Here is a 56,343-nt window from a genome sequence, read left to right as displayed (position 1 = left end):
CATGATCGGGCCGTGTGCGGGTAGGTGCCAGACAGGGACGACAGGCTGAGGAGAGGGCCATGTCACGCGCAGTCGGTATCGACCTCGGAACGACGAACTCGGTGGTCTCCGTCCTCGAAGGAGGCGAGCCGACGGTCGTCACGAACACCGAGGGTGGCCGGACGACGCCGTCCGTGGTCGCCTTCGCGAAGACGGGCGAGGTGCTGGTCGGCGACGTCGCGAAGAGGCAGGCGGTGACCAACGTCGAGCGGACCGCCCGTTCGGTGAAACGACACGTCGGCGACGCGCGGTGGCGTTTCCCCGAGAGGGGCGAGATCGACGGCCGCAGGTACACGGCGCAGGAGATCTCGGCCCGTGTCCTGCAGAAGCTGAAGCGCGACGCGGAGGCGTATCTGGGCGAGGACGTCACGGACGCGGTCGTCACCGTGCCCGCGTACTTCAACGACGCCCAGCGCACGGCCACGAAGGAGGCGGGCGAGATCGCCGGCCTGAACGTGCTGCGGATCATCAACGAGCCGACGTCCGCGGCGCTCGCCTACGGCCTCGACAAGGAGGACGACCAGACGATCCTCGTCTTCGACCTCGGTGGCGGCACGTTCGACGTCTCCCTCCTGGAGATCGGCGAAGGGCTCGTGGAGGTGAAGGCCACCAACGGCGACACCCACCTCGGCGGTGACGACTGGGACCAGCGGATCGTGGACCACCTGGCCAAGGAGTTCGAGAACGGGTACGGGGTGGACCTGACCAAGGACAAGATGGCGGTCCAGCGTCTGCGCGAGGCAGCCGAGAAGGCGAAGATCGAACTGTCCGCGGCGACGGAGACGGCGATCAACCTGCCGTACGTGACGGCGTCCGCCGAAGGTCCGCTGCACCTGGAGCAGCGACTGACGCGTGCTCAGTTCGAGCGGCTGACCGCCGATCTTCTGGAGCGCTGCAAGGCGCCGTTCCACCAGGCGGTACGGGATGCGGGGATCGACGTGCCCGCCGTCGACCACGTGATCCTCGTGGGTGGCTCGACGCGCATGCCCGCGGTGTCCGAGCTGGTGCGGGAGTTGACGGGAAAGGACCCGCACCGGGGTGTGAACCCGGACGAGGTCGTGGCCATCGGTGCGGCTCTGCAGGCCGGTGTGCTGAAGGGTGAGGTCAAGGACGTCCTGCTTCTGGACGTGACGCCGCTGTCGCTTGGTATCGAGACCAAGGGCGGCATCATGACCAAGCTGATCGAGCGAAACACCACGATCCCGACGAAGCGGTCGGAGATCTTCACGACGGCGGAGGACAACCAGCCGTCGGTGCAGATCCAGGTGTACCAGGGCGAGCGTGAGATCGCGGCGTACAACAAGAAGCTCGGCATGTTCGAGCTGACGGGTCTGCCGCCGGCGCCGCGTGGTGTCCCGCAGATCGAGGTCGCGTTCGACATCGACGCCAACGGCATCATGCACGTGACCGCGAAGGACCTGGGCACGGGCAAGGAGCAGAAGATGACCGTCACCGGTGGCTCCTCGCTGCCGAAGGACGAGGTCAACCGGATGCGTGAAGAGGCCGAGAAGTACGCGGACGAGGACCACGCGCGTCGTGAGGCCGCCGAGTCCCGCAACCAGGGCGAGCAGCTCGTCTACCAGACGGAGAAGTTCCTCGCGGACAACGCGGACAAGGTCCCCGGTGAGGTGAGGACCGAGGTCGAGACCGCCGTGGCCGAGCTGAAGGAGAAGCTCAAGGGCGAGGACACCGCGGAGATCCGTACGGCCACCGAGAAGGTCGCGGCCGTCTCGCAGAAGCTCGGCCAGGCGATGTACGCCGACGCGCAGGCCGCTCAGGCCGCGGGCGGCGACGCCCCGCAGGGCGAGGCCAAGGCCGACGACGACGTCGTCGACGCCGAGATCGTCGACGACGAAGGAGAGCGGAGGAGCGGCGGCTCCTGACCCCCGAGGTCAGCCGAGAGAGAGGCCGCGCTCCTCCAGGCTCTCCTGCAGCACGCGCAGCGCCTTCGGGCCGACGCCGTGGAGCGCCGCGAGTTCGGTCGCGGGCACACCGGCGAGCGCGTCGAGCGTGGTGTAGCCGGCGGCGGTCAGCGCCCGGGTGGCGGGCGCCCCGATGCCGCGCGGGAGGTCGGTGGGGGGCTTCTCAGGTGTGGTCACACGCGTGATGGTGCCACGCGGGCTGCTCACACCGGCAGCAGCCTGCCGACGAGGTCACTCAGCTGGCGCGCGTTGCGGCACGGACGCATGTCGACCAGTTCGGCGTAGGCGAGTGCGGCCGAGTCGCCCGTCGACCACAGCGAGGGCTGCTCGGGGTTGAGCCAGTGCACCCGGCGCGCCCGGTCGGCGATCCGTTTCAGCGCCGCGAGGTTCGGGTCGCTCATGTTCGTACGGGCGTCGCCGAGGACGAAGACCACCGTGCGCGGACCGACCGCTTCGGCGTACCGCTCGTCGAACTCGCCCAGCGCGGTCCCGTAGTCGCTCTGGCCGTGCCAGCCGGTCAGCACCGCCTCGTCGAGGATGCGGGCGCCGAGGCCCGCCGGGTCCGCCGAGCCCCGCGCGACGAGGTCGGTCACCTCGTCGACCCGGTTGACGAAGGCGAACACCCGCACCCTGCTGAACTGGTCGTGCAACGCCTGCACCAGCAGCATGGTGAAGCTCGCGAACCCCGCGACGGACCCCGACACGTCGCAGAGCAGGACGAGTTCGGGGCGCGCGGGCCGTCTGCGCCGCAGTACCGGCCGCATCGGTACGCCGCCGGTCGACAGCGAACCTCGGAGCGTGCGCCGCAGATCGACGCGTCCGCGCGCGGCGCGCCGCCGACGTGCCGCGAGGCGGGTCGCGAGCTTCCGCGCCAGCGGCCGTACCGTCGTCCGCAACTCGTCGAGCTGGGCCCGCCCCGCGAGCAGGAGGTCGACGCTGTCCGGAGTGCCCCCGACCGCGCGCCGCGCGATCCGGTCCCGGCCCCGCCGCTCGGCGACCCGGCGCCGCGCCTCGGTCCGCACCCGTTCCCGGAACGCCTCGATGCGCCGCCGGATCTCGTCGTCCGTGAGCCGGTCGGTGAACTCGGGTCCGTCCACGGCCGCGTCGCGGAGCATCGCCCGCACACGGGCGAGCAGGGTCTCGGGCCGCAGCCGGGCGAGCGTCTGGTACGAGGACCAGCCGTCCGAGTCCGGAGCGGAGCCGTACCCGCCGAGACCGCCCACCGCCTCGCCCGCGAGCCGCGTCAGCGCCGAACGGTCGTCGGCGGCCAGGGCGGCGGCCAGCCGGTCCCGCAGCGCCGCCGTGTCGGACGCGCCGGCCGAGGAGACGGAAGCAGCCTCGGCGGGATCCGTGGTGGTGAGGGGGAAGTAGAGGTCGAAGACGCGGTCGAAGAGCGGGCGCTGTACCTCCTTGTGGAGCAGTGTCGCGGCGAGTGCCTCCCGCATCCGCTCCCGGTCGGTGAAGCCAACCGCCTCCAGGGCGTTCCCCGCGTCCACGCTCTCGCCCGTGCCGATCGACAGGCCGTGGGCGCGCAGGGCGTGCACCAGACCGGTGAGCCGGGGCGTCACGCCGGCCGGAGCCGTGGTCACAGCGTGTCCAGATCGAGCTTGGCGGCCGCCTTCTGGATGTCGTCCTGGTGCTTGAGGATCACGCCGAGACTGTCGCGGACCACCGTCTCGTCGAGGACGTCGGCGCCGAGGGCGAGGAGCGTCCGGGCCCAGTCGATGGTCTCGGCGACCGAAGGCGCCTTGCGCAGGTCCATCGCGCGGAGCGCCCCGACCACGCGGACCAGCGACGCCACCAGGGCCGCGTCGAGCCCGGGCACCTTCGACGTCACGATCCGGCGTTCGAGTTCCTCCTCGGGGAAGCCGATGTGGAGGAAGAGACAGCGGCGGCGCAGCGCCTCCGACAGCTCGCGCCCGGCGTTGGAGGTGAGGACGACGAAGGGGCGCCGGGTCGCCGTGATGGTGCCCAGTTCGGGCACGGTGATCTGGAAGTCGCTGAGAACTTCGAGGAGGAGTCCCTCCACCTCGATGTCGGCCTTGTCCGTCTCGTCGATGAGCAGCACGGTCGGCTCCGCGGACCGGATGGCGGTGAGGAGCGGGCGGGGGAGCAGGAACTCCTCGCTGAAGATGTCCGTGCGCGTCTCGTCCCAGGTCTCGTCGCGGCCCGCGGTGATACGCAACAGCTGCTTGGCGTGGTTCCACTCGTACAGGGCGCGTGACTCGTCGACGCCCTCGTAGCACTGGAGCCGTACGAGCCGGGCGTCGGCGACCTCGGCCACGGCCTTGGCCAGCTCGGTCTTGCCGACTCCCGCGGGACCCTCCACGAGAAGGGGCTTGCCGAGCCGGTCGGCGAGGAAGACGGCGGTCGCGACGGCGGGCGAGGCCAGGTACCCGGTCGCGGCGAGCCGCTCGGCGACGTCGTCCACGGAGCTGAAGCAGCCGGTCGTCGTCATGGTTCCCCCAGGAGCAGCGCGATTCCGTACTGGCCGGTAGCCATAGGCGTACTCGATCAGTTCCGGCCCCGTTGCACAACCGTCCTGACCGCGCGTGCGGTCAAGGTCACCGACGAGACGAGGGGGCGCCGGCGTCCCCGATGAGCCGGGGGGAAGCGGTGAAGATCGGGCACGATCACCCGCGCTGCGCGGCGTCGGGCGGAAAGATGATCTGGCTATGGGGTCACGGAATGTGATGGACTCCTGGTCCGGCCGGTGTGGCGCGCGGGCAGGTCGCGCCGCTGGTCCAATGGGATGTGTGCGCTGTGCGCTCTGGGCCGTCGCGGCGGTGGAGGTGTCTTGTCGGAGCGAGCGGGGGAACAGGGCTCCCTGGTCGAGGAGCATGCGGCGGTCCTGGCCCGGCTGCGAGCCGCGACGGACGCGATCGAGGAGATCGGCTCGCACCCCGACGAGCAGAGTGTCTGTGAAGGCCTGGCCGCGTTCCTCTGCCGGCACGGATTCGACGCGGCGGCCGTGGACGTACGGCCCGAGGACGAGCCCGGATGGGTACGGGTCGCCGTGGCCGGCGACCCCGAGCTCGTCGACCGGGTGGAACCGCGGCAGGAGAAGGGGGCGTCCTCTACCCGTGCGGACGCGGCCCCCGGCGGCGACCCCGTCCAGGTCGTGTCCGTGTCCCTGGAGTGGCAGGGGCGCGTCGTAGGATCCGTCAGCGCCGTCGTCGCACGGGCCGACGACCTGGGCGAGCACGAGACGGCCACGGTCCACGACGCGGCGCGGCTCGCCGCCGTCCAGCTCGGCCACGCCCGCCGGCTCGCCGCCACCGAACGGACCGCCTTCCACCTGCAGCAGGCGCTGGTCGCCGAGCCGGGCCGGCCGCACCCCAATCTGGAGGTCGCGGGCCGCTACCTCCCGGTCGGCGCCAGGACCCTGGTGGGCGGCGACTGGTTCGAGAGCGTACGGCTCCACTTCGGCCGGAGCCTCCTCGTCGTCGGGGACGTGATGGGGCACGGGCTCGACGCCGCCGTCGACATGAACGCGTACCGCACCGCCCTGCGCGACGTGGCCTCCACCGACCTGCCGCCGCACCGCGTCCTTCGCCAACTCGACTCCGTCATCGCCGACGACGGCGGGCTGCGCCCCGCGACCTGCCTGCTCGTCCAGGTGGACCCGGCGCGGGGCTCGGCCACCTTCGCGAGCGCCGGCCACCTGCCGCCCGCCGTCTTCGCGGCGGACCGCTCCGCCGACCTGGTCGACCTCCCCGTAGGCCCGCCGCTGGGCACCGGGGTCGGCGGCTACGAACCCGTGACCCGCACCCTCGCCCCGGCCGACACGCTCGTGCTCTTCACGGACGGACTGGTCGAGCGGCGCGGCGAGGACATCGACGTCTCGCTCGCCCGGCTCTCCTCGCTCCGCCTGCGGCCCGGCTCCAGCCCCGAGGAACTCGTCGACGAGGTGCTTCAGCGGCTCGACGCGCACCACGCCGAGGACGACGTCGCCGTCCTCGCGGCCCGCATCCGGGAGCGCTCCCAGCCCTAGGAGGCGTGAGGCCGGGCGGGTCCGGCGCGGCCCGGTGCGGTCACCCGGACGCCCCGGCCCCCTTGCCGACCGCCCGTCGAGGCCATCGCATGGAACGGGAGCGGGTCCACCCGGGTCCGCCCACCGTCGGCGAGCCCCCGCGGGCAGGACGCCGGGCAGACGAAGGGACCGCCGTGTACGTACGCACGCTGTATGCGACAGGAGATCCGGCCGAGCTCGGCGCCGCGGTCGACACGACCGCCTCGGAAGGCCGCGCGCTGGCATCGGAGCAGCCGGGGTTCCGGGGCATGGGGCTGTTCGTCGACAGGGAACTCGGCAAGCTCCTGGCAGCGACGTGGTGGGACGACGAGAGGTCCCGGGACGCCAGCGACGACGTGCTGCGCGAAACACGCGCCGCGCAGCTCGCACCGTTCGCCCGGACCGCGGCCGTCGACAACTGGGAGGCGGCCGTGGCCCGGCCGCCGCGGTCCGTCGGACCCGGCGCGTGGTTCCGGCTCGTACGCCTGGAGTTCGAACCCGCCGCGACGGACGCCCTGACCGGGGTCTTCCGGGACATGGCGCTGCCGGGGCTGGAGGCGCTCCCCGGTTTCGCCGGCGGATCCCTGCTCGTGGACCGCACCGCCGGCCGGGCGATGGTGGGCGTCGTCTGGAGCGACCGTGACGCCCTGGCGGCCTCACGCGCCGGCGTGGCGGCGATCAGGGGCGCGGCCACCGCCCAGGCGCACGTGATCACGAGGAGCGTCGAGGAGTTCGAGGTCGTCTACGCCGGCGTCACTCCGCCCTCCTGAACGCGAGGCGTCTCCACCGGTGGTTTCCCGTCGTCCACTTCCGACCCGCAGGCGCGCGCTCCACCCGGAATCACCGCCCCGACCGGCACGAACGGCGGGCGCCGCGAAGCAGGTTGTGAGACGGCAGATGCCGTGTGTGACCAGCGGCGGCCGGTTCTCAAGACTCGGTGCGATTCTTTCCGCCGGACGCTTGTGCAAGCCCCTCCGTCCCGGCACGCTCCTGGGTATGAACACCGCCCGGCACGCCAGTGAACGTCTGATGAGCTGGCCCTCGCTGGCCCCCGGCCGCGCCCAGTGCGGCGCCGAGCTCGGGCTGCGTAGCGCGACGCACGACATCGTGCACTTCCACGGCGAGCACGAGGCCGACGTCCACCTCACCCGAGCCATGATCGCGAAACTGCGCCCCGCCCTTCTCGGGTCCAGCGCCGTCCGACTGCGCGCCGGTTCGGGGTGGGTGACGGTCCGTCTGGACATGGGATCCGACATCGATCTGCTGGCGACCCTGGTGAGCGCAGCGCTCCAGGCGTCCTCGGGACGCCCGGACACGGCACCGGACGGCTGCACCCGCACCGGCCTCACGCCCGCCCGAACCTGAACCCACCGACACCGGGCGGGCGCTCCCACGAGCGGCGCGGCCGTCCCTCGTCCCGTCGGACCTCGCTGTCCACGACGGGTCCGGATCCCCCGTTCGGCGGCATGTCGGAGGGGTCCTGCCGCCTGGGCGGGTACTCCCCGTGGCATGCCCCCCACTCCCGGCGCGCCCCACGACGGTGCCCCCGCCGAGCACGGTCACTGGTTCCGTCGGCTCCACCGGTCCGTCCTCACCTCGGTCGTCGGGCTCGCCTGGAACCGCGGCCGCGAGGTGGAGCTGATGCACCGCGCCATGGGCTTCGCGGCGCTCAGCCTCCTCACGCTCGTCCCGCTGCTCATCGTGGTGGCCGCGGCCGACCTCGCCAGCGGCCAGGGCTTCGCCCGCTGGCTGATCCAGGGGCTCGGCGTCGCCGAGGTCTCGCAGGAGGAGGTCGAAGAGCTCTTCGGCAAGCCGGGGCAGGCCCTGCAGCGCACCACGGCCTTCGGCCTCGCCGCCCTCGCCGCGTTCGGGGTGACCTTCGGGTCGGCCGTCCAGACCGGCTACGAACGGATCTGGGACATTCCCACCGCCCGCTGGCACACGATGTGGCGGCACGTCGTCTGGCTCGCCGTGCTCGTCGTCGCGCTCCTCCTCTTCGTCACCGCCCCCGTGCCCGCGCAGTCCTCCACGGCCACCACCGTCCTGGTCGCCGTCGGCGACGTAGCCGGTACCTTCTTCTTCTTCTGGTGGTCGCAGCGGTTCCTCCTCTGCGGCCGCATCCGCTGGCGCGCCCTCGCCCCGGGCGCGGTCTGCACGGCTCTGGGCCTGTTCGGGCTGCGGATCTTCTCCCAGTTCGTCTTCTCCCCGTTGATCGTCTCCAACGCCTTCACGTACGGACCGTTCGGCACGGTCCTCGTGCTGCAGTCCTGGCTCGTCGGCGTGGGTTTCGTGGTCTACGGCGCCGCCCTCGTCGGGCGTCTCGTCCACGAACACCTGGTCCGGCGCCACATCGACCGGCTGCCCTCCGAACTGCCTGACGACCTCGCCTGACGCCACGTCACGACGAGCCCGTCGGGGCGTACGGGGCCGGTCCCCACGGCTCCGCGATCACACGATCCGGTGGTCATGATCGCGAGGCCCCGGCCGGGGGCGGGACGAACGGTTGGATGGAGGCGTTCCACCCGGCCCCGTCGAAAGAGAGCTGACCCATGCCGAACACCTGGCTGCCGCCCGCCGACTACATCGCGACGCTGCCGAGGGCGACGGCGTACGCCTGCCTGTACTTCACCGACACCGGCGGCCGGCCCTTCCAGCTGCGGGCCACCTACGACACCGGGCTGTGGCAGTGGCCCGGCGGGAACATGGACCCGGGGGAGACGCCGTGGCAGACCGCGGTCCGCGAGTGCCGGGAGGAGACCGGGATCGTCTTCGAGGGCGAGCCGAGGCTCATCGGCACCCACTTCGTCTCCGACCGGGGCGAGGAGTGGCCCGCCAATCACATCGGATTCATCTTCGACGGGGGCGTCCTGACGGACGAGCAGCTAGCCGGGGTCGTCCTCGACCCGGACGAGCACTGCGAGTTCCGCCTCCGCAGCCTCGCCGAGTGGGAGCGGGAGATGACGCCGGGGAGCTTCGCCCGGCTCGCCGAGATCGACCGCGCGCGACGGGCCGGCACGACCGTGTACGTGGAGTCGGGCGTCGACCTCTGAGCGGACGGCCCGGCGGGGGCGTCACCGGTACGGCCCCGCCGGGTGTCCTCGCTCAGGCCCGGCAGCCGACCGGGTGATCGATGTCGAGCACGACGCGCTCGGGGGAGTGGAGCGTGCGGACCTTGTAGGCGGGCTTCGTGTCGAAGGCCGCCCCGATGGTCACCACACCCTCGAAGTCGCCGGTGAGGGCGACGCCCTTGAGCGTGGGGAGATAGATCTTCAGGAGCCGGGGGCCCTGGTAGACGGACCGGCCTGACTCGTCGTGTGCGGCGGCGGGGGACAGCCTGATCTCGAGGAAGTACTTCCCCGCGAGCGGAACCCGCTGGCCCGACCCGTCGTAGTGGAGTGCCGGCACCGGCGTCACGGTGAACGGGGGCATCGCGCCCCGCACGTCGACGACGAGCCGGTCGAAGGTGGAGTGCCCGCCCCAGCGGGCGTCGACCACGAGCGCGGTCGAGGGCGGTGCCTTCGCCACCGACCGCTCCGTGGAGGCTCCGGCGGGGATCGTGGCACCGATCCCTGCGGCCAGAACGATGCCGGCGGCCACGGCCGCGAGGCTCTGACGATGAAGCATGACGTCCCCCATCTCTGGTGCTACGGGGACAGTGGTGTCAGTAGGGAAGACATCCACCACAACCATACGGTTGCACTAGTTCTGGGTGGAATTCAGACGATATGAGGTGCGCACTTCGTTCACCTGGGTCGCGGGCCGTAACCACTCGGCCTCTCGACAGTTGACCAGGGCATGAAGAAGCGCAGCATGCTCGCCATCGCCTCCCTCGCCGCCGGTGTCGTCACGGCCCTCGTCACCCCGCCGCCGCACGCCTCCGCGGCCGAACACGGCGCGACCGGCACCACCGGACTCCTGCAGAACGACAATCCGGTCGGCCCCCTGCTGGACGGAGCCGCCCCGCTCGTGGCCGACGGCCTCCCCGGGACTCCGGACGCCGGCGGACTGGTGTGACCCCCCGAAGGGCAGCCCGTGCGCGCGCAGCGTGAGCGGGAATGACAGGATGTCCCCATGAGCAACAACGTTTACTTCGACATCGAGATCAACGGCGAGCCCTCGGGCCGTATCGTCTTCCAGCTGTTCGACGACGTCGTCCCGAAGACGACGAAGAACTTCCGTGAGCTCGCCACCGGCGAGCACGGCTTCGGCTACGCCGGTTCCCCGTTCCACCGCGTCATCCCCGAGTTCATGCTCCAGGGTGGCGACTTCACCAACCAGAACGGCACCGGCGGCAAGAGCATCTACGGCGAGAAGTTCGCCGACGAGAACTTCACCCTCAAGCACGACCGTCCGTACCTGCTGTCGATGGCGAACGCGGGCCGCAACACCAACGGCTCCCAGTTCTTCATCACCACGGTCCTCACCCCGTGGCTCGACGGCAAGCACGTCGTCTTCGGCGAGGTCGTCGAGGGTCAGGACCTGGTCAAGAAGATCGAGGGCCTCGGCTCCGGCTCCGGCGCGACCAAGGCCAAGATCGTCGTCGCCGCGTCCGGCGTCGTCGAGGCCTGAGCCGTACCGCATCCGTACGACCGCCCCCGCAGAGCACCACGCGGGGGCGGTCGTCCGTTCCCGCGAGCCACCGCCCGCAGGGAGGAAGCCGGCCGTGCCGGGTCAGGACTCCTCGCCGCCCTCCCCGTACCGGCGTTCGAACTTCGCGATGCGGCCCTCGGTGTCCACCGTGCGCGCCTTGCCCGTGTAGAACGGATGGCTCTCGGACGAGATCTCGACATCGACCACGGGATAGCTGTTGCCGTCGTCCCACTCGATGGTCTGCTCGCTCGTCGCCGTGGACCGGGTGAGGAAGGCGAACCCGGCGGAGCGGTCACGGAAGACCACGGGGCGGTAATCCGGCTGCTTGTCCTGCTGCACACGTCCTCCTCGGGGTGCCTGTCTGATGCCCCCAGCCTCTCCGGCACCGGCCCGGCCGACCAGCGCCACGGGGCCGACCGGGTGAGGACGCCCCGTGCGGCTCGGCGACCTCTCAGTGGGTCCAGCGGGCGGCGAGCAGGACCGCGATGTCGTCCGGGCGGTCGGTGGCCTGCCGGGCGTCCCGGATCAGCCGGTCCGCCGTCTCCGTGAGCGGGATCGACCCGGTGACGGAGAACGTACGGCGCAGCCACTCGACCCCCTCGTCGATGTCCCGGCCCGGACGCTCCACCAGGCCGTCCGTGTACAGCGCCAGGACCGCTCCGGGCTCCAGGTGCAGTTCCGTCACCGGATACGTCGCCTCGGGGTCGATCCCCAGGACCAGACCGCCGGCCAGCTCCAGTACCTCCGCCGTTCCGTCCGGGCGCCGCAGCAGTGGCTGGGGATGCCCCGCCCGAACCGCCTGGACCGTACCCCTCGCCGGGTCGAGCACCATGTAGCAGCAGCTGGCGAACTGCCCGGGATCGAGGTCGATCAGCAGCCGGTTCGTTCCCATCAGCACGTCCTCGGGGGACTGGCCGGCGAGCGCGAAGGCCCGCACCGCGCTCCTCAGTTGCCCCATCGTCGCCGCGGCGGCGACGCCGTGGCCCTGGACGTCGCCGACCACCAGGGCCAGCAGCCCCTGCCCGGTCTCGACCACGTCGTACCAGTCGCCGCCCACGTCCATGCCCGTGGTGCCGGGCAGGTACCGCGCCACGGTGTCGACGTGGTCACGGACCGGCAGCCGCGCCGGGAGCAGCGCGTCCTGCAGCCCGCGGGCGAGGGCGGCCTCGCTGTCGTACCGCCGGGCCCGCTCCAGGGCCTGGGCGATGAGCCCGGCCAGCGCCGTCAGGACCGTACGCTCCTCCGGACTGAAGCCGCGCGGCCGGTCGAAGCCGAGGATGCACGAGCCGACCGGCCGGCCCGAGGCGATCAGCGGCAGGAAGGCACGGGCCCCCGAGAGCGCGTCCAGCGGGAGTTCCGGATAGGCGCGGCTCATCTGCTCGATCGACTCGAAGAACAGCGGCCGGCCGGTCGCGAGCACCTCGACGCCGGGCAGGTGGGCGTCGAGCCCCACACCGTCGAAGGGCTCCAGGAATCCCGGCGGGAAGCCGGTCTCCCACGCAAGGTACAGATGCCGGTCGCTCAGCAGATAGATCGCGAGCTGCCGTCCGCCGAACGCCGGCAGCAACTCGTCGGTGACCACCGCCGAGACCTGGCGGGCCGTGACCGCCTCGGTGAGCGCGATCGCGAGCGCCACCGGCCGGTACAGCGCCGACGCCCGGTCGGCCGGCGAGCCGAGTCCCGAGTCCGGCTGGGCGACCGAACTGGGTTTGTAGGCCGGGTCGGTCTCGGGGAGCAGCACGATCGTGACGCCGTCGTGGCCGGGGTAGAGCGAGACCGAGAGCCACTCCGCGTCGGGTACGTGGGCCAGGAAGTGCACGGGCTCGTCGGAGAGCAGCGCGGCCCGTAGGTGCTCCTCGTACGCGGGATTGTTGAACCACGGCAGGGCCTCCCACATGGTCAGCCCGGCGAGCGAGGCGCGTGGTCTGCCGAGGAGGGCCTCGGTCAGATGGTTCACGTACGTGATCCGGCCGAGGCGGTCGATGGCGAGGATGGCCCGCGGCAGCCGGTCGGTGGCGTCGGAGCCGACCAGGCCGGTGCCGAGGTCGACCAGGGACCCCTTCAGCCGACCCGGGCGGTCGCCCGCGGCGCGGGCGGAGACCTCCAGGAGGTGGAGTCCGCCGTCGGGACCCTTGAGCCGGATCCGGCGCGCCATCTGGGCACCCGACTCGGCCGCACGGCGGGCCATGGTCCACAGCGCTGCGCTGTCCTCCGGAGCGAGGCGTGCGGTCAGCGCCTCCATGGTCCCCGGGAACGGGTCGTCGGTGCTCTCCCCGATGATCGCCCGCAGCCCGGCGTCGGCGGTGACGGTTCCGGTGGTCAGGTCCCAGTCGAAGTAGCCGATGCGGACCGGCTTCGTACCGCCGGAGGGAAGCTGGACACACACCGGCTCACCGGGCCACTCGACGACGGTGCCGCTCTCGGCGAGGTTCATGAGGGTGTCGCCGAGCCGGCGCGCCTCGCGCGCCATCCGCATCCGGTCCCGGGAGTTGACCGGCACGCCCGGGCTCGGCGTGCGCAGCACCACGAGCACCCCGAAGCGTTCCCGGCCGCTGACGATCGGCGCGTACAGGGAGGCGAAGGGGAAGGGGAGGCTCGCCACCAGCTGGGGGAACTGGCGCATGGCCTCGTCGACGTCGGAGAGGTGCACCGGCTGGCCCGAGCGGTGCACCTCGGCCACCGGGAACGGACGGTTCGCGTGCATGCGCCACCAGGGCCGGAACAGCTGCCCGGGGAGCCCCGCGAGCACCGCCATCCTGAGCAGGTCCGGTGTCCCGGAGCGCAGATAGACGGTGCCCGCGTAGCCTCCGACGGCCTCGATCGAACGCAGCGTGCCCTCGGCCAGAACCAGAGGCAGGGCGTCCAGCAGCCGCCCGTCGGCCTCCACGTTCCCAGGAACGTCCCCGGTCCGCGCCGACGGGGAGGGGCCGGCCTCGCGGTGCGACGTCACACAGACAGGATGCTCCCCGGCCCTGCGGCCCCGCATCTCGGGTGGTCGCATGAAGCGTCGGTCCGGTCACACCGCGTCACACCCCTGTGCGGGCCCGTCGGTCTGCGCGACGATGGGCGGGGAGAGGCAGGTGGCCATGGACGCGTCCGTGATGACCGCGGTGGTCGCCGCGGCCGCGCTGGTGTGCCGCGCCGCGGTGCTCGAGATGCGTACACCCGGCGCCGGCCGCCGTGCCTGGGCCTTCGCCACCGACCGGCGGGCCCTGGGCGCAGGGGCGGGCGCCGCGCTCGCGCTCGGTGCCGTGGGAGGGGCCACGGTCGGTGGCACCGCCGTGCTGGTCTGGGCCGGCCTGGCCGGGCTGCTCGTCGCCTCGCTGACAGCGGAGCGGAAGCGCCCACCCGGCGAGTGAACCGCCGGAGGATCCGGGTACGTTCGGGGAACGCGACGGATCTCGCAGAGGAGCAGCACCCGTGACCACCGACCCGCGCATCGCACCGCCCCTGCTCGGCGGCGAACGTGAGACCCTCCGCGCCTTTCTCGACCACCAGCGCGCGACGCTCGCCATGAAGTGCGAGGGACTCGACGACGCGCAGTTGAGGGAGCGCCCGATGGCGCCCTCCACGCTGTCTCTGCTCGGCCTCGTCCGGCACATGGCCGAGGTGGAACGCGCCTGGTTCCGCCGGGTCTTCGAGGACGGCGAAGCGCCGATGGTCTGGTCGGACAAGATCGACTTCCAGGCCGCGTACGACGCGAGCCGGTCGACCCGAGCCGAGGCGTTCTCCGCCTGGGAGGCCGAGGTCGAGACCTCCCGGAGGATCGAGCGGGAGGCCGTGTCCCTCGACCTCGCGGGACACCAGCCGCGATGGGGCGAGGACGTGTCCCTGCGGATGGTCATGGTCCACGTCCTGCTCGAGTACGGCCGCCACAACGGTCACGCGGACCTCCTCCGCGAGGGAATCGACGGCACCGTCGGCGCCTGAGCCGCCGCCTCTCATGCGTCGACGCTCCGGCCCCCCGGACCGGGCTGGCACCGGCTCCCGGCCGGTGGGAGCCTGGCAGGAGAGCCCGATCGGCCGAGGAGTCACGATGGGCGCACCTCCCGCAGCCGCGCGCGTGGACGAGGCGGCCTTCCAGGAGCTGGAGCGATCCTTCTCCGGCAGGCTCGTCCGACCCGACGATCCCGCCTACGACGAGGCGCGGCGCATCTGGAACGGGTCGATCAGCAAGTTCCCCGCCCTCGTCGCGTACTGCACCGGCGTCGCCGACGTCGCCGCGGCGCTGGAGAGCGCGACGCGCAGTGGGCTGCCGGTCGCGGTACGGAGCGGCGGCCACAGCTTCCCCGGCCAGTCACTGGTCGACGGCGGACTCGTCATCGACATGTCGGCCATGAACGGCATCCGCGTCGACCCCGTGAACCGCACGGTCAGAGCGCAGGCAGGGGTGCTGCTCGGGGCGCTCGACCGCGAGACACAGCACTTCGGGATGGCCGTGCCCGCCGGGATCGTGACACACACCGGCCTCGCCGGCCTGACCCTCGGCGGAGGGATCGGCTGGCTCATGCGCAAGTACGGGCTCACGGTGGACCAGCTGCTCTCCGCGGACCTGGTCACCGCCGACGGCACCTTCGTCACGGCGAGCGCGGACCACGAACCCGAACTCTTCTGGGGCCTGCGCGGCGCGGGCGGCAACTTCGGCGTCGTCACCGAGTTCGAGTTCCGGCTCAACCCCGTGGGACCCACCGTGCTCGCCGGACCCGTCCTCTGGCCGCTGGAAGAGGCACCGCACGTCCTCGCCTTCTACCGCGAGTGGATCACCGACGTGCCCGACGAGCTGACGACCATCGTCGTCCACCGCAAGGCCCCGCCCCTCCCGTCGATCCCGCCGGAGCTGCACGGCAGGCCCGTCATCGCGGTGATCAGCTGCTACGCCGGGGACATCGAGACGGGCCGGCGGGTGCTCCGGCCGCTGCGGGCGTTCGGCACACCGCTCCTCGACCTCTGCGCACCCAAGCCCTTCCTCCAGCACCAGTCGATGTTCGACCCCTCGTTCCGCCCCGGCTGGTGGTACTACGTCCGCTCCTGCGACATCGAGCGCCTCGACGACGAGGTGATCGGCATCAGCGCGGCCCACGCCCAGCAGCTCACCTCCCCGCTCTCGACGTGCAACATCTTCCACCTGGGCGGTGCCGTCGCCCGCGTGGGCGAGGACGAGACGGCGTGCAGCGGGAGGAGCGTGGGCCACACCTTCAACATCAACGGGAACTGCTACGACGCCGAGGGGTTCGACGAGGCGCGGGCCTGGGCACGGGACTGGTGGTCCGCGCTGGAGCCGTACCACGCGGGCGTCTACGTCAACTTCCTCATGGAGGAGGGCGCGGCCCGCGTCGAGCAGGCGTACGGAACCGAGAAGCTCCGCAGGCTGCGGGCCCTCAAACGGGAGTACGACCCCGGCAACGTCTTCCGCTCGAACCAGAACATCGCCCCGGCGGCCTGACCGTCCGTTCGCGACCGGGCGAGTGTCAGTCCCGGGTGCGATGCTGCCGGGTATGGACGAGCTGATGCGAGGCCGTGTCTACGGCGCCGACCACGACGATCCCCATCCCGGCCCCAGACCCGGGCGGGTCTACCGCGAGCTGGTGGCCGGCCCCCTGGACGGCCTCCTGCTCGACGTCACGGGATGGACCGCGGGGCAGCTCGAGGAGGGGGCCGCCCTCGCCACCGAGATCGGCGCCTACGGCCCGGGCGGTCACGCCCGGTACGGCCCACGGGAGGGCGACGGCGTGCACTGGGACTGGGAGGGCGACACCCGCTAGGCCTGGTCACCCGCCGGCCTGTCGCGGCTCCCGCTCACCCCCCGGCCAGGGGAAGCCGAGCGCCTCGGCGTGCTCCCGGCTGCCGCCTCGCACCTGCGCCAGGGTCGTCGGATCGGTCGATTCCAGGCGCGCCAGAGCGGCTGCCGCCCTGGCCTCGGGAGGTGTGCCGTCGTCCGGCAGGTTCCAGAGAAACTGCAGCCAGGGACGGTCCACGTCCAGCCGCCCTCCGGCGAGGCCGGCACGCGGCGCGAGCCCCGGCTGGTACGCGAAGGACAGCACCGTGATGTCCGGATCGTGGTAGTCGGTGCCCACCCATCCGAACCGTGCGTCCCAGCGCGACAGGAGGTCGGGCCGGTCACGCAGGCCCGCGGCGAGGAGCCGTGCCGTGATCCGGGCAGGCCACGCCCAGGAGTGGTCGTTCTCGGCGCGTGCGATCTCAGCGTCGTAGTCGGCCGCGTCGAAGCGGTAGGCAGGGGGTTCCGTCTGCCCGCGCCGCACGGACGACGTGCGGCGCCAGTCACGCCAGACGACCTGGTCCCCGTCCCGCTGCACGGTGACGTAGAGGGCGCCGCAGCAGCCCTCGGTGCAGTACGCCTCGGCGAGTTGGACCTCCCGGGGCTCGGCCGTCGCCCGCAGACGTCCGCTGTCGAGGAGCTCCTCCGGCGCGTTTCCGGGGCCCAGGCCGAAGGCCTCCGGGAGGATCGGCCGCCCGTCGATCAGCGGGCGGGTCTCGGCGACGTCCGGGTCGGCGGGATCGCGCACGGCGACCTCGATGCGGAGCCGGGGCGCGTCCGCCGCGGAGAGGCGGAACGGCTGCCGGGCCGTGCGCCGGATCCACCGGATCCGGCGCCGGTCGGCGGGGTCCTCGGCGTCGAGGCCGGCCAGGGCCTCCCATGCGGGTGCGCGCAGGACGGACTCCAGGGTGTCGAGCAGCTCCGCGCGTCTGCCCGGCCGCCAGGGGAGCACGTTGCTGGGGCCGCTGTGCAGGTCGAGGGCGAGGGAGAGGAGGGTCGCGCAGTGGTCGAGTGTCGGAGGGAGCAGGGCCGCCCGCTCGACGACGGACTCGTAGGCGGCGACGGCCTCCTCGTAGAGGAGGATCTCGGGACGGTAGCCACGCTGGCTGGTCATCCGCGACAGCAGCCGGGCCGCTTGTGCGAGGACGCCGGGATCGACCGGATCCTCGCGCAGGACGTCGGCGAGCCGGACCGCCTCCGCGATCCTTCGGGCGGTCTCGGGCCCGAGGGCGCGCGGGCTCACGGGCAGCCCCCTCAGCCGGGCCCGGGCGGCTCTGTCGTCGCCGGTCGCCAGGGCGTCGACCAGCGGACGCACCTCGCGGTCCCCGGCGCGTACGGCGAGCCAGACGAGGGCGGCCGCAGCGCGGTCGAGGCGGGCGAGCGCCTCCACGGCGTCACCCGTGAAGTCCCGGATCAGGCCGAGGATCCGGAGGCAGGGCACGTCCTCCGGTTCGCCGAGCCTGGCCAGGAGGCCGAGGCCGAGAGCGACGGCCGTGCTGCCGGAGCCTGTACGGGTCAGCCGGCGGGCGAGCGCCCGCGCGGCCCCCTCGTCCGCCAGCGGAAGGCCTGCCACGACGTGGCGGACGTGGTGGTTCCGCAGACCCAGCTCCTCGAGGCGCCGCTGCACGCCGTCGGCGGCGCGCACCGCGTCCGGGTCGGTCAGGAAGGGAGTGACGGCGTCGATGGCGGTCTGGCGCGCCGTGCGCCGGTCGAGCGGGGAGAGCGGCCTGGGCGGCGGATCAGGGACGGGGTAACCCCTTGCGGGGAGGCGGCCGTCGGGCTCCGCGCCGTACCGGCGCAGGGCGTAGTCGTACAGGGAGGGCCGAGGGGTGAGCGCGCCGCGCTCGTCCGGGGCGCTCACAGGGCGGAGGGGGACTCGATTCCGTAGGTCATGCGGGGGATCCTGCCAGGCCCGGCCGGTCGCGCGCGAGCGAATTGGCCGGGCCGCGGGATCACTTGCCGCTGTCCTCCGCGAGCGTGTGCGCGACGAGGGCGTTGGCGTGGCCGTGCCCGAGGCCGTGCTCGGCCTTCAGCCAGGAGACGAGCTCCATGTGCTTGGTCAGCGGCGAGGAGCGGATGAGCCCCTGCCACTCGGAGATCGGGCGGCCGTACTTCTTCTCGATCGAGGGGAAGTAGCTCGCGGGGCCCTTCACTGCGTCGGCCATGGCGTCGTGTTCCTGTTCTGTCGCTGTGGTGTGTCGTCGTATGTATGACCGCACGGGCAGCGTGAAGTGATCGGTTGAGCCATGTGGTCCACGTCATAGCGTCGGGACGGCGTCGGCCGGAGCCCGGACTTCGGAGCCCGGCCGACGCCGGGTGGCGGGCTGCTGCCCGCCAGGGCTCGGTCAGTGGAGCCTGCCCGCGCCCGCGCGGTGGGCGACGAGACCGGGCACGGCCCGCGGGTTGTCCACGCGAGCGCGCAGCGTGGGCGTCCAGCCGGCGCCGCCCCGCAGGATCTCACCGGGGAACTCGGCGTTGTGCAGGGCGAGGAGGTCGACGGGCCGGCCGTTGACGAGATTGCCCACGGTCGTGACCGGCGCGTCCTTCCACTTCTTGAGGATGCTGCCCGCACCGACACCCGCCGGCACGGTGAACGTGTTCTTCTCGGCGACGAGCTGGGACTCCTGGCCGATGCCGAGGCTGTACGCGTAGCCGGTGGCAGGCACCACGAAGTGGTTGTTGTACGCGTCGACCTGGCCGAAGCGGACCCTGGGCGCGCGCTCGATCACGTTCCTGAACAGGTTGTGGTGCAGCGTGACCCGCAGCCTGCCGCGGTCGGTGGCTCCCGCGCTGTCGCTGTTGCCGATCATCAGCGTCTTGTCGTGGTCCGCGAAGACGTTCCAGGACGCGGTGACCAGGTCGGCCCCGCGTACGACGTCCAGCTCGCCGTCGTGCCGCTGGTAGACCTCGCCGTAGTACCTCGGCAGCGAACTGTCGGGGTGGGCACCGTCGGTGAAGGTGTTGTGGTCGATCCAGACGTGTGTGGAGCCGTACACGACCATGCTGTCGTACTCGGAGTTCCAGGCGCCGGTGGCTCCGTCGGTGGGGTCCCACTGCGGAAAGCAGTCGAGGGGGCTCTCGACGGTCAGATTGCGGACCACGACGTTGTCGACGCCCTGGATCTGCACGCTCCCGCCGACGATCCCCGCGTTCCCGCCGACGCCGACGACGGTCGTGTTGGCAGGGACGTACGCCTTGATCGCCCGGCCCTGCGCCTGCGCGGACGCCGCGCGCAACTCCTCCTGCGGTCCGCTGACGACGGTGTCACGGCCCCAGACGGCCGGGTCGTAGTCGGCGAGGTACCGCGGGAAGTCGTAGCCCGGCGCCTCGAACGCGGAGCAGCCCGCGGCCGTGGCGTTCAGTGTCCCCTTCACTTTGACGATCCTCGGCTCCGTGCCAGGGACGGCGAGGGCCGCCCGGAACTCCTCCCAGGTGGTGACGGTGAAGACGCGGGAGGCGACGGCCGCCGCGCCCCCGCTCGTCCCCGTGCCCGCCGAGCCCCAGCCGTCTCCGGCGGCCAGCGTCGCGCGGGCGGAGTCCGCAGCGGGCGCCTGGGCCGAGGTCGCCTCAGGCTGGGGCGCCTGCGCCGCGGCCGGCGTCGCCGAGGCTCCGGTGAGGGCCAGGACGAGGGCGGTCGCTCCCGTCAGGCACCTGTGTCTGTGTCCACTCATCTGTTCTCCTTGGAGTCGGGTCCGGGCCGCGTGAACCACTCGGGGGGATCCGCGGGGATCACTTGTTCTGCGACTTCCACTCGGCCTGCGCCGTGTTGAGCTGCTCGGCCAGGTCGTCCAGGAAGTCCTTGGCCGTGGACTTCCCGAGCAGCACCTTCTGGAAGGCGGGCTCGTTGTCGGCCTTGGAGATGGTGTTCCAGTCGGGCAGGTAGTACGGCAGCTGCACGATGGCCGCCTCGCCGCTGAAGAGCACCTCGGCGGCGAGCTTCGTCGGCTCCGCCTTCTGGATCCAGGGGTCCTGGGCCGCCTCGGTGTTCGCCGGGATGGCGCCGGCCGACTCGTTCCACTTGCTGTTGGACGCGTGCGAGGCGGCGAACTCGATGAACTTCCAGGCCGCCGCCTTGTTCCTGCTGGAGGAGAAGAGTCCGAGCCCGTCGACCGGGTTGGAGACCTGCACCCGGGTGCCGTCGTCCGTCGTCGGATTGGGGATGCCTCGGAACTTCCCGGTGCCCAGCGCCTTCACATGGTCCTTGTAGGAGCCCAGGTTGTGGTTGAGCATGCCGATCTCGCCGCTGTCCCACTGGGCGACCATCTTGGTGAAGTCGTTGTTGACGTCGGCCGCAGGGGTGTTCCTCTTGAAGAGGGCCGCGTACTTCTCCAGGGCCGCCACGTTCTCGGGAGCGTTGACGGTCGTCCTGTCGCCGTCCCAGAAGGACGTGATGCCGCTCTGGCCGTACATCGCGTCGAGCGCCTGGGCGATCGAGCCCGCGCCGCCGCGGATCGTGTAGCCGAACCTGTTCTTCTCCTTGGCGGTCAGCTTGTCGGCCGCCGCGTAGAACTTCGACCAGGTGGTGGGCTCCTCGAGGCCGGCCGCCCGGAAGAGGTCGGTGCGGTAGTAGAGGACGCCGTTGCTCGCGGACGTGGGGACGGTGAAGAGTCTGTCCCGGCCGCCCGCGGACCTGACGCTGTCGACCATACCCGCGTTGAGCTTGCCCTTCAGTGCGCCGGACTCGACCCGCGCGTCGAGCGGCTCCAGGGCGTTCTGGGCGGCGATACCGGCGAGCATGGCGGCACCGACGCCGCCCACGTCCGGCAGGCCGCCGCCCTGGATGGCGGTGTCGTACTTGGACTGCACCTCGGTCGACGCGATGCCGACGTACGTCACCTCGATGTCGGGGTTGGCCTTCTCGAAGTCCGTGATGATCTCCTTCCAGACGTCGGTGCGCACACCGCCGTTGTTGTCCCAGAAGGTGATCTCTCCTTTGCCCGAGCCCTCGTCGCCCTTGTCGCCGGCGGCGCCGCTGCCGTCGTCGCCGCAGGCGGTGAGGGTCAGGGCGAGGACGGTGGCGAGGGCGAGGGCGTCGGCGGCTCTGCGCCGCCCGCTGCGGAAGATGGTCATCGTCGGCTCTCTTCTCTCGGGGGAGTGTCGTTCGGTGTGATGCGGAACGCGTTGAAGACGGCCGTCCCTGCGGGGCCGGTGCCCGGCGGAGCGGCGGCGAACAGTCCGATCAGAGCGCCCACCCACCGCCAGGGGGTGGCCGCGAAGACCTGACCGGAGTCGGTGGGACCGTCACCCGTGTCGTACGAGAACCGGCAGCGGGCACCGTCGTCGATCTCGACCCGCAGCCGGACCCGGCCGTCGGGGGCGGGCCGCGCGAAGGCCGCCTCCCGTTCCCGCTCGGCGGAGACCGGAGCGAACCGGTGGACCAGCAGGACGGCCCCGTCCGCCTCGCGACGGAGCCCGATCCAGCTGTACGCGTCGCCCAGGACCGTGAGTCCGGCACGGGCGCCCGGCTCCTCGCTGTCCAGGCGGAGTTCGACCTCGACCGCGCAGGGCCGGGCGGGCAGCCGCTGGGTGAGGAGGTGCGGCAGCCGGCGCAGGTCCTCGGTCTCCTCCGTACGGCCGCAGTTCAGCCACAGGCCGTCGGCGGAGTGCCGGGTCGTCCAGCCCTCCCTCGGGTTGGCCGTCCACTGCCACTGCCGTCCGAAGCGGCCGCCGGGGAACCCGTCGTCCGTGGCCGGTGCCGAGAGGGGCTGTCGGGGCAGCGCGGGCTTGCGGTGCACCAGGACGGGAGAGCCCTCGTCGCCGAGGACAGGCCAGCCGTCGTCACCCCAGCGCATCGGCTGGAGATGGACCACCCGTCCGTACGCGCCGCGCTCCTGGAAGTGCAGGAACCAGTCCTCGCCCCGCTGCGTACGCACCCAGCCGCCCTGGTGCGGGCCGTTGACCTCCGTACCGCCCTGCTCAAGGACCACCCGCTCCTCGTACGGGCCGAAGAAGCCGCGGGAGCGGAAGGCGCCCTGCCAGCCCGTGGCCACGCCCCCGGCCGGGGCGAGGATCCAGAACCAGCCGTCGTGCCGGTACACCTTGGGGCCTTCGAGCGTGAACCAGCCCGGGAGGCGGTCGCCGTCGACGATCGTCCTCCCGCCGTCGAGGAGTTCGGTGCCGTCGGAGCTCATCCGGTGGCCGGTGAGCCGGTTGCTGACGCCGGAGCGGGACTTCGCCCAGGCGTGGACGAGATACGCCTCGCCCGTCTCCTCGTCCCACAGCGGACAGGGGTCGATCAGGCCGCGGCCCGGCTTCACCAGGTGGGGGATGCTCCATCCCGCCCGTACGGAAGGGGAGTTGATCTGCCAGATCCCGTGGTCGGGGTCGCCCCAGAAGATCCAGAACCGGCCGTCGTGGTGGCGCAGCGCCGGCGCCCACACGCCCCGGTCGTGCTGAGGCGAGGCGAAGGAGGTCTCCGGGGGCAGCCGCTCCAGGGCATGGCCGACGAGCGTCCAGTTGACCAGGTCGCGCGAGTGCAGGATCGGCAGTCCGGGCGCCCGGCCGAAGCTGGAGGCGGTGAGGTAGTAGTCCTCGCCGACGCGCACGACGTCCGGATCGGACCAGTCGGCGGCCAGGACGGGATTGCGGTACGTCCCGTCCCCGAGGTCCCCGGTGGGTGCTGTCCCCCTCATGCCGTCACCGCCTCGCGCACCAGCGCTGCCGCGCCGCCGCGGTCGAGGCGCCCGTCGGCGACGACGGTGACCACGCGGCGCTCCGCCGTCGCGCCGGCCGCGAGGTGGAGGCGCTCCTCGGAGGCGAGGGAGGAGCCGACCCCCGGGTACTCGGCGGCCCGTACGAACCACGGGTCGCGCCTGGTCTCCTCGGTGGCACCCGCGAAGACCAGGGACCAGTCGCGGCCCACGAGAGCGACCCAGTCCGCACGGGCGCCGTGCACGGCCCGCTCGCCCTCCGCGTCCGCGCCGAAGACGTCCGGCGCGGCGCCCTCCCGAGGTGCCCGCCAGAAGAATCCGCCGTAGGCGGCGCCGGGCCGGCCGTTCGTGGCCGGGCTGCCGAAGGACAGCTCCTCGCCCGAGGCGTTGGTCAGCGAGAAGGAGAGATTCAGAGCCCACGCCGTGTCGTCGAGCGGCACGGCGGAGACGGTGCGGCGCTCATGGAGCAGGACGCGACCTCCGGCGACCCAGCTCAGCTCCGCCACGAAGCCGCCGCGGTCCCGCCGTGCGAATCGCTCGTGCCGCTGTACGCCGTGATTGTCGAGGACGGTCGGTCCCCGGTCGCGGACGAAGGTCCGCCCGCCCCAGAAGTTGAACCCCGCGACGTCGGGGACGGCGACACCGGCGCCCAGATGGTGCGGATGATCGGCGGGGAGCCGTTCGGTGACCGTGACGCCCCCGAGCGTCGCGACGGGGTGCAGGTACGGGCGCGGCGAGCGGTCGGCGCCGGTGCCGGACCGCAGGACGTAGCGGGCGACAGGGCGGCCGGCGCAGCGCAGCACCGTCGGGGCGCTCATCCGCACACCGCCTTCCGCGGCAGCGGGGCCCAGGGCGCGCCGAGTTCGGAGTAGAGAGCGAGGGTGTCGGCGCTCGCCGCGACCAGGCCGTCGATGCCGGGCACCACGCGGCGCGGCGCGCCCGCGCCGGGCTCGGAGCGCCAGGCGTCCGCCGGGAGTTCCAGCGGGTCGGGAGCGAGCCGTACCGCGTCGACGACCCGCATGAACGCGCCGGTGTCCCCGGGCGGTACGAGCAGTCCGGCCCCGCCGCCCACATGGGCGACCAGGTTCTCCAGCAGATCGGTCCGCCCGTACACGGCCTCCTCGGGACCGTGCCCGGCCCGCTGGAGGAGTACCCGGTCCTGCTTGTACCAGAAGGTGATCCGCCCACGGGTCCCGTGCACCACGACGTACGGCTCCGAGGGCGTCTCGGCGCAGAGCGTCGCCGCCACACTGACCCTCGTTCCCCGGGTGGTGAGGACCCGGACGCACGAGGTGTCGTCGGACTCGATGGCGTAGGCCCGCAGCAGCTCCGTCTCGACGCACTCGACGTCCTCCGCGCGTGTGGCGCCGTCCAGGGCGAGCGCGGTCGCCACCGCGTGGGCGAGCGGATTGGTCAGCGCGCCGTCGACCACGTCGACGCCGTCGATCCTCCGCCGCCCCGCCCAGGGAGCGCGCCGGAAGTACGCCTCGTCGCGGACCCAGGCCCCGGCACCGCCGACCCCGAGGAGTTCGCCGATCGCGCCCTCCCCGATCAGCCGCCGGATCGCGGGAACGGCATGGGAGCCGAGCGACTGGAAACCGATCTGGCAGGCCACCCCGGCCGCGGCGACCCCGTCGGCCATCCGCCGGAACGCGGCGTACGACGGAGCCGGGGGCTTCTCCAGGAGCAGATGCGCCCCGTGGCGGGCGGCGATCAGGGCCAGGTCGGTGTGGGTCTGGATCGGGGTGCAGACGACCGCGATCCCGGCGCCCGTCGAGGCGAGCAGCGCGTCGAGGTCGTCGGACTGCTCGGGCGTGCCGAAGCCGTCCAGCTCCCGCGCCCCGAGCGGCCGCAGCTCGCAGACGCCGGCGAGCGTGACGAGCCCGAGGCGTTCGAGCCGGCGGATGTTGACCAGATGGGACCGTCCGTGGCCGCGGGCGCCGGCCAGGACGACGGGGAGGGGTTCGCGAAGGGCGGTCATCGCGGTCATCCCTTCACCGCCCCCGCGCTGAAGCCGGTGACCAGCCACTTCTGGATGAAGGCGAACACGATCACCACGGGCAGTGCCGCGATCACCCCGCCCGCCGCGAGCGCGCCGAGATCCACACTGTCCGCGCCCATCAGCGTGTTGAGGCCGACCGGGATCGTCTGCTTCTCCTGGCTGCTGAGGAACATCAGCGCGAACAGGAAGTGGTTCCAGGAGTGGACGAAGGCGAAGGATCCCACGGCCACGAGCCCCGGCCGGAGCAGCGGCAGCACCACGATCCGGAAGGCGCCGAACCGGCTGCAGCCGTCGACCCAGGCCGCCTCCTCCAGGGAGTACGGCACGTTCCTGATGAAGCCGCTGATGAGAATCATCGACAGCGGGAGCTGGAACACGGTCTCCGCGATGATCACACTGCCCAGCGAGTTGATCATGCTCAGATTGGCGAAGATCTGGAACAGCGGGACGAGCAGCAGGGCGCCGGGCACGAACTGGGAGCAGAGCAGGGCCAGCATGAAGCCCTTCTTGATCCGGAAGTCGAACCGGGCCAGCGCGTAGCCGCCGGCCAGTGCCACGACCGTGGTCAGCACCAGCGTCGCCACCCCGATGAGCAGGCTGTTCTGGAAGAACGTGGCGAAGCTGCGCTCGTTCCACACCTTCTCGAAGTGGGCGGTCGTCATCGGCCACGGCAGGAGCGAGGTGGAGCCCGCCGGGCGAACCGCGAAGAGCACGATCCAGTAGAACGGGACGAGGGTGAAGACCAGATAGATGCCGAGCGGCAGATAGATATGCCAGCGCGGGGCCTCGTCCCAGGCGCGCCGCCGTGTGCGGCGCGGGATCGGAGGCGTACGGGTCGGGGGTGCGGCGGCCGCCGTGGCGGCCGCGACGGCCGGCGCCGCCGGCGCCGTGGGGGTGGCGTTCCGGGCCATCACGAGCGCTCGCCTCCGAACTTGCTCAGGCGCAGATAGACCATCGAGCAGAAGAGAAGGATCACGAACGCCACCGTCGTCAGGGCGGAGGCGTAACCGAAGTTGTGGGCGTCGACGCTGGTGTTGGCGATGTAGAGGGGGAGCGTCGTCGTCTCGCCCGCGGGCCCGCCGCCCGTCAGCGTGTAGAGCAGGTCGACGTTGTTGAACTCCCACACCGCGCGCAGCAGGGTGGAGAGGACGATCGCGTCCTTCAGATGCGGCAGCGTGATGTGGACGAACTGCCGTATCCGGCCCGCCCCGTCGACCTCGGCCGCCTCGTACAGGTCCTTCGGCACGGACTGCAGGTCGGCGAGGATGAGGATCGCGAAGAACGGCACCCCGCGCCAGAGATCGGCGACGACCACCGCCGAGAAGACCGTGGAGGTGTCGGAGAGCCACGACGTCCCGTACTCGCCGACGCCCATGTCGGCGAGGTAACGGGTGATGCCCGTCTGCGAGTTGTAGATCAGGACCCAGATCGCCGAGGTGAGCACGCCGGAGACGGCCCAGGGGGAGAAGACCAGCGCGCGGCCGAGTGCCCGGCCCACGAAGGTCTGGTTGACGATCAGGGCAAGCGCCAGTCCGAAGAGCAGTTGCAGTGTCACCTCGACGGCGACCCACTTGAGGCTGAAGGTGAGCGTGCCCCAGAAGTGCGGGTCCTCGGTGAGGATCCGGGTGAAGTTCTCCAAGCCGGCGAAGCCGTTCCGCCAGGGCTTCGTCGGATTGTGGTGCCGCAGGCTGTAGTAGAAGACGCTGAGCACCGGATAGGCGATGAAACCCAGCATCAGCAGCGCCGCGGGCGCGATCAGCAGGTACGGCAGACGGCGTGGCGCCGCTCCCGTACCGCGGCGGGGACGCGCGGGTCCCGCAGGTCTGTTCGCTGGTGCCTGGGGCGGTGGGGTCACGGCTGTGGCCATGACGGCGGCTCCGTTCTCGGGCGCGAGGCGCTTCGCAGACGGTGTTCGGCATACCGGACAAGGAGGGATCGGGTGGACCGGGCCGGGGGTCAGCCGGCGTACGGATCCGGAGTCGTTCCCGGCCTGGCCAGGAACTCGAAGTCGCAGCCGGTGTCGGCCTGGGAGATCTGCTCGGTGTACAGCGCGCCGTAGCCGCGCTCGTAGCGCTTCGGCGGGGGAGTCCACGCGGCCCGACGGCGTTCCCACTCCTCCTCGTCCACCTCGGCGTGGAGGGTGCGCGCCTCGACGTCCAGGGTGATGAGGTCGCCGGTACGGACGAGGGCGAGCGGTCCGCCGACGTACGACTCCGGTGCCACGTGCAGCACGCAGGCGCCGTAACTCGTCCCGCTCATCCGGGCGTCGGAGATCCGGACCATGTCCCGCACCCCCTGCTCCAGCAGATGACGGGGGATCGGCAGCATTCCGTACTCCGGCATGCCCGGACCCCCCTTGGGGCCGGAGTTGCGCAGGACCAGGACGTGGTCGCGCGTGATCCCGAGCTCCGGATCGTCGATGGTCCGCTGCATCGTGCGGTAGTCGTCGAAGACCACGGCCGGACCGGTGTGCTTGAGCAGCTGCGGCTCGGCGGCGATGTGCTTGATCACCGCACCGTCCGGGCACAGGTTGCCGCGCAGCACCGCCACCCCGCCCTCGTCCGCGAGCGGTCGCGAACGCACCCTGATGACCTCGTCGTTGTGCACGAGGGCGCCGTCGAGCTGCTCCCGCAGCGACGGGTGGGCGACGGTCGGCCGGTCCAGATGGAGCACGTCGGCGAGCCGTGAGAGGAAGCCCGGCATGCCGCCGGCGAAGTGGAAGTCCTCCATCAGGTACCGCCCGCCGGGGCGGAGGTCGGCGAGCACCGGCACCGTCCGCGCGATCCGGTCGAAGTCGTCCAGCGCCAGCCTCACCCCTGACCTGCCGGCCATGGCGATCAGATGGATGACGGCGTTCGTCGACCCGCCGAGCGCCAGGACGGCGGCGACCGCGTCCTCGTACGCCGCGCGGGTGAGGATCCGCGAGAGCCGCAGGTCCTGCCGGACGAGCTCGACGATCCGCATCCCCGAGGCCGCCGCCATCCGGTCGTGACCGGAGTCCACGGCGGGGATGGAGGAGGCGCCCGGCAGCGTCACGCCCAGCGTCTCGGCCGCGGCGGTGAGGGTGGAGGCCGTGCCCATCGTCATGCAGTGGCCCGGGGAGCGGGCCAGCCCGTTCTCCAGCTCGGCCAGCTCGCCGTCGCCGATCAGACCGGCCCGCCGGTCGTCCCAGTACTTCCACATGTCCGTACCGGAGCCGAGGGTCTCGCCCCGCCAGTGCCCCGGGAGCATCGGACCCGCGGGGACGAACACCGTCGGAAGGTCCACGGTGGCCGCGCCCATCAGCAGCGCCGGGGTCGACTTGTCGCAGCCGCCCATCAGGACGGCCCCGTCCACGGGGTAGGAGCGCAGCAGCTCCTCCGTCTCCATCGCCAGGAGGTTGCGGTAGAGCATCGGCGTCGGCTTCTGGAACGTCTCCGAGAGCGTGGAGACCGGGAACTCCAGCGGGAACCCGCCGGCCTGCCACACCCCGCGCTTCACCGCCTGCGCGCGGTCGCGCAGATGGACGTGGCAGGGGTTGATGTCGGACCAGGTGTTGAGGATGGCGACGACCGGCTTGCCCAGGTGCTCCTCGGGCAGATAGCCGAGCTGCCGGGTGCGGGCCCGATGGCTGAACGAGCGCAGTCCTCCGCTTCCGTACCAGCGATGACTGCGCAGCTCCCCGGCGCCGCGCGGGGCCCGCGGGCTCTGGTCCCGGAGGTCGGCGCCGGCGCTCATGCCTGCCACCCCGCGGCTATCGCCGCGACCTCGGCCCTGCTCCGCTCGGGAAGCTCGCGGCTCGGGGGCCGGATGTCCCGGCGGCAGAGGCCCAGAGCGGCCAGCGCCTCCTTGACGACGGTGACGTTGTCCGCGCTTGCGTTGACCGCGCGCAGTTCCTCGAAGCGGCGGATCTGCTCCCACACCTTCATCGCCGCGGGATAGTCGCCGACCCGCAGGGCGGTGAGCATCTCCAGCGACACCGAGGGTGCCACGTTGACCAGACCCGAGGTGAAGCCGGTCGCCCCGCTCGCGAAGTACGACGGTGCGTACGGCTCGGCGAGCCCGGCCACCCAGACGAAGCGGTCGAGACCTGCGTCACGGGCGAAGCCGGCGAAGCGCGACGCGTCCGGGACCGCGTACTTCACACCGATGACGTTCGGGCAGGCCGCGCCGAGCTCCGCGAGCCGTTCGCCGCCGAGCAGCGCGTTCCGGATGTACGGCACGATGCCGAGCTCCGGAACGGCCTCGGCGATCGCCCGGTGGTAGTCGACCCAGCCGCCGTCGGAGACGTACGGATGGACCGGCTGATGGATCATCAGCATGCCGGCTCCGGCGTCGCGGGCGTGCCGCGCGGCCGCGACCGCGGTCGGCACGTCGTGGCCGACGCCGACCAGCATGGCGGCCCGGTCGGCCGCCTCCTCGATCGTCACCTCGGTGACCAGGCGGCGCTCCTCGGGCGTGAGGGCGTAGAACTCGCCGGTGTTGCCGTTCGGCGTGAGGGTGCGGATGCCCGCGTCGAGCATCCTGCGCACCAGCGCGCGGTGGGCGTCGATGTCGACCGAGCCGTCCTCGGCGAACGGAGTCACCGGGATCGCCACCACATCGGCGAGCGCGGCCCTCTCGGCCTGGAAGTTCCTGGTCACCCGGTCACTCACCGTCCTCGGGAAAGGCGCGCTCGACGAACGAGGCGATGTGGTCGTGCAGGGCGAGACCGGCGCCGGCCGAGTCGCCGGCCAGCGCGAGCCGCAGGATCTCCTCGTGCTCGGCCGCCTCGCGCTCCCAGGAGGGCGTCGCGGCCCAGGCCACGGTGGAGACCAGGGCGGCCTGGTCGCGGACCTCGTCCAGCATCCGGCCGAGCAGCGGGTTGCCGCAGGGCAGATAGAGGGCGCGGTGGAAGTCCCGGTTGGCCAGGGAGCGTTCGGCCGGGTCGTCGGCGGCCTCGGCCCGGCCGAGCGCGGCCCGCGCCTCGTCGAGGGGCGCGCCGGCGTCGACGGTACGGCGCACGGCCTCGGGTTCGAGCAGCAGCCGTACGTCGTAGACCTCACGGGCCATGTCGGCGTCCACCATCCGTACCGTCACACCCTTGTACTGGCTCATCACCACGAGACCGCTGCCGGCGAGGGTCTTGAGGGCCTCGCGCACCGGGGTCTTCGACACCCCGAAACGGGCGGCCAGTTCGGTCTCCACGAGTGCCTGGCCGGGGCTGAGGCCGCCGGTCAGGATGTCGTGTTTGATCGCCTCCAGGACGTACTGGGTGCGGGAGGGGATGGGACTGGGGGCGAAGGTCATGACGCACTCTCAGATCTCGTGTATCGCGTCTCATATATGACGTACGAAGTGCAACGCCGATGAAGCTAAGGGGATGCTGATGCTTCGTCAATGCTTCGCGCAGGATTGATGGAAAGCGCTTGCCGTCCCGTCCGGGGTGCACGGCGACGGGCGCCCGGTCCGTGGTCCGGGCGCCCGTCGTGGTGAAGGGTGGGAGGCGGGGCGGTCAGCGGACCGCCAGCAGGTGTTCGAGCGCCAGCTGGTCCAGGCGCTCGAACGCCATGGAGCGCTCGGCCGCCGCCGTCACGTCGAACGCCTCGAACGCGCCGGCGTCCGCGAGGAGGCCGGCGAGGCCGTCGGGGGCCGTGGGCTCGGCGAGCTCGGGCAGTCGGGAGGCGGCCAGGGCCTCCTGGACCTCGGGGTCGGCGCGGAAGGCGGCCGCGCGCTCCTTCAGGATCAGATAGTTGCGCATGCAGTTCCTCGCGGACTCCCAGACCCCGTCGAAGCCGTCCGTGCGCACGGGCTTGAAGTCGAAGTGCCGCGGCCCCTCGTACCCTCCGGTCTCCAGCAGGTCCACCAGCCAGAACGCCTGGCGCAGATCCCCCGCGCCGAAGCGGAAGTCCTGGTCGTACTTGATGCCCGACTGGCCGTTGAGGTCGATGTGGAAGAGCTTCCCGGCCCACAGTGCCTGGGCGATGCCGTGCGGGAAGTTGAGCCCCGCCATCTGCTCGTGGCCCGTCTCGGGGTTCACTCCCACCAGTTCGGGCCGTTCCAGGCGCTCGATGAAGGCCAGGGCGTGGCCGATCGTCGGCAGGAGGATGTCGCCGCGCGGCTCGTTCGGCTTGGGTTCGATCGCGAACCGCAGCTCGTAGCCCTGCTCGGTGACGTACTGGCCGAGCAGGTCGAAGGCCTCCTTCATCCGGTCGAGCGCCACCCGGACGTCCTTCGCCGCGCCCGATTCCGCGCCCTCGCGGCCGCCCCAGGCGACGTACGTCGTGGCGCCGAGCTCGACGGCCAGATCGATGTTGCGGATCGACTTGCGCAGGGCGTACCGCCGCACGTCCCGGTCGTTGGCGGTGAAGCCGCCGTCCTTGAAGACGGGGTGGGTGAAGAGGTTGGTCGTGGCCATCGGCACCTTCAGGCCGGTGCGTTCGAGCGCTGCCCGGAAGCGTTTGATCACGGCCTCGCGCTCCGCGTCCGCGGCCCCGAAGGGGATCAGGTCGTCGTCGTGGAACGTGACGCCGTACGCCCCCAGTGCGGCGAGCCGTTCCACCGACTCCACGGGGTCGAGCGCGGGGCGGGTGGCCTCGCCGAAGGGGTCGCGGCCCTGCCAGCCGACCGTCCACAGGCCGAAGGTGAACCGGTCCACGGGTGTGGGGGAGAAGCGTGCGGGGGAGGTGGGTGCGGGGGAGATGAGTTCCGTCATGGTCTGTCCCTTTTGTTGCCGTTCTCGGGTGACAGGAAGGGCGCGGCGCGACCTGGCCCATCTATTTGTTTTCTGAGATAACTAATACGGTACGGCGCGACCCGGCGCCAGAGTGGACGACGAAGGTGAGACCTATGACGGCGACGCGCCCGACGCCCCCGGTCGTGATCGGCGTGGACAGCTCCACACAGTCGGCCAAGGCGCTCGTCGTCGACGCGCAGACCGGCGCCGTACGCGGAACCGGCCGGGCCGCGCACACGGTCACGGGGGAGGACGGAGCCCGCGAGAGCGACCCCGAGCAGTGGTGGTCGGCACTGCGCGACGCCGTCGCCGAGGCCCTCACCGACGCGGGGACGCCCTCCTCCGCCGTGACCGGCATCGCCGTCGCGGGCCAGCAGCACGGCCTCGTGGTTCTCGACGCGGCGGGCCGCCCACTGCGCCCCGCCCTGCTCTGGAACGACACCCGCTCCGCACCCCAGGCCGTCGAACTCACCGCCGCGCTCGGCGGTCCGGACGGCTGGCTCGCCCGGACCGGCTCGGTGCCGGTCGCCTCGATGACCGCCACCACGTGGCAGTGGCTACGCGCCCACGAACCCGCCGTCGCCGCCTCCACGGCCGCCGTCAGGCTCCCTCACGACTTCCTGACGGAGCGCCTCTCCGGAGTCGCCGCCACGGACCCCGGGGACGCCTCGGGCACCTGCTGGTACGACACAGCGGCCGGCGCCTACGACCCCGCGATCCTGGCCCTCCTCGGTCTCGACGAAGCCCTGCTGCCCGTCGTCGCCCCGAGCGGTGCCGCCCGTGTCGGCACGCTCACGCCGGCCGCGGCCCGCGCGCTCGGACTGCCGCCCGGCGTCGCCGTCGCCGCCGGTACGGGAGACAACATGGCGGCGGCCGTCGGTCTGGGCCTCGGCGGCGCGGGGCTCCTGGACCATCCCGTCGTGAGCCTCGGCACCTCGGGCACCGTCTTCGCCGCCACCCGGAACCGCCCGGCCGCCGCCGGACTCGCCGGATTCGCCGCGGCCGACGGCACGTACCTCCCCCTCGGCTGCACCCTCAACTGCAGCCTGGCCGTGGACCGGTTCGCGGGACTGCTCGGCCTCGACCGCGAGGACACCGCGCCCGGCGACGGCGTCGTCGTCCTGCCGTACCTCGACGGCGAGCGCACCCCCGACCTTCCGCACGCCACCGGCCTCGTCACCGGACTGCGCCACACCACCACACCGCGCGCGATCCTCGGCGCGGCCTACGAGGGCGCCGCGTTCACCGTGCTGCGCGCCCTCGACGACCTCCTCGCCGCCTGCGGCCTCGACCCCTCGGACGGGGCGGTACGGGACCGCCCGCTGCGCCTGATCGGCGGCGGGGCCCAGGGGCGGGCCTGGAGGGACACGATCCGCCGTCTCTCCGGCCGCCCCGTGACCGTCCCCGCCGCGACCGAACTCGTCGCGCTCGGCGCGGCCGCGCTCGCGGCCTCCGCCGCGACCCGCGAGGACCCCGTCGCGCTCGCCACGGCATGGGGCACGGGACGGGGGGAGACGCTGGAGCCGGTGACCCGTGACGAGGCGACCTGGAACCGGATCGCCACCGTCCTGGACCGGGCGGCCCCGAGCCTCCTCACCTGACTCGCGACCGACCCGCGACGGCCTGTTCCGGCCGCGCGCGGACGGACCGCCCTCGCTACGCTGGAAGGGAACTGCCGTGTCCGGCGGTCCTGTCTCCCACGACGTGGGCGCGGCCGTCTCCAGGTGATCCCGATGCGTTGGACGGGGCACGTTCCCCGCGCGCAGGGGCAGGTGTCTCCCCGTGGATCTGAACACCGTCACCGAAGTCGTCCGGCTGCCGGACGAACGGCCGGGCGCGGACTGGCGCGAGGGCGACGCCTGGCTCGCGGGCGGGACATGGCTGTACTCCGTCGAACAGCCGGACCTGCGCCGCCTGGTCGACCTCGCGGCGCTGCCGTGGGCACCCCTCGTGCCGGGCGACACCGGACTGGAGATCGGGGCCACCTGCACGATCCGCGACCTCCACGCCTTCGTGCCGCCCGGCGACTGGGCAGCCGGGACACTCCTCGCCACGGCCTGCGAGGCGTTCCTCTCCTCGTTCAAGATCTGGAACGCGGCGACCGTGGGAGGGAACATCTGTCTGTCCCTGCCCGCCGGCCCGATGATCACGCTGGCGGTCGCCCTCGAAGCCCGCTACGAACTGTGGGCCACCGACGGTTCCGTACGCACCGTCGACGCGCTGGACTTCGTCACCGGGGACCACCGCAACATCCTGGCTCCGGGCGAGATCCTGCGCCGCGTGCGCATCCCGGCGCGTGCCCTGCGCAAGCGGGCCGCCCACCGCCGCTTCACGCTGACCCGCCTCGGCCGCTCCACCGTGTTCCTGATCGGGACGCGCACACCCGGCACGAGCGACCTCATGCTCACCGTCACCGCCGGCACCACCCGGCCGGTACGGTTCGCCTTCGACCGGATGCCCGACGCCCGGACCCTGCGACGGAGCGTCGACGCCGTCCCCGCCGACGTCTGGTTCGCCGACCCCAACGGGACTCCCGACCACCGTCGCCACCTCACCCGGCACTTCGCCGAAGAGATCCGCCGCGAACTCATGGCAGAGGACCCGGCATGACCTACCTCGTGAACGGCAGGAGTTTCGACGCGGAACCGCGTCCCGGCCAGTGTCTGCGCACCTACCTGCGGGAGCTGGGTCACTTCGGCGTCAAGAAGGGCTGCGACGCGGGCGACTGCGGCGCGTGCACGGTGTGGCTGGACGGCGCTCCGGTCCACAGCTGCGTCACCCCCGCCTTCCGCGCGGAGGGCCACGAGGTGACCACGATCGAGGGTCTCGGCACCCCGGGCGACCTGCATCCCGCGCAACGCCGCTTCCGCGACGCGCCGGGCTTCCAGTGCGGCTTCTGCACTGCGGGGATGATCATGACCTCGGCCGCGTTCACCGATGAACAGAAGGCCGACCTTCCGCGAGCGCTCAAGGGCAACCTCTGCCGCTGCACCGGCTACCGGGCGATCGAGGACGCCGTGCGGGGCCGCTCCGCCGTCCAGGAGGCCGAACCGGGCAAGGCCGTGGGGGCGAGCGTGGCCGCGCCGGCGGCCGAGGACGTCGTGACCGGCCGCGCCGAGTTCACGATGGACGTCCGCATGGAGGGCATGCTGCACCTCAAGGTGCTCCACTCGCCGCACGCGCACGCCCGGATCCTCTCGGTCGACAGGACCGCCGCGCTCGCCGTCCCCGGCGTGCGCGGCGTCTACACCTGGGAGGACGTGCCGCGCAGGCGGTTCACCACGGCGATCCACACCGACCACCTCGTCGATCCGGACGACACGTACATCCTCGACGACACGGTCCGCTTCGTCGGCCAGCGCGTCGCCGCGGTGGTGGCCGACACCGTACGGGCGGCGGAGGAGGGCTGCCGTCTTCTCGCCGTGGAGTACGAGGTACTGCCGGCGGTCTTCGACCCGGAGGGGGCCATGGCCGACGGAGCACCCCAACTGCACGGATCGGAAGACCCGTTCGTCTGCGATCCCGACCGCAACCTCCTGCTGGAGATCCACACGCACATCGGGGACGTCGACGCCGGCTTCGCCGCGGCCGACTTCATCCACGAAGGCACCTACGTCTCACCGCGCGTGCAGCACGCGCACCTGGAGACCCACGGCTCGATCGCCTGGATGGAGGACGGCCGGCTGAACGTCCGCACCAGTTCGCAGTCCCCGTCGATCGCCAAGGCCAAGCTGGAGTACCTGTTCGCGCTGCGCCCGGACCAGCTCCGTGTCTTCTGCAAACGCGTCGGCGGCGGGTTCGGCGGCAAGCAGGAGGTCATCTCCGAGGACCTGGCCGCGCTCGCCGCGCTGGACACCGGGCGGCCCGTCTCCTTCGAGTACACGCGGGAGGAGGAGTTCACCACGGCCTCGCCCCGCCATCCGATGAAGCTGACGGTCAGGCTCGGCGCGAAGGCCGACGGCACCCTCACCGCGTTCCAGGTCCGCAACGTGTCCAACACGGGCGCCTACGGCAACCACGGCGGCGAGACGCTCCACGCGGGCGGGGCCGCCGTGATGATCTACCGCTGCCCCAACAAGAGGTACGACGCCTACTCCGTCTACACCAACACCGTCCCGAGCGGCGCGCTGCGCGGGTACGGCATGACGCAGCCGGTCTTCGCCGTGGAGTCGGCGATGGACGAACTCGCCCTCGCCCTGCACATGGACCCCCTCGCCCTGCGCCGCCGCAACATCGTGCGGCCCGGCGATCCGCTCGTCGCGATGCACGACGGCCCCGACGACGTGATGTTCAACGAGGACGGCCTCGCCAAGTGCGTCGACCTGGTGGCGGGCTCCCTCGCCCGTGCGGCCGACCGGCCGGCGCCCGGCCCGGAGTGGCTCGTCGGCGTCGGCGTGGCGAGCTCGCTGCACGAGACCGCGCCCCCGACCGAGCACATCTCCGAGGCCTGGCTGACCCTCGGCGACGACCTGGTCTACGAACTCGCCGTCGGCACCGTCGAGTTCGGCGAGGGCACCTCGACCGCGCACGTCCAGATCGCCGCCACCCAGCTGCGCACGGTGCCGTCGCGGATCCGTCTCGTACAGTCCGACACCGACCGCACCGGATTCGACACCGGAGCCTTCGCCAGCGCCGGACTCTTCGTGGCGGGCAACGCGGTGCTCCGGGTGGCGAACGCGGTGCGCGACCGCATCCTGGAGTTCGCCGCCGCCCACGCGGGCGTCCACGTCGTGATGTGCACGATGGACGACGAGGACGTCGTCTGCGGGGACACCCGCGTCCCGCTGGCCGAACTCGTCGCCCTCGCCCGCTCCCGCGGCATCCGGTTCACCGCCGCCCGCAAGGCGTACGGCTCGCCCCGGAGCGTCGTCTCCAACACACAGGGCTTCCGTGTCGCCGTCCATCCGGTCACGGGCGAGATCCGTGTCCTGCACAGCGTCCAGGCGACCGACGCCGGTGTGGTGATCAACCCCGAGCAGGTCCGGGGACAGGTGGACGGAGGGGTCGCCCAGGGCATCGGATTCGCGCTGACGGAGAACCACCGGGTCGACGCCGACGGTGTCATGGTCAACCCGAGTTTCCGCAACTACCGGATCCCCGCCTTCGCCGACGTCCCCCGCACCGAAGTGCTCCTGGTGCCCTCCACGGACTCCGTGGGGCCCATGCGGTCCAAGGGCATGGCGGAGTGCTGCATCAACCCGGTGGCCCCGGCGCTGGCGAACGCGCTCCACGACGCGACCGGCGTCCGCTACCGGGAACTCCCCCTGACACCGGAACGGATCTACGGCCGGCTGGCCCGGAGCAGGCACGCGTGGACGGGCACGGGCCGATGACCACCGAGAAGCACCCGGACACGGCGGCGCCCGCCGACGCCGCCGCGACGGTCATCATCGGCCGCAGGGTCCGGCCGGGCATGCACCGGGAGTACGAGCGGTGGCAGGAGGGCGTCAACACCGCGGCCGCACGGTACGCCGGATACCTGGGCGCCGAGGTCTCCCCTCCGACCGACCTGCAACCCGACTGGGTCGTCGTCTACCGCTTCGACTCGGTGGCCCACCTGCAGGCGTGGATGAACAGCGCGACCCGGCAGAGTCTCCTCGACTCCGGCGAGCGGTACTTCGACGGCCCCGCGACCCAGCAGGTCATCAGCGGCGGCGCGAAGCCGACGGACGCCCTCGTGACCGTGGTCGTGACCCACCGCGTCGCCCCGCACCAGATCGACGACTTCCTCGACTGGCAGAAGCGCATGAGCCAGGAGGAGAGCCGGTTCGAAGGCTTCCGCGGGACCGAGCTCTTCCGGCCGATCGAGGGCGTCCAGGACGAGTGGACCACGCTGTACCGCTACGACAACGCCGAGCACCTCGACGCCTGGCTGACGTCCAGGAAGCGGCGGGGCATGCTGGCCGAGGGAGCCAGGTTCGACGACTTCAAGCTCCGTACGATCGACAACTCGTTCGGCAGTTGGTTCGCCTTCGAGGAGAACGGCAAGGAAGCGCCCCCGCCCTCGGAGGCCAAGACCGCCATCGCCGTCTGGGTCGGCCTGTACCCGACCGTCGTGCTCCTCACGCTCGCCCTGTCGCCGCTGCGGTGGCCGCTCTGGCTGGGACTGCTCGTGGGCAACCTGCTGTCGAGCTTCATCATGACCTTCTTCACGATGCCGTACTACGTGAACCCGCTGCTCAAACGGTGGCTGAGACCCCCACCGGAGGAGCCGCGGAAGAGGACCAACCGCATCGGCCTCGGCATCGTCGCCGTCGTCACCGTCTTCTGGGTGGCCGTCTTCTACCTGATCACGCGACAGTTCTGGACCCTGCCATGACGGTTCGGCCGCTGCCGCCGGCCGGCCCTTCTCACGTCGACGTGGGCCCGTGGGGCGGGACGATCGCGACCGGGCAGTGGGCGTGGTGCAGCACCGCGTGCGCGACCGAGCCCATGAGGAGCGTCGCGACCCGGTGCCTGCGGTGCCGGCCCACGACGACGAGGGCGGCGCGCCGCGACCCTTCGACGAGCCGACCCGCCGCGTCCGCCGGTACGACGACGGGCACGACCTCGACGTCCCTGTACCGCTCGGTGAACGGCCGCAGCCGGTCCTCCTGGAGGTTCACGGTCTCCCTGACCAGCTCGGGGGTCTCGTCCACGGGCACGGGCGGCGGCATCTGCAGCGCGGGCGCCGGCGGGCCGACCAGCATGATCGGCGACGGCGGCAAGCGGTAGGCGGTCACCACTTCGAGGGCCACGCCGCGCTGTTGGGCGGCGTGGAAGGCGAAGTCCACGACCTCGTCGCCGGTCTCCTCCGGGTGCAGCCCCACCAGGACCCGGCCCGACTCGCCGTCGCCCTCCAGCGACACGGTCCGCGCCTCGTGCGGCACCACGACGACGGGACAGGGTGCGGAGGCGGCCAGGGTCCGGCCGGAGGAGCCGAGCAGCAGACTCGCGAAGCCGCCCCGTCCACGCGATCCGGTCACCAGGAACCGCGCGGTCCTGGCCGCGTCCAGCAGGGCGTCCGACACGGAGCCGTCGAGCGAGTCGAACCGCACCGGCACCCGCGGGCCCTGCTCCTCCACCCAGGCGCGGACACCGTCGAGAACGGCGTCCGGAATCTCGGCCGTCTCGCCGAGCGAGGCGATCCGGGCGCTGCCCAGCTGCAGCGCGTCGGAGCGCACATGGGCGACGACCAGGGGAGCGTCGAGCCGCTGCGCCACGCTCAGGGCCCATTCGAGGGCCAGGTGGCTGTGCTCGGACCCGTCCACGCCGACGACAACCGGCTTCTCGTTCATAGGGGCATGATTCCCCGCCTCCCGGTGCCCCGCTCGGTGGGCCTACTCCGCCGGTGCGCCGAGGTCGTACCGCTCCTTGACCAGTTCCAGATGGAGCCAGCTCTCGACGCTCCGTACGCCCGGCAGATCCCGCATCGCGTCGAGTGCCGCCCGTACGGACCCCAGGGAGCCCGCCGTGACCGTGCCGACCAGCTCCGCGCGTCCCAGGCAGGCAGAGAGGAAGGTGACCTCCTCCCAGGCGGCCAGCGCCCGCGCCACGGGGCCCCGCGCGCCCTCGACCCGCACCGCGAACCCGCACGCGTACCCCAGGCCCAGGACCTCGGGGCGGACCAGGGCCAGCACCCTCACCACGCCACCGTCCAGGAGGCGCAGCGTGCGGGCGCGGGTGGCCCCGGGGGAGAGGCCCACGCGTTCGGCGAGGTCGGCGAAGGGGAGCCGGCCGTCCTGTTCGAGGGCGTCGAGGATCCGCAGGTCGGTGTCGTCCAGATCCGACACGGCCGGCTCGTCCGCCAGCAGATAAGGGTCCTTGAGGTGACGGGTGCCGATCAGCGGGTCGACCACCGCGACACCGGGCACGGAACGTACGCGCTCGATGCTCCGTTCCAGTGCCTCGAAACCCTCGGTGCGCAACTCCGTCATGATCGCCCGCTGCCCGGCCGTCAGGCTGACGAAGGGGGCCTCGGGAAGTTCGGCGACGGCCCGCGCCACCGGCTCCGCCGCGCCGTCGACGTCGATCGAGAGGTGCGCGGACGCGGTCAGCCCGCGGACGGAGGGATGGACGACCGCCACGACCCGGACGGCTCCCGACTCCAGCAGGCGCTGCACCCGCGCCCGGGTCGCGGGCCGGGACAGGCCGACGTGCTGGGCCAGCGTCTCGTACGCGAGGCGTCCGTCCTTCTGCAGCGCGCGTACGACGGCCAGGTCGACGGAATCCAGCTCCACCCGGTGATCTCCTCGGCTCGGCGGCCACGGGGCGGCGGCCCCGGGTCCGACCGCCATTCTCGGGCACCGCTCCGCGATGCGGATCCGTTCGTGACACGGGTCACGCGCAACCGTGTCGTTCGTTGGTGGACAGTCGTGCAGATGAAACGTAAGTTCATCTCGACATCGACCGACGAATCAGCAGTACGATCGAGAGGGGGCCGGGTGAATCAGCCCGTCGCCGTTTTCACCGACACCGACGACCTGGACCCCGAGCCCGGCGTCCGGCTGCTCGCCGAGGCCGGGTTCGAGGCACGCGTCGCCGGAACGCGGGACCCAGCAGCCCTCGCGCACGCGGCCAGGGGCGCGGTCGCCCTGATCGTCGGCTACGCGCGGATCGACGCCGCGCTCCTCGACCGGCTCCCGGGACTGCGCATCATCGCCACCATGTCCGCGGGGTACGACATGGTCGACACGGCCGAGGCACGGCGGCGCGGGGTGTGGGTCGCGAACCTGCCCGGCGCCGCCACCGAGGACGTCGCCGTCCACGCGCTCGCCTCCACGCTCTCCCTCGTCCGACGGCTCCCCCAGGCCGACGCCGTCGTCCGCTCCGGCGGCTGGAACACGGAGTTCGCGGCGGACGGCCGACTCCCGCGCCGGGCGAGCGAACTGACCCTCGGGCTCGTCGGCCTCGGCAGGATCGCACGCTCCTTCGCGGCCCTCGCGGCACCGGTCTTCGGACGCGTCGCCGCCTACGACCCGCACGCCGACCCCGCCCACTGGCCGGCCGGCATCGCACGTCACGACGGCCTCGGCGACCTGGCCGCGGCCGTCGACGTCCTCTCCCTGCACGTCCCGCTCACCCCGGCCACCCGAGGCCTCGTCGACGATGCGCTGCTCACGCGGATGCGCCCCGGCGGCTTCCTCGTCAACGTCGCGCGCGGCGAACTCGTCGACCCGGCCGCCCTGTCGGACGCCCTGGACCGGGGCCACCTGGCCGGCGCGGCACTCGACGTCTTCCCGGTCGAACCGCCCCCGGCGGACGACCCGCTGCGCCGCCACCCGCGCATCCAGCTGTCGCCGCACAGCGCCTTCCTGTCCGACACCTCGCGCCGCGCGTACGTGTGCGGACCCGCCGAGAACGTCATCGCCTGGCACCGCACCGGCCGCCCGCGGACAGCGGTCGTCGACCCCACCGCCACCGCCCTCGAAGGAGTCCTCGCATGACCACCGCAGCGCCGCACGCCCCGCAGACGAGGACCGCCGAAGAGCTCCGGCTTCGCCGCGAACTCGCCGCCGTCTACCGGCTCGTGGCCCACTTCAGGATGACCGACCTGATCTTCACCCACATCTCCCTGCGGCTGCCAGGCCCCGACCACCACTTCCTCATCAACCCGTACGGGCTGCTCTTCGAGGAGATCACCGCGTCCAACCTGGTGAGGATCGACCTCGACGGCAACCCCGTCGAGCCGACCCCCCACCCGGTCAACCCGGCGGGCTTCGTCATCCACAGCGCGATCCACGCGGCCCGGCAGGACGCGCACTGCGTCCTGCACACCCACACCAAGGCCGGCTGCGCCGTCGCCGCACAGGAAGGCGGACTGCTCCCGCTCAACCAGATGTCGATGGAGTTCTACGACCGCGTCGGCTACCACGACTACGAGGGAGTCGCCCTCAACCTCGACGAGCAGCGCCGCCTCGTCGCCGACATCGGCACCCACCCCGCCCTCGTCCTGCGCAACCACGGCCTGCTGACGGTGGGGGAGAGCGCGGCCCAGGCGTTCCTGCGCATGTACTACCTGGAGCGCGCCTGCGAGATCCAGATCGCCGCACAGTCGAGCGGCGTCCCCCTGGTCGTCCCCGACGCCGAGGTCTGCGCGTACACGGCCCGGCAGCTCACCGGCGAGGCGACCTCCGACTTCGAGGACGACGACGCGTACGGCCTGGCATGGGCGGCGATGCTCCGCCTCCTGGACCGGACCTGCCCGGACTACCAGGACTGATCGGAGCCCCCGAGTGGCGGACACGGTGGAGAGCCGGTGCGATGGGGATCATGAACGAGCGCACTGCCCGCCGGTGGGCCGAGCTGCCGCCCGCCGCGGGAGCGGCGGTGATGGCCACCGGCATCATCTCGGTCGGCTTCCATCTGACGGGCCTGGAGACCGTCTCCCGGCTGATGCTCGGCGTCGCGGGCGCACTGTGGGTGCTGCTCGCCTTCGACTTCGGCACCCGGCTGCTGCACAGCCGTCGCCGCTGGTTCGCCGAAGCCGACACCCCGCCCGCGCTGACCGCCGTCGCCGCCACGACCGTGCTCGGAGTGCGCGTCGCCCTCCTCGGCTGGACCCACCTGGCCGCGGTGCTCCTCGCCGGATCGGCCGTGCTGTGGGCGGTACTGCTCACAGCGGTCCTCACCCACCTGCGGAGCGGCATGCCGGGCGGTGTCTTCCTGATCTGCGTGGCCACCGAGGCGCTCGCGGTCCTCGGCGCCACCCTCACACCCTGGGCGGGCGACTGGCTCGGCTACACGTCCCTGGCCTTCTTCCTGCTCGGCCTGCTGCTCTACCTCGCCGCCCTGGTCCGCTTCGACTTCGGGCAGGTCGTCGCGGGCGCCGGTGACCAGTGGGTGGCCGGCGGGGCCATGGCCATCTCCGCACTGGCGGGCTCCAAGCTCCTCGCGACGGGCGTGTGGACCGGCGTGACCCACACCTCCCTGCGGAGCACCACCCTGTTCCTGCTGGTCGTCGACCTCGTCTGGTACGCGGTGCTGTTCGCGGCCGAGCTGCTCCGGCCCCGCCTGACCTATGACGTACGGCGCTGGGCCACCGTCTTCCCGATGGGCATGACGGCGGTCGCCTGCCTCTCCACGTCGACGGCGGCGGCCGTCGGCTGGCTCGACACCCTCGGGCAGATCCTGCTGTGGACCGCGGCCCTCGCCTGGCTCGCCACCCTGGCGGCGACGCTCCACACGACCCCCCGACGCACGGCCGCCTCCCAGGAGAGCTAGGGCGTGTTGCGAAAGTCCCGCCTGCCCCGCGACGCCTGGCACGCACGCTCGCTGCGTTGTCGGGATCGTCCGAGTACACCCGGTACGAGGACGACCCTCCGCCTTGCGATCGCACGCACCAGACGCCGCGGGGCCCGCCCTTCGGGCGGACGGCGCTCGTTCGCAACACGCCCTAGACCCCCGGGAGGCGCGAGCGGTCCTTCCCTACGCCACTCAGCCCGCGAACGGGGGCAGCGCCGCGAACTCGGGTGCCACGCCGACGGCCTCGGCCAGCGCGCCGAGCACGCTTCGGACCCGGGTCAGCGGGTGGTCCGGGAACTCGGCGTCGTACCGGGCGTGGTCCGCGGCGTGGAACGGCAGCCCGCCCTGGACCTCCGGGGCGTAGGGATGGGCCCGGAAGTAGGCGTCCGGACCGACCTGCGCCATCACCATCGCCTCGCGCATCCCCGTCGTCCCGCGCTCCGGCGCCTGGATCTTCACCACCGTGCTGCACTCCGCCCTCGGGACGGTGAAACTGCCGATGAAGACCTGCCCATGGGCCTGCCCCGGCATCGGCAGCTTGAGTATCTGCCGCAGCGCGGGCAGCCCGCCCAGCGACTTCACCGAGGCCTCGATCAGCCCGCCGCCGGCGTCCGCGGTCAAGCGGGTCAGCGCGGCGCGCAGCGACGGGCCGTCGTCCAGGGACGCGGGAAGGTCCGGACGCAGTGCGAAGAAGTGCAGCGACAGCACATCACCCGCGTCGCTGACCCAGACATCGGGCTCGACGAGTCGGAAGCCCGGCAGTTCGATGCCGACAAGAGCTCTCATGACCGGTGATGATGGCGCATGCCGCCGACCCCGTCGCAGCGGGGTTCCCGAACTGAGAGCACTCCGGGCGGCCCGCCCCGTGGACGCCTACCGCAGGGACGCCTGGTGGAGCGCGTCCGGGCCGATCGGCAGCCCCGACGGCAGCGTCCGCGTGCCCAGTCCCGCCGTCGCGCCGCGCGCGGGCGCGGGGGTACCGGCGAGGGCCCCGTCGACATGCGCGTACAGCGCGTCCGTGATCGGATCCGGCAGCGGTCGACCCTGCTCGTCGAAGCGCTGGTACTTCATCAGGTTGTAGCCGATGGCGACCTGACGACGGCCGTCCTCCGTGGACAGGGCCCACGTGCCCGCGCCGAACACGCCGCCGTCGTGGCCCCAGTACCAGCCGCCGCGCATCTGCAGGGTGGAGATGCCGAGGCCGTACCGCATCCGCGGCTCCTCGCCCGGCGGCGTCTCGTACGCGGGGACGGTGGTCTTCATCGCGCGCAGCTCCGCCGCGCCGAGCAACTTGCCGCCGAGCAGCGCGCGGTAGAAGTCGTTGAGGTCGCTCGTCGTCGAGACGAGGGCGCCGGCCGTGCCGGCCCACGACATGTCGTAGGCGCTGTAGTCGCGCGGCGGGTCGATCAGGCCGAAGAACGACTCGTACATCCGGGCGTGCGGTCCCTTGAGCGACGGGGAGCTCGGGAAGTACGTGTGGCGCAGCCCGGCCTTCCGTATGACGTTCCGGGCGATGTACGCCTCGGCCTTCTCGCCGGTCACCCGCTCCAGGAGCAGCCCGGCGAGGATGTAGTTGGTGTTGGAGTACGAATGCGTACCGCGCTCCGCCACGGGCGGCGCCGCGAGACCCAGGCGGACGAGCTCCTCGGGGGCGATGCGGCGGAGGCGGTTCTCGTCGAGGGCTTTGCCGGGGTTCTCGAGGACGCCGGGGAACGCGGGCAGGACGTAGTCGGCGATCCCGCTGGTGTGGTTGAGCAGCATCCGCACGGTCACCTGGCGGCCGCGTTCGCCGGGCACCAGATCCGGAACGTACCGGCCGACGGGCGCGTCGAGGTCGATGCGCCCCGCCCCGGCCTGCTGGAGCACGGCGACGGCCGTGAACGACTTGGTGACGCTGCCGACCCGGTGCTCGAAGTTCGACCCGGTGGGCCTGCGCGTGTCGACGTCGGCGAAGCCGGTGGCTCCCCGCCACTGGGCCGAGCCGTCACGGACCGCCGAATAGGCGCCGTACATCCCGGCCTTGTGGAAGGCGTCGAGCGAGCCGCGCAGGGCCGCGCGGTCGAGAGGGCCGCGACCTGCCGGTGTCACCGCGGCGGAGGCAGCGGCGGCGGAGCCGGGCTGCGCCGCCACGGCGGTCTGCGCGGGTAACACCGAGACGGAGAGGGTGATCAGAGCGGCCGTGGCGACCGCCGTGAGGCGGGCACTGGGGGACGAAGACATGGAGGTCCTGCTTTCCTCGGCGAGTGCGGTGATTCCATCCTTGTCGCCGCCCCCGGGCCCCCTCTCCACCCCCGGGAGGATCTTGTTCACAGGAAGATGTGACATTTGTCAGGAGTCCCGCCCACGGTCCGTCGGTGGCACACTGTCCGCTGATCGTCCCCGAGGAGCCCGACGTGCCGATAATCCGCAACCTGAGGCGCACCGTCCGCCGTGCCTACCGCCGGACCGTGGACCTGAGCCATCCGGCACGCTCGCCGCTGGGCAGCTCGGTCGTCAACTGTGTGCTGTACGAGGACGGGGCCCGGCAGCGCGGAGCCTGTCCCGCCGACGAGGCGGTACGACGGGTCCGCAAGTCCGGTGACGGGTTCGTGTGGATCGGGCTGCACGAGCCGTCCGTCGAGGAGTTCGCCGGGCTCGCCGAGCTGTTCGGCCTGCATCCGCTCGCCGCCGAGGACGCCGTGCACGCGCACCAGCGGCCCAAGCTGGAACGGTACGACGACACGCTCTTCGCCGTCTTCAAGACCGTCCGCTACGTGGAGCACGAGGAGCTCACCGCCACCAGCGAGGTCGTCGACACCGGCGAACTCATGGTCTTCGCCGGGCCGGACTTCGTCATCACGGTCCGGCACGGGCGGCACGGTTCGCTCGGCCCGCTGCGGGAGGCGCTGGAGGCGGACGCCGAACAGCTGGCCAAGGGCCCCGCGGCCGTTCTGCACGCCATCGCCGACCACGTCGTGGACGACTACCTCGCCGTCGCCGACGCCGTGCAGAACGACATAGACGCGGTCGAGACGGCCGTCTTCAGCGAGCAGGCGTCACGCGGCGACGCCGGCCGTGTCTACCAGCTGAAGCGGGAACTCCTCGAACTCAAGCGGGCCGTGGCCCCGCTCGACCGCCCGCTGCAGGCCCTGGCCGCGGCTCCGCTGCCGCTGGTCTCGGCGGAGATAAAGCCGTACTTCCGGGACGTCGCCGACCATCTCTCCCGGATCACCGAGCAGATCACGTCCTTCGACGCGCTCCTCGACTCGATCCTCCAGGCCCATCTGGCGCAGGTGACCGTCGCTCAGAACGAGGACATGCGCAAGATCACGGCGTGGGCGGCGATCATCGCCGTCCCCACGATGGTCTGCGGGGTGTACGGCATGAACTTCGAGCACATGCCCGAACTGGGCTGGACCTACGGCTATCCGCTCGTCGTCGGGATCATGGTCGTCGCCTGTTTCGTCCTCCACCGCAGCTTCCGCCGCAACGGCTGGCTCTGACACCCGGGCGCGCCGCCCCCGGACCCCGTGGCCCCCCTGGAGCGGGCCCCGTCAGACCCGGGCGTTCAGGGCGGCCGTGTGGGCCCGCACCTGCTCCGGAGTCAGGTAGGCGTCCGTGTACTCGAAGTCGGCGAGCGTGCCGGACCGGGACGCGAGGAATCCCGTACGGACGAAGTCGTCCCCGGCCACGGCGTTGAGCAGCCAGTTCGTCATCACCCGCGTCTTGGCGACATTGGTCCGCAGCGCCGACCAGTGGTACGCCCGGGCCACCGCCTGCGCGGGGGCGCCGTGCAGTTCGACGCCGAGGGGCTTGGACACGGCGTCCCGGCCGCCCAGGTCGACCACCAGGCCGAGATCCCGGTGGTGGTACGGGTACATCTGCTCACCGCGCAGGGCGGCGACGACGTTGTCGGCGACGTGCTTGCCCTGCCGCATGGCGTGCTGGGCCGTCGGCGGGCAGACGGCGCCCTTCTCCTTCTTGGCCAGGTCCGGTACGGCCGCGGCGTCGCCGAGGCCGTACACACCGTCCACGCCGGGCACGACCATGTCGGCGCCGACCACCAGCCGGCCCCGGTCGGTCTCGGCGCCGAGCGTGGCGATCAGCGGACTGGCGGCCACGCCCGCCGTCCAGATCAGGGTCCGACTGGGCAGCACCCGCCCGTCGGTCAGCGTCACGGCCTCGGCGTCCACGGAGGCGACCGAGACCCCGAGCGAGACCTCGATCCCGCGCCGCCGAAGGATGTCCAGCGCCGCCTTGCCCAGCTTGTCGCCCAGCTCGGGCATGAGCTTGGGCGCGAGGTCCACCAGATGCCACTTGATGAGCTTCGGGTCGATGCGCGGGTAGCGCTTGACGGCGCTGTGGGTCAGCCGCTGCAGACAGGCGGCCGTCTCCGTTCCCGCGTAACCCCCGCCCACCACCACGAAACAGAGCCGGGCCGCCCGCTCCGCCTCGTCGTGCCCGGCGTCGGCCAGATCGAGCTGGGCGATGACATGGTCGCGGAGGTAGACGGCCTCGGAGAGCGTCTTCATGCCCCGCGCGTGCTCACCCAGACCCGGGATGTCGAACGTGCGGGTCACACTGCCGGGCGCGAGGACCAGATGGTCGTAGTGCTCGTCGACGAGTTCACCCGTGATCGTCCGTACGACGCAGACCTTGGCCTTGGTGTCCACGCCGATCGCGCCGCCGGGGATGATCCGCGTGCGGTGCCGCTCGCTGCGCCGCAGCGACAGGGCGACCGACTGCGGGGTCAGCACACCCGAGGCCACCTGGGGGAGGAGGGGCAGGTAGAGCTGGTACGAGAAGGGGGACAGCAGCGAGATCTGCGCCTCGCGGCTGGTCAGCCGCCGTTCCAGGCGCCGCACACAGGCGATCCCGGCGAACCCTGCGCCCACCACGAGAATCTTCGGTCGAGTCACGCTTGCCCGCCTCCCGGATCGTCGGTCCTTGAGTGCTGACTAACCCCTCGGGCCGATCGGAAACCCGGTCCGTCCGCCGAAGAGGTGACGACGGAACCTGACCTGACAGTCGAATACTGGCCATAGTGTGGTAGAAGGGAAAAACAGGGCGGGGTGTGGAGAAACGGAGCCGACGGCCGTGGGGAGACCTGAGGGCACAGACAGCACCGCGCACGAGGCGGTGTTCGGCGTCGCCGACTCCGTCGTCATCCTCTTCGACGAGGACGGAGCTGTCGTCGGCCGCCCGTACGCGGCCGAGAAGCTGCTGGGCTACCCCGCGGCGGAGCTGAGCGGACGGCGCGTCGGCGCGCTGCTCGCGGTGGACGAGGCGGCCCGGCTCCCCGGCATCCTGGAAGCCTCGGCGCGCGACGGCGGCTGGTCCGGGGTCCTGCTCGCGCGTCACCAGGACGGCCGAACGATCGCCGTGGACGTCACGGTGCTCCCGTTGCCGGGCGAGGCGGGCGCGGCCCGTTGGCTCGTCGTCGCCGTGGGAGCGGCCCCGTCCCGGCAGTGGACCATGGGTCCCGCGCTCCTGGAGCGGATGGTCACCCGGATGCCCGTCGGACTCTGTCTGGTCGACACCGAACTGCGGTGCGTGTGGTCGAACACCGCCCTCGAGCAGTTCGGCGGCGGCACGGTCGAGGAACGGCGCGGCAGGCGGTTCGCGGAGATCCAGCCCGGGATGAACGCCGACCTCGTGGAATCCAAGATGCGCCAGGTCCTCGCGACCGGTGAGCCCGTCCTCGGCTACGAGCACGTGGGCCGCCCCCGTTCCCATCCCGGCAGGGACCATGCCCACGCCATGTCCTTCGTCCGGCTGGACGACGACAACGGCCGCGTCATCGGCGTCTGTTACGCGGTCGTCGACATCACCGACCGATACCGTGCCCGACTGCGCCTCGCCCTGATGGCCCTGGCCAGCGAGCGCATCGGCCGCAGCCTGGACGTGGTCGGCACCGCCCAGGACCTGGCCGACGTGGCGGTGCCCGGCCTGGCGGACTTCGTCGCCGTCGACCTGCTGGACACCGTCGTCCGGGGCGCGGAGCCCGCTCCGGGACCCACGGGCGGTGCCACGTCCGTACAGCTCATGCGCGCCGGTGCGCAGACCGTCCCCGGCGGGATCCGGGTCATGGTCGAGCCGGGGGAGCCGTGCGGGTACCTGCCGTCGTCGCCCCAGATCCGCTCCCTGGCCCACGGCCGTTCGTGGCGCGCCGCCCGGCTGGACGCCGCGACACGGGACGCGGCCCTCCCCGTGCCCCTGCCCCCGGCCGAGGAGCCGCCGGACGCGGAATCGCCCGCCGACGGCGAGACCACCGGCGCCGAGACCACCGGCGCCGCGCCGGCGGGCACCGAACCCGCTGGCGTCGCACCCACGGGCGCCGGGCCCATGGCGGCATCGGCGGCCGCCGAGCCCGAACCGCACACGGCGATCGTCGTGCCGATCCTCGCCCGGGGCGTCACCCTGGGCATGGCCACCTTCTTCCGCGCCCGGCAGGACGAGGCGTTCGACGAGGACGACCTGCGGCTCGCCGAGGAGCTCGTGGCGCGCGCGGCCGTCTGCCTGGACAACGCCCGCCGCTACACCCGCGAGCGCGCAGCGGCCCTCGTGCTCCAGCGCAGCCTGCTGCCGCACGGCGTTCCCGCGCAGGAGGCCGTCGACGCGGCCTCCTTCTACCGGCCGGCCGACGAACTGTCCGGCCTCGGCGGCGACTGGTTCGACGTCATCCCCCTGTCGGGAGCCAGGGTCGCCCTCGTCGTCGGCGAGGTCGTCGGCCACGGGATCGAGGCGGCCGCCACGATGGGCCAGCTCCGTACCGCCGTACGGACACTCGCCGATCTGGACCTCTCGCCCGAGGAACTCCTGGCCCACCTCGACGACCTCGTCCTCCAGGTCACCCGGGAGGGCGCCGAAGGCGAGCTCGGCGGCGCGGCCACCCCCGCGGGCGTCGGCGCGAGCTGCATCTACGCCGTCTACGATCCGGTCAGCCTGCGCTGCGACCTCGCGAGCGCGGGCCACCTCGCGCCCGCCGTCCTGGCGCCCGACGGCACGGTCACCTTCCCCGTGCTCCCGCCCGGACCCGCGCTCGGCGTCGGTGGACTGCCCTTCGAGTCCGTCGAGCTGCCGCTGGCGGAGGGCAGCGTGCTGGCCTTCTACACCGACGGGATCATCGCCGCGCCGAGGGCGGGCAAGGAGGGGCTGCGCCGCGTCCTGGAATCCCGCGACCTGCCGCTCGACGAACTCTGCCGCGCCATCGTCGACGAGCTGGCGCCCAGCAGGCCGTACACCGACGACGCCGCCCTCCTCCTCGTCAGGACGCGCGGTCTGGCGGCCGGTCAGGTCGCCGTCTGGGACCTGCCGGCCGACCCGGCCGTCGTCGCCCGCGCGCGGGTGATGGCCGCCCGACAGCTCGCCGCCTGGGGCCTGGACGAGCTCGCGTTCACCACCGAGCTCGTCGTCAGCGAACTCGTCACCAACGCCATCCGCCACGCCACCGGCCCCATCCGGCTCCGGCTGATCCTCGAACGCACCCTGATCTGCGAGGTCTTCGACGCCAGCAGCACCTCGCCGCACCTGCGCCACGCGCGCACCACCGACGAAGGAGGCCGGGGGCTGTTCCTGATCTCGCAGTTCACGCGGCGCTGGGGGACCCGCTACACGGCCGAGGGCAAGGTCATCTGGGCCGAACAGCCGCTGGAAGGGGACGGCACCGCTGTGCACACCCCGCAGGGCCTCGCCCAAGATCTTTAATCGCTTGTCCGGCTCCCGGGCCGCGTGTCAGCGTGGGCTGCCGTGCGGAGAGGCCGACGGCGTCGAGAGGGAGAGCCACCTGTGCGTGCGGGGACCGCCGACCACACCGTCGACACGAAGCGAGGACCTGTGCGCGGCACGGTCGCCGACGGACTGCGGACCACCCTGGGCGTCCCGTACGCCGCACCGCCGTTCGGCGCCGGGCGATTCCGAGCGCCGAGGCCCGCGGAGGCCTGGGACGAGGTACGGGACTGCACCCGGTTCGGCGCGGTCGCCCCGCAGTCGGCGGAACTGCCAGGCTCCCCGGTCTGGCGCCCGGGCGACGAAGACATCCTCACACTCAACATCTGGGCTCCGGACGGGACTTCGGGCGGGACTTCGGGCCCGCTGCCCGTCCTGTTCTGGATCCACGGCGGCGCCTACACCTTCGGTTCCTCCGCCCAGCCGGACTACGACGGCTCCGCCCTGGCCCGCGCCGGGACGGTCGTGGTGACCTGCAACTACCGGCTCGGCTTCGAAGGCTTCGGGCACGTGCCCGGCTTCCCCGACAACCGCGGACTGCTCGACCAGATCGCCGCACTGGAGTGGGTGCGCGACAACATCGCCTCCTTCGGCGGCGACCCGGACAACGTCACGGTGGCAGGGCAGTCCGCGGGCGGCGGCTCGATCGCCTGTCTGATGAGCAGCGGACGGGCCGACGGGCTCTTTTGTCGCGCCATCGCCCACAGCGTCCCCGACGCCTTCTTCCCGCCGGAGCTCGCCGAGCGCCTGGCCCGCGAGGTGGCCCACGCAGCGGGCGTCGCCCCCACGGCCGACGGCCTGCTCGCCGCGTCCCCGCAGGCGCTCGTCGAAGCCTCGGACCGCGTGGTGGCGCGGTACGCCGGCGATCCCGCGTCGGGGTACCTGCACTACGACACCGTGCTCTACGGCCCCGTCCTCGACGGCGAGCTGCTGACCCGGGACCCGGTCGAGGCCCGGGCCCCCGACGGCGCGGCCCACCCGGTCGACCTCCTCGTCTGCCACGCCACCGAGGAGTACTGGCTGATGCACCAGGTCGGCAGCATGCCGACGGTCACCACCGGCGAGGGCCTCGCCCGGTTCGCCGCCGACTACGGCCTTCCCCCGGCCCTCGTCACCGCCTACCGCGCCCTCATGCCCGACGCTCCGGTACTCGACGTCTTCCTGGCCCTCGCGGGCGACGCGGTCTTCTCCGTACCCACCGTCCGCCTCGCCGAGGCCCACGCCCGGACCGGGGCGGGCCGCACCTTCCTGTCCCGCTTCGACCGGCGCCGTATCCGCCCCGACGGAGGCCCGGTGCGCGCCTGGCACGCCGCCGACGTGCCCTTCGCCCTGGGCACCCTGGACGCGACCGGCGTCGACTTCCTGACCGGCGGTCCCGCCGACGCCGCCGACCGGGCCCTCTCCCGGCGGATGGTCCACGCCTGGACCGCGTTCGCCGCCACCGGAGACCCGGGCTGGGCCCCGCTCACACCCGCGTCGGCCGGCACCGTCCCACCCACCGTCCACGTCTGGGACGTGCCCGTCGACCGCACCGAGGGCGCCACACCCGCGTACGCGCTCTGGGACGGCGTACGGACGGCCCCGCCGTCACTCCCGTAGCGGAGACGGGATAATCGGCGGGCGCGGACGCACCGCCGCGCGGACCACGGAAGCACGCGACAGGCCGCTCCCTCGAGGGGACGACGGCAGGACAGGGAGAACCCGATGGACGTCCAGCACTTCGAGCGGATCACCGCGTTCATCGAGGACCGCCTGCGGCCGCTGTTCGACCCCGAGAACGGCAGCGACCACGGCTTCGGCATGGACGACACCTCGCGCGCGCTGCGGGCCCTCCTCGGCACGGTGAAGGCGGCCGCGGCGGTCAAGGGCCTCGCCGACCAGCGGGCGGAGGCCGATCCGGCGCTCCGTCACATCATCGACCAGGCCCTGGAGCACAACTGGGACGTCCTGCGCCGCGTCGCCCGCAACTGGGAGGACCACCCCGACTTCGTCCGTGACTTCAAGCGCCACGCCTGGGAGCTCGACGAGACCCCCGCCGCCACCGCCTGACACGGGACCTCCGGGGCGGCGCACTCTCCTGACGGGCGTTCAGGTCCGGGCGGACCGTGGCACGCCGTCCGCTCTGCCCCGGTCGGGTGAGTACGCCGTTCATCCGACAGGCGCGGACACGGATCGGGTAGGCATCGCGGTATTGCCGTCCCCAGCGTCGGAGGATGCTGCCCCATGCCTGTCAGGAACGTCCGCACCGGCCCGCGCGTGGTGGCCGCCGCGATCTGCGCGACACTCGCGGTCATCGGCTACATGAAGGTGTCGGCGGAAGAACCCGCTCCGACCGCGACGCCCGGAGCGCGCGCCGCGTCCAAGAACGCGGGGCCGGCCACCACGCCCCGGTCGCCCGGGGCGGCCGAGTCCCCCGGGACACCGGCGGCCGCCCCCGGCGCGCCTGGCGCCCCCGGCGCCCTCGGCGCGCCCGGGACCGCCGTGGCCGAGCCGAAGGCCCCCACGGGCCCGCCCGGCGTCGGTCCGACGATGCTGACGCAGATCCCGGACGGTACGAAGCAGGCGTTCGTCGTCACGGGCGGTTCCCTGGACACCAGCAAGGCCACGGCCGTGCTCTACGAACGGGACACCGCAGGGCGCTGGCAGCGCAAGGGCGGCCCCTGGCCCGCCCACAACGCCCTGCGCGGCTGGACGGACGACCACTGGGCCGGCGATCTGCGCACCCCGATCGGAGTGTTCCGGCTCGGAGACGCGGGCGGCCGTCTGCCCGACCCCGGCTCGAAGCTGCCGTACGACCAGGACGAGCAGTTCGTCTCCCCGGGCACCGGCTTCCTCGGCGAACCCCTGGAGGGCTCGTTCGACTACGTCGTCGCCATCGACTACAACCGGGTCCCCGGCACGACGCCCCTGAACCGGGAACGGCCGCTCGGCGAGGACCGCGGCGGAGGTGTCTGGGTCCACGTCGACCACGGCGGCCCCACCCAGGCCTGCATCTCCCTGACCGCGGACGTCATGCGCGAGCTCCTGCGCGCCCTCGACCCGGCCAAGGAGCCGGTCATCGTCATGGGGCCGGCCGCCGAGATCGGCCGCTGAGCCGAGTCCTGACGGGCGCCGGCAGCCGCTGTCGGCGCCCGTCAGCGTGCGGGCCGCAGGCTGGCAGGGCGGCCGGGCATCGTCGTGGTCATCGAGAACGACGACACCCGATCAGGAGAACCGCTCGGCCTGGGCGCGGTGCGCGCTCTTGGGAGGCGGACGGCCGCGAGACCTTCGCGAGCCACGGCGTGACCAGCATCGAGTGCCGGCATCGACCTCGGCGGGCGGGTCTTCAACCGGGTCCCCACCGGCTCCGCGTGACGGCTCGTCCGGTCGGCCTCGCCCCAGGGCGAGGCCGGACAGGTCGGCGGACCCTACGAAATTTTTGGCCGGAATGCGCCGATCCAAGGCGGGGCTTTGCGCCATTTTCCGCCATGTACAGACGACTTCAGGTCACGTCTCGATCAGAATCGTCACTCTCCGGAGATCACCGGTAACTTCATGCCGTCGCCGCCACACCAGGGGCACACGGCCCCCACGGGACTAGCGGTGACGAAGGACATCTCTTCACTTGACGACAGCGACCGACAGCTTCAAGGTCCAGCCGTACACGCAGCACTGCCAAGTGATCCACACCGAAGGCGCCCACGCGGTCATCGGCATCTCCCCGGGCAACGGCTACTTCTCCGCCCAGCGGGTGGCCGACCTCGCCGCCTGGGGACTCCGCAACTTCGAGCAGGTCGACCTCATCTACACCGACCTGCACGTCGACGACATGTTCGAGGCCCTCGGCTACCCGCCGGACGAGGCCCGCCGCAAGACGGTCAAGAACCTCCGCGGCGTACGCGCCAAGGTCAACAACGCCGTCGCCGCCACCGACCCCGGCGGCGAACGGCTCCGAGGGCGCCCCATGTCGGCGCTCCTCGACATCCCCGCCTACCGGCACCTGCGCAAACACCTGGACGACCTGCTCGCCACCGACGCCGAGTTCCTCGCCACGTGCGACCTGCTCGTCTCGGCCTTCCTCTCCTCCAAGGTCCTCGAGGGACAGACACCCACCGCCCGCCAGCGCGAGGTCTGTCTCCAGTACATCTGCGCCGAGGCCCCGCTCTTTCTGGACACCCCCGCGATCCTCGGTGTCCCGTCCTCCCTCAACTGCTACCACCAGCTCCTGCCGATGGCCGAGCTCCTCTACTCACGGGGCTCCGGGCTGCGTGCCTCCCGCAACCAGGGCCACGCCATCGTCACCGCGATCCCCGGAGACCACGATGACCACTGACACGCTGATCGACTTTCCGTTCTCCGCCCGGGGCGACCGCCTGCCGCCGGAGATCGAGTCCCTGCGCGCCGAGCCGGTCAAGCGGGTCCGTACGATCGCCGGCGACGAGGCATGGCTGGTTTCCTCCTACGCGCTCTGCAAGCAGGTCCTCGAAGACCCGAGGTTCTCGCTCAAGGACACCTCCGCCTCCGGAGTGCCCCGGCAGTACGCGCTGACCATCCCGCCCGAGGTGGTCAACAACATGGGGAACATCACCGGCGCGGGGCTCCGCAAGGCCGTTCTCAAGGCCATCAACCCCAAGAACGACGGCCTCACCGCCTGGATGCGCCGCCACGCCTCCGAGCTCGTCGACGAACTCCTCGCGTACGGACCGCCGGTGGACCTCCGCTCCCGGTTCACCAGCCCGTACGCGGAACACCTGCACTGCAGGATCCTCGGCATACCCGAGTCCGACGCACCGCGCCTCGCCGCCAGCCTGGACATCGCGTTCATGAACTCGGCCTGCCCCGTCACCGGCGCCCGGCTCAACTGGGACCGCGACATCGCCTATATGGTCGAGCGCCTCGACGACCCGGCGACCACCGGCCTCATGGCCGAGCTCGCCGCCCTGCGCGGGAACCCCGACTACGCCCATCTGACCGACGAGATGCTCGCCACGGTCGGCGTCACCTTCTTCGGCGCGGGCGTGATCTCCACCATGGGCTTCCTCACCATGGCCCTCTTCTCCCTGCTCCAGAACCCCGACGTATGGGAGCGGCTCCGCAAGGAGCCGGAGAAGATCCCCGCCGCCGTCGACGAGCTGCTCCGGGTCAACCTCTCCATCGCCGACGGCCTTCCGCGCCTCGCCCTGGAGGACGTCACACTCGGAGACGTCGACGTACGGAAGGGGGAACTCCTCCTCGTCCTCGTGGAGGCCGCCAACACCGATCCGGCGGTCTTCCCCGACCCGCACACGGTGGACATCGACCGGCCGAACGCCGGAACCCACCTCTCCTTCGGCGGCGGCGGTCACTACTGCCCGGCCACCGCGCTCGGCAAGCGGCACACCGAGATCGCCCTGGAGATCCTGCTCGACCGGATGCCCGACCTGCACCTCGCGGTGCCGCTCGACCAGCTCGTCTGGCGAACCCGCTTCATGAAGCGCATCCCCGAACGTCTGCCGGTCGCCTGGTGATCCCCGTGTGACCTGACCCGCACGCGCACGTACGCCGACCGTCGTCGCCCCCGGCCACCCGCCGGGGGCGACGGTGTGTCAGCGACGGGGTCGCATGTCACCGCCGTACACGGTCCGGTAGTCGGGAACGACGACACGGCTCGCGGGCGACTCACGGTGGACCTGGCCGATCAGCCCGGACAGGTCCATCGTCGGGTCGGGTACCACGGGCCCGCGCAGCGGCGTCTCGAAGTTGTCCCAGT

At 72.2% G+C, this 56,343-nt stretch carries 51 protein-coding genes (1 of these 51 only partly in view); 26 read left to right on the top strand and 25 right to left on the bottom strand.

Annotation, left to right across the window (positions count from 1 at the left end; translation table 11 throughout):
• Positions 1–59: 59 nt before the first annotated feature.
• Complete coding sequence (dnaK, locus tag ACZ3IJ_RS09895) at positions 60–1,922, top strand: molecular chaperone DnaK (RefSeq protein ID WP_467467177.1); 1,863 nt, start codon at positions 60–62, stop codon at positions 1,920–1,922.
• 9 nt (positions 1,923–1,931) lie between these two features.
• Here the strand turns inward: dnaK and ACZ3IJ_RS09890 are convergent, their stop codons facing one another.
• From ACZ3IJ_RS09890 to ACZ3IJ_RS09880, 3 genes are read right to left on the bottom strand one after another with little or no spacing between them, the layout of a single operon-like run.
• Positions 1,932–2,138, bottom strand: a complete 207-nt coding sequence (locus ACZ3IJ_RS09890) for a helix-hairpin-helix domain-containing protein (protein ID WP_467467176.1) — start codon at positions 2,136–2,138, stop codon at positions 1,932–1,934.
• A 26-nt stretch (positions 2,139–2,164) separates the two neighbouring features.
• Entirely contained in the window at positions 2,165–3,550 is a 1,386-nt protein-coding gene (locus ACZ3IJ_RS09885) for a vWA domain-containing protein (RefSeq protein ID WP_467467175.1), read from the bottom strand.
• Positions 3,547–4,419: an AAA family ATPase gene (locus ACZ3IJ_RS09880; protein ID WP_467467174.1), complete on the bottom strand. Its 873-nt coding sequence runs from the start codon at positions 4,417–4,419 to the stop codon at positions 3,547–3,549. The genes ACZ3IJ_RS09885 and ACZ3IJ_RS09880 overlap by 4 nt, the downstream gene beginning before the upstream one ends.
• 339 nt (positions 4,420–4,758) lie before the next feature.
• On the opposite strand from ACZ3IJ_RS09880, the gene ACZ3IJ_RS09875 reads away from it, so the two are divergent.
• The 5 genes from ACZ3IJ_RS09875 to ACZ3IJ_RS09855 all read left to right on the top strand — a co-directional run bounded on the left by ACZ3IJ_RS09875 (position 4,759) and on the right by ACZ3IJ_RS09855 (position 9,023).
• Entirely contained in the window at positions 4,759–5,955 is a 1,197-nt protein-coding gene (locus ACZ3IJ_RS09875) for a PP2C family protein-serine/threonine phosphatase (protein WP_467467173.1), read from the top strand.
• A gap of 173 nt (positions 5,956–6,128) precedes the next feature.
• Positions 6,129–6,743: a hypothetical protein gene (locus ACZ3IJ_RS09870; RefSeq protein WP_467467172.1), complete on the top strand. Its 615-nt coding sequence runs from the start codon at positions 6,129–6,131 to the stop codon at positions 6,741–6,743.
• A gap of 226 nt (positions 6,744–6,969) precedes the next feature.
• The gene (locus tag ACZ3IJ_RS09865; protein WP_391801943.1) at positions 6,970–7,338 is read left to right on the top strand and encodes a luciferase domain-containing protein; all 369 of its coding nucleotides are present in this window, start codon (positions 6,970–6,972) and stop codon (positions 7,336–7,338) included.
• A 144-nt stretch (positions 7,339–7,482) separates the two neighbouring features.
• The gene (locus ACZ3IJ_RS09860) at positions 7,483–8,364 is read left to right on the top strand and encodes a YhjD/YihY/BrkB family envelope integrity protein (RefSeq protein ID WP_467467171.1); all 882 of its coding nucleotides are present in this window, start codon (positions 7,483–7,485) and stop codon (positions 8,362–8,364) included.
• A gap of 158 nt (positions 8,365–8,522) precedes the next feature.
• Positions 8,523–9,023: an NUDIX domain-containing protein gene (locus ACZ3IJ_RS09855; RefSeq protein WP_467467170.1), complete on the top strand. Its 501-nt coding sequence runs from the start codon at positions 8,523–8,525 to the stop codon at positions 9,021–9,023.
• 52 nt (positions 9,024–9,075) lie between these two features.
• Here the strand turns inward: ACZ3IJ_RS09855 and ACZ3IJ_RS09850 are convergent, their stop codons facing one another.
• The gene (locus tag ACZ3IJ_RS09850) at positions 9,076–9,597 is read right to left on the bottom strand and encodes an AMIN-like domain-containing (lipo)protein (protein ID WP_467467169.1); all 522 of its coding nucleotides are present in this window, start codon (positions 9,595–9,597) and stop codon (positions 9,076–9,078) included.
• Between the two features lie 171 nt (positions 9,598–9,768).
• On the opposite strand from ACZ3IJ_RS09850, the gene ACZ3IJ_RS09845 reads away from it, so the two are divergent.
• Positions 9,769–9,987, top strand: coding sequence for a hypothetical protein (locus tag ACZ3IJ_RS09845; RefSeq protein ID WP_467467168.1), 219 nt, complete (start codon positions 9,769–9,771; stop codon positions 9,985–9,987).
• Positions 9,988–10,044: 57 nt separating this feature from the next.
• A complete protein-coding gene (locus tag ACZ3IJ_RS09840; RefSeq protein WP_467467167.1) occupies positions 10,045–10,542 on the top strand; it encodes a peptidylprolyl isomerase in 498 nt (165 codons plus the stop codon).
• A gap of 102 nt (positions 10,543–10,644) precedes the next feature.
• On the opposite strand, the gene ACZ3IJ_RS09835 is transcribed toward ACZ3IJ_RS09840, so the two are convergent.
• Together ACZ3IJ_RS09835 and ACZ3IJ_RS09830 are read right to left on the bottom strand one after the other, a co-directional pair.
• Positions 10,645–10,902: a type B 50S ribosomal protein L31 gene (locus ACZ3IJ_RS09835; protein WP_467467166.1), complete on the bottom strand. Its 258-nt coding sequence runs from the start codon at positions 10,900–10,902 to the stop codon at positions 10,645–10,647.
• Positions 10,903–11,014: 112 nt separating this feature from the next.
• Positions 11,015–13,513, bottom strand: coding sequence for a SpoIIE family protein phosphatase (locus ACZ3IJ_RS09830; protein WP_467467165.1), 2,499 nt, complete (start codon positions 13,511–13,513; stop codon positions 11,015–11,017).
• A 136-nt stretch (positions 13,514–13,649) separates the two neighbouring features.
• On the opposite strand from ACZ3IJ_RS09830, the gene ACZ3IJ_RS09825 reads away from it, so the two are divergent.
• From ACZ3IJ_RS09825 to ACZ3IJ_RS09810, 4 genes are all read left to right on the top strand, one after another.
• Entirely contained in the window at positions 13,650–13,922 is a 273-nt protein-coding gene (locus ACZ3IJ_RS09825) for a hypothetical protein (RefSeq protein ID WP_467467164.1), read from the top strand.
• A 61-nt stretch (positions 13,923–13,983) separates the two neighbouring features.
• Positions 13,984–14,493, top strand: a complete 510-nt coding sequence (locus tag ACZ3IJ_RS09820) for a DinB family protein (protein ID WP_467467163.1) — start codon at positions 13,984–13,986, stop codon at positions 14,491–14,493.
• A 106-nt stretch (positions 14,494–14,599) separates the two neighbouring features.
• Positions 14,600–16,006, top strand: coding sequence for an FAD-binding oxidoreductase (locus tag ACZ3IJ_RS09815; protein WP_467467162.1), 1,407 nt, complete (start codon positions 14,600–14,602; stop codon positions 16,004–16,006).
• Between the two features lie 52 nt (positions 16,007–16,058).
• Positions 16,059–16,325 (top strand): hypothetical protein, encoded by a 267-nt coding sequence (locus ACZ3IJ_RS09810; protein WP_352190044.1) that lies wholly within the window; start codon positions 16,059–16,061, stop codon positions 16,323–16,325.
• Positions 16,326–16,331: 6 nt separating this feature from the next.
• Here ACZ3IJ_RS09810 and ACZ3IJ_RS09805 read toward each other — a convergent pair whose 3' ends face one another.
• The 13 genes from ACZ3IJ_RS09805 to xylA all read right to left on the bottom strand — a co-directional run bounded on the left by ACZ3IJ_RS09805 (position 16,332) and on the right by xylA (position 31,664).
• Positions 16,332–18,200 (bottom strand): hypothetical protein, encoded by a 1,869-nt coding sequence (locus ACZ3IJ_RS09805; protein ID WP_467467161.1) that lies wholly within the window; start codon positions 18,198–18,200, stop codon positions 16,332–16,334.
• Between the two features lie 91 nt (positions 18,201–18,291).
• Complete coding sequence (locus ACZ3IJ_RS09800) at positions 18,292–18,504, bottom strand: DUF4287 domain-containing protein (protein ID WP_467467160.1); 213 nt, start codon at positions 18,502–18,504, stop codon at positions 18,292–18,294.
• A 180-nt stretch (positions 18,505–18,684) separates the two neighbouring features.
• Positions 18,685–20,010: a pectate lyase family protein gene (locus tag ACZ3IJ_RS09795; protein ID WP_467467159.1), complete on the bottom strand. Its 1,326-nt coding sequence runs from the start codon at positions 20,008–20,010 to the stop codon at positions 18,685–18,687.
• Between the two features lie 58 nt (positions 20,011–20,068).
• On the bottom strand, positions 20,069–21,409 hold the full coding sequence (locus ACZ3IJ_RS09790; protein ID WP_467467158.1) for an ABC transporter substrate-binding protein: 1,341 nt from the start codon (positions 21,407–21,409) through the stop codon (positions 20,069–20,071).
• The gene (locus ACZ3IJ_RS09785) at positions 21,406–22,971 is read right to left on the bottom strand and encodes a glycoside hydrolase family 43 protein (RefSeq protein WP_467467157.1); all 1,566 of its coding nucleotides are present in this window, start codon (positions 22,969–22,971) and stop codon (positions 21,406–21,408) included. The genes ACZ3IJ_RS09790 and ACZ3IJ_RS09785 overlap by 4 nt, the downstream gene beginning before the upstream one ends.
• Complete coding sequence (locus ACZ3IJ_RS09780; RefSeq protein ID WP_467467156.1) at positions 22,968–23,807, bottom strand: DUF6807 domain-containing protein; 840 nt, start codon at positions 23,805–23,807, stop codon at positions 22,968–22,970. The genes ACZ3IJ_RS09785 and ACZ3IJ_RS09780 overlap by 4 nt, the downstream gene beginning before the upstream one ends.
• Complete coding sequence (locus ACZ3IJ_RS09775; protein WP_467467155.1) at positions 23,804–24,970, bottom strand: Gfo/Idh/MocA family protein; 1,167 nt, start codon at positions 24,968–24,970, stop codon at positions 23,804–23,806. Before ACZ3IJ_RS09775 ends, ACZ3IJ_RS09780 begins: the two co-directional genes overlap by 4 nt.
• A 5-nt stretch (positions 24,971–24,975) precedes the next feature.
• Positions 24,976–25,902 (bottom strand): carbohydrate ABC transporter permease, encoded by a 927-nt coding sequence (locus tag ACZ3IJ_RS09770; protein WP_467467154.1) that lies wholly within the window; start codon positions 25,900–25,902, stop codon positions 24,976–24,978.
• Positions 25,902–26,858 carry a carbohydrate ABC transporter permease gene (locus ACZ3IJ_RS09765; RefSeq protein WP_467467153.1) on the bottom strand — a complete coding sequence of 319 codons (957 nt, stop codon included), beginning with the start codon at positions 26,856–26,858 and terminating at the stop codon, positions 25,902–25,904. The genes ACZ3IJ_RS09770 and ACZ3IJ_RS09765 overlap by 1 nt, the downstream gene beginning before the upstream one ends.
• 89 nt (positions 26,859–26,947) lie before the next feature.
• A complete protein-coding gene (gene araD, locus ACZ3IJ_RS09760) occupies positions 26,948–28,708 on the bottom strand; it encodes an L-arabinonate dehydratase (RefSeq protein ID WP_467467152.1) in 1,761 nt (586 codons plus the stop codon).
• Positions 28,705–29,613 carry a dihydrodipicolinate synthase family protein gene (locus ACZ3IJ_RS09755; RefSeq protein WP_467467151.1) on the bottom strand — a complete coding sequence of 303 codons (909 nt, stop codon included), beginning with the start codon at positions 29,611–29,613 and terminating at the stop codon, positions 28,705–28,707. The genes araD and ACZ3IJ_RS09755 overlap by 4 nt, the downstream gene beginning before the upstream one ends.
• A 4-nt stretch (positions 29,614–29,617) precedes the next feature.
• A complete protein-coding gene (locus tag ACZ3IJ_RS09750; RefSeq protein ID WP_467467150.1) occupies positions 29,618–30,259 on the bottom strand; it encodes a GntR family transcriptional regulator in 642 nt (213 codons plus the stop codon).
• 205 nt (positions 30,260–30,464) lie between these two features.
• On the bottom strand, positions 30,465–31,664 hold the full coding sequence (gene xylA / locus ACZ3IJ_RS09745) for a xylose isomerase (protein WP_467467149.1): 1,200 nt from the start codon (positions 31,662–31,664) through the stop codon (positions 30,465–30,467).
• Between the two features lie 134 nt (positions 31,665–31,798).
• On the opposite strand from xylA, the gene xylB reads away from it, so the two are divergent.
• The 4 genes from xylB to ACZ3IJ_RS09725 all read left to right on the top strand — a co-directional run bounded on the left by xylB (position 31,799) and on the right by ACZ3IJ_RS09725 (position 38,004).
• Positions 31,799–33,286 (top strand): xylulokinase, encoded by a 1,488-nt coding sequence (xylB, locus tag ACZ3IJ_RS09740; protein ID WP_467467148.1) that lies wholly within the window; start codon positions 31,799–31,801, stop codon positions 33,284–33,286.
• 181 nt (positions 33,287–33,467) lie between these two features.
• Positions 33,468–34,295 carry an FAD binding domain-containing protein gene (locus ACZ3IJ_RS09735; protein WP_467467147.1) on the top strand — a complete coding sequence of 276 codons (828 nt, stop codon included), beginning with the start codon at positions 33,468–33,470 and terminating at the stop codon, positions 34,293–34,295.
• The gene (locus ACZ3IJ_RS09730) at positions 34,292–37,018 is read left to right on the top strand and encodes a molybdopterin-dependent oxidoreductase (protein WP_467467146.1); all 2,727 of its coding nucleotides are present in this window, start codon (positions 34,292–34,294) and stop codon (positions 37,016–37,018) included. The genes ACZ3IJ_RS09735 and ACZ3IJ_RS09730 overlap by 4 nt, the downstream gene beginning before the upstream one ends.
• Positions 37,015–38,004: an antibiotic biosynthesis monooxygenase gene (locus ACZ3IJ_RS09725; RefSeq protein WP_467467145.1), complete on the top strand. Its 990-nt coding sequence runs from the start codon at positions 37,015–37,017 to the stop codon at positions 38,002–38,004. Before ACZ3IJ_RS09730 ends, ACZ3IJ_RS09725 begins: the two co-directional genes overlap by 4 nt.
• Positions 38,005–38,035: 31 nt before the next feature.
• Here ACZ3IJ_RS09725 and ACZ3IJ_RS09720 read toward each other — a convergent pair whose 3' ends face one another.
• Both ACZ3IJ_RS09720 and ACZ3IJ_RS09715 read right to left on the bottom strand, forming a co-directional pair.
• Positions 38,036–38,962 (bottom strand): universal stress protein, encoded by a 927-nt coding sequence (locus ACZ3IJ_RS09720; protein WP_467467144.1) that lies wholly within the window; start codon positions 38,960–38,962, stop codon positions 38,036–38,038.
• A gap of 42 nt (positions 38,963–39,004) precedes the next feature.
• Entirely contained in the window at positions 39,005–39,904 is a 900-nt protein-coding gene (locus ACZ3IJ_RS09715; RefSeq protein WP_467467143.1) for an Lrp/AsnC family transcriptional regulator, read from the bottom strand.
• A gap of 204 nt (positions 39,905–40,108) precedes the next feature.
• On the opposite strand from ACZ3IJ_RS09715, the gene ACZ3IJ_RS09710 reads away from it, so the two are divergent.
• The 3 genes from ACZ3IJ_RS09710 to ACZ3IJ_RS09700 are packed head-to-tail and all read left to right on the top strand — an operon-like array spanning position 40,109 to position 42,887.
• On the top strand, positions 40,109–41,110 hold the full coding sequence (locus ACZ3IJ_RS09710) for a C-terminal binding protein (RefSeq protein ID WP_467467142.1): 1,002 nt from the start codon (positions 40,109–40,111) through the stop codon (positions 41,108–41,110).
• Positions 41,107–41,886, top strand: a complete 780-nt coding sequence (locus tag ACZ3IJ_RS09705; RefSeq protein ID WP_467467141.1) for a class II aldolase/adducin family protein — start codon at positions 41,107–41,109, stop codon at positions 41,884–41,886. Before ACZ3IJ_RS09710 ends, ACZ3IJ_RS09705 begins: the two co-directional genes overlap by 4 nt.
• Positions 41,887–41,936: 50 nt before the next feature.
• The gene (locus tag ACZ3IJ_RS09700; RefSeq protein WP_467467140.1) at positions 41,937–42,887 is read left to right on the top strand and encodes a tellurite resistance/C4-dicarboxylate transporter family protein; all 951 of its coding nucleotides are present in this window, start codon (positions 41,937–41,939) and stop codon (positions 42,885–42,887) included.
• A 213-nt stretch (positions 42,888–43,100) separates the two neighbouring features.
• On the opposite strand, the gene ACZ3IJ_RS09695 is transcribed toward ACZ3IJ_RS09700, so the two are convergent.
• On the bottom strand, positions 43,101–43,694 hold the full coding sequence (locus tag ACZ3IJ_RS09695) for a hypothetical protein (protein WP_467467139.1): 594 nt from the start codon (positions 43,692–43,694) through the stop codon (positions 43,101–43,103).
• An 87-nt stretch (positions 43,695–43,781) separates the two neighbouring features.
• Entirely contained in the window at positions 43,782–45,128 is a 1,347-nt protein-coding gene (locus ACZ3IJ_RS09690) for a serine hydrolase domain-containing protein (RefSeq protein ID WP_467467138.1), read from the bottom strand.
• Between the two features lie 179 nt (positions 45,129–45,307).
• On the opposite strand from ACZ3IJ_RS09690, the gene corA reads away from it, so the two are divergent.
• Positions 45,308–46,390 (top strand): magnesium/cobalt transporter CorA, encoded by a 1,083-nt coding sequence (gene corA / locus ACZ3IJ_RS09685; protein WP_467467659.1) that lies wholly within the window; start codon positions 45,308–45,310, stop codon positions 46,388–46,390.
• Between the two features lie 51 nt (positions 46,391–46,441).
• Here the strand turns inward: corA and ACZ3IJ_RS09680 are convergent, their stop codons facing one another.
• A complete protein-coding gene (locus tag ACZ3IJ_RS09680) occupies positions 46,442–47,806 on the bottom strand; it encodes an NAD(P)/FAD-dependent oxidoreductase (RefSeq protein ID WP_467467137.1) in 1,365 nt (454 codons plus the stop codon).
• A gap of 178 nt (positions 47,807–47,984) precedes the next feature.
• On the opposite strand from ACZ3IJ_RS09680, the gene ACZ3IJ_RS09675 reads away from it, so the two are divergent.
• The 6 genes from ACZ3IJ_RS09675 to ACZ3IJ_RS09650 all read left to right on the top strand — a co-directional run bounded on the left by ACZ3IJ_RS09675 (position 47,985) and on the right by ACZ3IJ_RS09650 (position 56,101).
• Positions 47,985–50,594, top strand: a complete 2,610-nt coding sequence (locus tag ACZ3IJ_RS09675; RefSeq protein WP_467467136.1) for a SpoIIE family protein phosphatase — start codon at positions 47,985–47,987, stop codon at positions 50,592–50,594.
• An 81-nt stretch (positions 50,595–50,675) separates the two neighbouring features.
• Positions 50,676–52,214, top strand: coding sequence for a carboxylesterase/lipase family protein (locus ACZ3IJ_RS09670; RefSeq protein WP_467467135.1), 1,539 nt, complete (start codon positions 50,676–50,678; stop codon positions 52,212–52,214).
• A gap of 105 nt (positions 52,215–52,319) precedes the next feature.
• Positions 52,320–52,664: a hypothetical protein gene (locus ACZ3IJ_RS09665; protein ID WP_391801908.1), complete on the top strand. Its 345-nt coding sequence runs from the start codon at positions 52,320–52,322 to the stop codon at positions 52,662–52,664.
• 174 nt (positions 52,665–52,838) lie between these two features.
• The gene (locus ACZ3IJ_RS09660; RefSeq protein WP_467467134.1) at positions 52,839–53,708 is read left to right on the top strand and encodes a hypothetical protein; all 870 of its coding nucleotides are present in this window, start codon (positions 52,839–52,841) and stop codon (positions 53,706–53,708) included.
• Between the two features lie 511 nt (positions 53,709–54,219).
• A complete protein-coding gene (locus ACZ3IJ_RS09655) occupies positions 54,220–54,927 on the top strand; it encodes a cyclodityrosine synthase (protein WP_467467133.1) in 708 nt (235 codons plus the stop codon).
• Positions 54,917–56,101 carry a cytochrome P450 gene (locus ACZ3IJ_RS09650; RefSeq protein ID WP_467467132.1) on the top strand — a complete coding sequence of 395 codons (1,185 nt, stop codon included), beginning with the start codon at positions 54,917–54,919 and terminating at the stop codon, positions 56,099–56,101. Before ACZ3IJ_RS09655 ends, ACZ3IJ_RS09650 begins: the two co-directional genes overlap by 11 nt.
• A gap of 78 nt (positions 56,102–56,179) precedes the next feature.
• Here the strand turns inward: ACZ3IJ_RS09650 and ACZ3IJ_RS09645 are convergent, their stop codons facing one another.
• Positions 56,180–56,343, bottom strand: the final stretch of a protein-coding gene (locus tag ACZ3IJ_RS09645) for an MBL fold metallo-hydrolase (RefSeq protein ID WP_467467131.1). 841 nt of this gene lie beyond the right edge of the window; 164 of the gene's 1,005 nt are visible here — the last part of the coding sequence; its start codon lies off the right edge, out of view — the gene reads right to left on this strand; it ends in the stop codon at positions 56,180–56,182.

Source organism: Streptomyces sp. NPDC013317, from assembly GCF_055563155.1.
Note: the sequence above shows the minus strand (reverse complement) of the source record. Positions and strands in the feature narration are given on the sequence as shown.

What these genes read in the sequence shown, in the direction of transcription:
- xylB (WP_467467148.1), top strand. Translation starts at nt 31,799, where the DNA reads ATGACGGCGACGCGCCCGACGCCCCCGGTCGTGATCGGCGTGGACAGC.
- ACZ3IJ_RS09725 (WP_467467145.1), top strand. Translation starts at nt 37,015, where the DNA reads ATGACCACCGAGAAGCACCCGGACACGGCGGCGCCCGCCGACGCCGCC.
- ACZ3IJ_RS09850 (WP_467467169.1), bottom strand. Translation starts at nt 9,597, where the DNA reads ATGCTTCATCGTCAGAGCCTCGCGGCCGTGGCCGCCGGCATCGTTCTG.
- ACZ3IJ_RS09860 (WP_467467171.1), top strand. Translation starts at nt 7,483, where the DNA reads ATGCCCCCCACTCCCGGCGCGCCCCACGACGGTGCCCCCGCCGAGCAC.
- ACZ3IJ_RS09700 (WP_467467140.1), top strand. Translation starts at nt 41,937, where the DNA reads ATGAACGAGCGCACTGCCCGCCGGTGGGCCGAGCTGCCGCCCGCCGCG.
- xylA (WP_467467149.1), bottom strand. Translation starts at nt 31,664, where the DNA reads ATGACGGAACTCATCTCCCCCGCACCCACCTCCCCCGCACGCTTCTCC.
- ACZ3IJ_RS09695 (WP_467467139.1), bottom strand. Translation starts at nt 43,694, where the DNA reads ATGAGAGCTCTTGTCGGCATCGAACTGCCGGGCTTCCGACTCGTCGAG.
- ACZ3IJ_RS09810 (WP_352190044.1), top strand. Translation starts at nt 16,059, where the DNA reads ATGGACGAGCTGATGCGAGGCCGTGTCTACGGCGCCGACCACGACGAT.
- ACZ3IJ_RS09775 (WP_467467155.1), bottom strand. Translation starts at nt 24,970, where the DNA reads ATGACCGCCCTTCGCGAACCCCTCCCCGTCGTCCTGGCCGGCGCCCGC.
- ACZ3IJ_RS09815 (WP_467467162.1), top strand. Translation starts at nt 14,600, where the DNA reads ATGGGCGCACCTCCCGCAGCCGCGCGCGTGGACGAGGCGGCCTTCCAG.
- ACZ3IJ_RS09750 (WP_467467150.1), bottom strand. Translation starts at nt 30,259, where the DNA reads ATGACCTTCGCCCCCAGTCCCATCCCCTCCCGCACCCAGTACGTCCTG.
- ACZ3IJ_RS09770 (WP_467467154.1), bottom strand. Translation starts at nt 25,902, where the DNA reads ATGGCCCGGAACGCCACCCCCACGGCGCCGGCGGCGCCGGCCGTCGCG.
- ACZ3IJ_RS09855 (WP_467467170.1), top strand. Translation starts at nt 8,523, where the DNA reads ATGCCGAACACCTGGCTGCCGCCCGCCGACTACATCGCGACGCTGCCG.
- ACZ3IJ_RS09790 (WP_467467158.1), bottom strand. Translation starts at nt 21,409, where the DNA reads ATGACCATCTTCCGCAGCGGGCGGCGCAGAGCCGCCGACGCCCTCGCC.
- ACZ3IJ_RS09795 (WP_467467159.1), bottom strand. Translation starts at nt 20,010, where the DNA reads ATGAGTGGACACAGACACAGGTGCCTGACGGGAGCGACCGCCCTCGTC.
- ACZ3IJ_RS09840 (WP_467467167.1), top strand. Translation starts at nt 10,045, where the DNA reads ATGAGCAACAACGTTTACTTCGACATCGAGATCAACGGCGAGCCCTCG.
- ACZ3IJ_RS09800 (WP_467467160.1), bottom strand. Translation starts at nt 18,504, where the DNA reads ATGGCCGACGCAGTGAAGGGCCCCGCGAGCTACTTCCCCTCGATCGAG.
- araD (WP_467467152.1), bottom strand. Translation starts at nt 28,708, where the DNA reads ATGAGCGCCGGCGCCGACCTCCGGGACCAGAGCCCGCGGGCCCCGCGC.
- dnaK (WP_467467177.1), top strand. Translation starts at nt 60, where the DNA reads ATGTCACGCGCAGTCGGTATCGACCTCGGAACGACGAACTCGGTGGTC.
- ACZ3IJ_RS09865 (WP_391801943.1), top strand. Translation starts at nt 6,970, where the DNA reads ATGAACACCGCCCGGCACGCCAGTGAACGTCTGATGAGCTGGCCCTCG.
- ACZ3IJ_RS09880 (WP_467467174.1), bottom strand. Translation starts at nt 4,419, where the DNA reads ATGACGACGACCGGCTGCTTCAGCTCCGTGGACGACGTCGCCGAGCGG.
- ACZ3IJ_RS09650 (WP_467467132.1), top strand. Translation starts at nt 54,917, where the DNA reads ATGACCACTGACACGCTGATCGACTTTCCGTTCTCCGCCCGGGGCGAC.
- ACZ3IJ_RS09765 (WP_467467153.1), bottom strand. Translation starts at nt 26,858, where the DNA reads ATGGCCACAGCCGTGACCCCACCGCCCCAGGCACCAGCGAACAGACCT.
- ACZ3IJ_RS09720 (WP_467467144.1), bottom strand. Translation starts at nt 38,962, where the DNA reads ATGAACGAGAAGCCGGTTGTCGTCGGCGTGGACGGGTCCGAGCACAGC.
- ACZ3IJ_RS09845 (WP_467467168.1), top strand. Translation starts at nt 9,769, where the DNA reads ATGAAGAAGCGCAGCATGCTCGCCATCGCCTCCCTCGCCGCCGGTGTC.
- ACZ3IJ_RS09785 (WP_467467157.1), bottom strand. Translation starts at nt 22,971, where the DNA reads ATGAGGGGGACAGCACCCACCGGGGACCTCGGGGACGGGACGTACCGC.
- ACZ3IJ_RS09825 (WP_467467164.1), top strand. Translation starts at nt 13,650, where the DNA reads ATGGACGCGTCCGTGATGACCGCGGTGGTCGCCGCGGCCGCGCTGGTG.
- ACZ3IJ_RS09780 (WP_467467156.1), bottom strand. Translation starts at nt 23,807, where the DNA reads ATGAGCGCCCCGACGGTGCTGCGCTGCGCCGGCCGCCCTGTCGCCCGC.
- ACZ3IJ_RS09690 (WP_467467138.1), bottom strand. Translation starts at nt 45,128, where the DNA reads ATGTCTTCGTCCCCCAGTGCCCGCCTCACGGCGGTCGCCACGGCCGCT.
- ACZ3IJ_RS09660 (WP_467467134.1), top strand. Translation starts at nt 52,839, where the DNA reads ATGCCTGTCAGGAACGTCCGCACCGGCCCGCGCGTGGTGGCCGCCGCG.
- ACZ3IJ_RS09705 (WP_467467141.1), top strand. Translation starts at nt 41,107, where the DNA reads ATGACCACCGCAGCGCCGCACGCCCCGCAGACGAGGACCGCCGAAGAG.
- ACZ3IJ_RS09730 (WP_467467146.1), top strand. Translation starts at nt 34,292, where the DNA reads ATGACCTACCTCGTGAACGGCAGGAGTTTCGACGCGGAACCGCGTCCC.
- ACZ3IJ_RS09665 (WP_391801908.1), top strand. Translation starts at nt 52,320, where the DNA reads ATGGACGTCCAGCACTTCGAGCGGATCACCGCGTTCATCGAGGACCGC.